Source organism: Archangium violaceum, from assembly GCF_016887565.1.
Taxonomy (GTDB): domain Bacteria; phylum Myxococcota; class Myxococcia; order Myxococcales; family Myxococcaceae; genus Archangium; species Archangium violaceum_B.
The window spans coordinates 6,148,775-6,206,445 of sequence record NZ_CP069396.1; the positions used below are offsets into that span (position 1 = coordinate 6,148,775).

Below are 57,671 nucleotides of genomic sequence, written 5' to 3' on the forward strand. Positions count from 1 at the left end.
GTCTTCATCGGCCTGAAGAAGGAGACGACGGTCGCGGACGTCTTCTCGCTGCACAAGTTCGAGCAGACGGCGGAGGGCTTCGACTTCAGCCAGGTGCCGTCGTCGGAGGCGGGCGGGTTCCTGCAGGATCCGCGCTTCGTCAAGGACTTCGGCGAGCTCTACAAGTACTACAAGGACGCGAAGCTCCTCCAACTGCGCCGCAGCGAGACGAAGCTGCTGGCCATCTTCCAGACGGGCCAGTCGGCGCGGGACATCAAGGTGTTCCGCTTCGCGCTGGATGTGGAGGGCAAGGCCACCTACATCGACAACCAGGGCGAGCGCGATCACGTCTTCCCGCCGTCGCACGACTTCGAGTGGATGGTGGCCAGGCGCGAGAACTACGTGCTGGGCCAGCACCCGCACGTCAACGTGCTGGATCAGGTGTTCGTGGAGACGGTGAAGGGCGACCTGACCGTCAAGGTGGAGAACAACACCGCGGACGGCCTGGGCATCTACCGCGAGCCGGTGGACGATCCGGACCAGTCGCTCGACGACGCCGAGTTCGCGTATGCGCAGGTGGGCGCCCTCATCCTGCTGCGCGTCCTGCCGTTCCGCGAGCAGACGTACCGTTACCTCGTCTTCAACACGCGCACCCAGCACGTGGTGCGAATCGACGCCATCGGGCAGGCCTGCATCCGCCTCCCCGAGGACCAGGGCATCGTCTTCCCCGGCGGGTACTACCTGCAGACGGGGGAGTTCAAAGTCTTCGAGGGCATTGGCGAGGGCCTCCAGTTCAAGCGCGCCATCCGCTCGCCCAACGGCGAGGACGTGCTCTACGTCTTCTTCCGCCGCGACGAGGGCGCGTACGTGCTCTTCCCGTACAACCTCGTGCGCAAGGAGGTGCAGAACCCGCTGCTGGGGCACGGCTTCAGCCTCTTCGCGGATGGGCGCATGGCGCTCTTCCGCGCCGCCTCCAACGAGCCCACCCGCGTGCACCCCATGCAGGTGTGGCAGACGCCCTTCGTCTCCGCCGAGCACGCCGCGAAGATGCCGCCCGCGCCCGGCTACCTCGGCAAGGTGGGCAACGCCGAGCTGGTGCGCGGCATCTCCGATGCGCTGACGCTCGTGCGCATGGCCCGTACGGACAAGCCCTCGCGCCGCACCTACGAGGATCTGGCGGCCGCGGCCACGCGCATGCTCGATGCCTTCTACTGGCTCGGGCACGAGGAGACGGCGCTACAGGAGGGCATCGAGACCCTGCGGCGCACCTCCGAGCTCATCATCGACGAGTTCGAGAAGGTGCTCGCCCTGCGCAAGCGCGCGACGGACTCGCTCGTCGGGGCCCAGACGGCCCAGGAGCAGGTGCTGCTGCGCGTGCGTCCCGAGGAGCTCCAGAGCGCCGAGGGTTTCATGCATGCCCTCTCGGACCTGCGCAAGCAGCGCGGCCAGCTCATCACGCTCAAGGAGATCCGCTACATCGACGTGGCGCGGCTCGAGGCCCTCGAGAAGCAGGTCATCGAAGAGACGGACCGCGTCAGCTCCGACGCCGTGCAGTTCCTCCAGCGGGGCGAGGCGCTCCAGCCCCTGGCCGAGCGACTGGACGTGCTGTTGCAGAAGCTGGAGCCCATCCAGACGACGACGGAGCTGGCCCCGCTCGGTGAGGACATCGAGCAGGTGGGCAAGGGCCTGGAGGTGCTGAGCGAGACGGTGGGCGGACTGCAGGTGGGAGATCCGCTGGCGCGCGCCCGGATTCTCGAGGGCATCTCCGAGCTGTTCTCCCGCCTCAACCGCGTGCGCGCGGGCCTGAACGTCAAGCGCAAGGAGCTGGTGGGCCGCGAGAAGCGGGCGGAGTTCGGTGCCCAGTTCAAGCTGCTCGGGCAGGCGGTGGAGAGCGCGCTGTCCGTGGCGGACTCGCCGGAGAAGTGCGACGAGGGCCTGTCGCGCCTCACCGTGCAACTGGAGGAGATGGAGGGGCGCTTCGGCGAGTTCGACGAGTTCCTCGGTCCGCTCACCCAGAAGCGCGAGGAGCTGCTCGAGGCCTTCGGGCAGAAGAAGCAGGCGTTGGTGGACGAGCGCCAGCGCCGGGCACAGAACCTCTTCGGCGCGGCCGAGCGCATCCTCACTGGCGTCAACCGCCGGGCGAAGTCCTTCAAGGACGAGGACGAGCTCAACACGTACTTCGCGTCCGACTCGATGGTGCAGAAGCTGCGGCAGCTCGCCGAGCAGCTCCTGGAGCTCCAGGACAGCGTGCGCTCGGACGAGGTGCTCAGCCGCGTGAAGACGGCGCGTCAGGACGCCCTGCGCGCGCTGCGTGACCGGAACGACCTCTACGAAGAGGGCTCGGGCGCGCCGGTCATCAAGTTCGGCAAGCACCGCTTCAACGTCAACACCCAACCGCTGGACCTGACGCTGGTGCCGCGCGATGGCGCGCTCTACCTGCAGCTCACCGGCACGGACTACGCCCAGAGGCTGGAGGACGCGGAGCTGGAGAAGTACCGCGACCTCTGGGAGCAGCACCTCGTCTCCGAGACGCCCCAGGTGTACCGCGCCGAGTACCTCGCCGCGCAGGTGCTGCTGGACGCGGAGGAGGGGAAGGGGAGCGTGACGCTCGCGGCGCTGCACCAGGCGGTGCTGGAGCCGAACGGGCTGCTGGAGAAGGTGCGCGCGTACTCGGCGGACAGGTACGACGAGGGTTACGAGCGTGGCATCCACGACGCGGACGCGGCGGCCATCCTGGAGAGGCTGCTCGCGATGCACACGGGGGCGGGGCTCCTGCGCTTCGCGCCCACGCCGCGCGCCTGGGCGGTCCTGTTCTGGGTCTTCGGCGGCGAAGGCGACGAGAAGGCGCTCTTCCACCGCCGTGCCCGCAGCCTGCACCGGCTCCGGGCGGCCTTTGGCGAGTCGGCGGAGCTGGTGGTCCTCGGCAACGAGGCGGGTGAGCGCATCGGCGCCTTCCTGAAGTCGGTGGGCGTGGCGTGTGGCCCGGCGGAGGCCCGGCTCGCCGGACGCTACCTGGTGGAGGAGCTGGGCGTGGATCGGCCCCGCTTCACCACCAGCGGCGAGGCGGTGGCGATCAAGGACGCGCTGCTGTCCCAGCTGGACAGGGCGGGGACGCGCTCGGCGTTCGAGGATGACCTGCGCGGCCTGGAGAAGAACCTGCCCGAGCGCCTGCGCGTGGTGCGCGCGTGGGTGGATGCCTGGCTGGCGCGGCGCGAGGGAGGCCCGGGTGCGGCGGCCCACGTGGCGGTGGAGGCCGCGGTGCTGCTGCTCACCGAGCGCAAGGTGGATCGCGAGGTGGCCGGAGCCCTCACCTCCGCCGAGGTGACGGGAATGCTGGGCCAGCACCCGCTCATCCACGACAGGAAGCTGGCGCTGCGGCTGGACGAGTTCCTCGCGCGGCTGAGCGACTTCCGGCAGGTGCGGGTGCCGGCCTACCACGCCTACCGGGCCCTGCTGCGGGACATCCTGGACCGCGAGCGCCGCCGGCTGCGCCTGGAGGAGTTCACGCCCAAGGTGCTGACGTCGTTCGTGCGCAACAGGCTCATCGACGAGGTGTACCTGCCGCTCATTGGCGCCAACCTGGCCAAGCAGCTCGGCTCGGCGGGGGAGAACAAGCGCACGGACCGGATGGGCATGCTGCTGCTCATGTCGCCGCCGGGCTACGGCAAGACGACCTTGATGGAGTACGTGGCCAGCCGGCTCGGGCTCACCTTCGTGAAGGTGAACGGCCCGGCGCTGGGCCACTCGGTGAAGTCGTTGGATCCGGCCGAGGCGCCCAACGCCACGGCACGCCAGGAGGTGGAGCGCATCAACCTGTCCTTCGAGATGGGCAACAACGTGATGCTCTACCTCGATGACATCCAGCACACGGATCCGGAGCTGCTGCAGAAGTTCATCTCGCTGTGCGACGGCCAGCGGCGGGTCGAGGGCGTGTGGAACGGCAAGACGCGCACGTACGACCTGCGCGGCAAGAAGTTCTGCGTGGTGATGGCGGGCAACCCGTACACGGAGACGGGCGATCGCTTCCGCATCCCGGACATGCTCGCCAACCGCGCGGACACCTACAACCTGGGCGACATCCTGGATGGCAAGGAGGAGCTGTTCGCGCTGAGCTACATCGAGAACTCGCTCACGTCGAACGGCGTGCTGGCGCCACTGGCCACGCGCGAGCCGGGTGACATCCACAAGCTCATCCGCATGGCGAAGGGCGAGGAGGTGCCCAGCGGCGAGCTGTCGTATGGCTACGCGGCGGCGGAGTTGCAGGAGATCGTCGCGGTGTTGCAGCGGCTGTTCCGGGTGCAGCAGGTGCTGCTGAAGGTGAACCTGGAGTACATCGCCTCGGCGGCGCAGGACGAGCGCTTCCGGACGGAGCCGGCGTTCAAGCTGCAGGGCAGCTACCGCAACATGGGCAAGATCGCCGAGAAGGTGGTGTCGGCGATGACGGACGAGGAGCTGGAGCGGCTGCTGGACGACCACTACCAGGGCGAGTCGCAGACGCTCACCACGGCGGCCGAGCAGAACCTGCTCAAGCTGCAGGAGCTGCGCGGGAGGCTGAAGCCGGAGCAGGCGAAGCGCTGGGAGGAGATCAAGCAGGGCTTCGCGCGGGTGAAGCGGATGGGCGGGAAGGAGGACGATCCGGTGGCCCGGGTGACGGGACAGCTGAGCGCGATCGAGGAGCAGCTCGGCTCGGTGGCGGGAGCGGTGGTGCGAGCAGCGGATATGGCGCGCCAGCCGTCGGGTCCGAGCCCCGTGGCCGAGGTGCTGCCGAAGGTGGAGTCGCTACGCGAGGCCCTGCTGGAGCTGGCGAGGAGGGAGGTACCGGCGCCGGTGGTGCAGGTGTCTCCTGGGACGGATCTGACGCCATACCTGCAGCACCTGGCGAAGGTGCTGAGGGCGCTGGCGGAGCGCTCGGTGGCGGCACCGGCGCAGACGGCGGACCTTGGGCCGGTGATGGAGCAACTGACGCAGGCGGTGAAGACGATGGCGGATCGCCAGCCGGTGGCGGCGCCCGCGTCGGCGCCGCCAGCGGACCTGGGGCGGTACATGGAGCAGATGTCCCAGGCGGTGAAGGTGATGGCGGAGCGGGCGCCCGCGCAGTCGCTACAACGGGCGGCCTCGGCGCCGCTGCCGCCGGACGTGGGGCGGCAACTGTCGCTGGTGGAGAGCGCGTTGGCGCCGCTGGAGCGGATGGCGAAGAGGACGCTGCAGGGGGGCGAAGAGAACCTCAAGGCGATGCAGGTCTGGCAGGCGGTCACAGAGGCCCTGGAGCTGATCCAGGCGATGCAGCGCTGAGCTCCCCTCACCGGGAGCTACCCGTCCAGCTCTTCCAAAGAAGGCTGGCGAACCAGCACGCGGAGTCCGCTATCGCGCGAGTACCCAACGGAGTACCTCTGGCCCGCGATCCCCACCTGCGCACCGTGAGGTGGCCTGGGGTGGGCACTCAGCCAGGTGTCGGCTTGCTCTCGCGTGGCAAAGGAGCAGAGAGGGGAAAAGGAAGCCTTCGAATCAAAATTCCCGACAAAGCGCTCGAAGTCGAGCAACTGCCCGTTCTCCAAGATGAAATGGAGCGCGAGCAATGCGGAGTCGATGAACTCCATGTCCGTGGGTGCATGGACATACCGACGTGCACGGTGGAGCGCGTCGATGGCTTCATTCAAGAGTGGGCTCGAAGTCTGCCTGGGCGTGTCCAGCTCGGTCTTGTCAGGAACGCGGATCAGGAACCGGACACCGTGCTCGAGCGAATAACCGACGGAGTACAGTCGGCCTGCGATAGCCACCCTGTGCGCATGGTGAGGTTCCATGGGCTGCTGCAACCACTCCTCGGCCTGTTCTCGTGTGTCGAAGGCTGGGGACGCGGTGGTAGGTGCGTCCTCGCCGAGGCAAGCGAGGCAGTCCTCGAAGTTGTGCAGGTGACCGCTGCCCCAGATGAAATGGAGCGCGATCGCAGCGGTCCTGATTGGCTCCGTACCTGAGGAGGAGCCCATGTTCTTCTGGAGCTTCTGGAGGACATTGATGGCTTCTTCGATGTCGAGGCGCATGAAGTGCTTTCCCGAGAGATGTGCGCGTGAGACTGCCGGTCAAGCGAGAAGCGCCAAGGGGGCGAGGACAATCAGCCCCGCGCCAGCGGAGATGACAACGAACGAGACCCCCGCGGCAACGATGATGGTGCCCACCAGCGCTTCCTGCTGATGTCGCCGCAACCAGTCCGCTGCATGTTCAATGGCAGGAAAGCTCGAAGGTGCCAGGTTTTGCAGCTTCAGGCAGTCCATGTACTCCTTCAGACATTTGTTGTCGCAATATCTGATGTGACCGTGACTCAGGCGAGCACCGTGAGGATAAGGTGGTTTGCGCCTCATGCAGTCGCGGTGACAGTCGATCTGTTCCTGATCGCAGTCCCGGGAACGGGTGCTGGCAAGCACGATTCGGCCTGTATCGAAGCCAGCACTCACTCGTAGGTTGCGCAGATCCTGGTTCCACTTCGATGCAGGCTGCCAGGAATACTGGGCTTGTTCCTCGGGAGCGATTCTACGACCAGAACAGATTCATACAGATTCTGAGGCAGCCCTTGGGATGATTCGGTGGACGGAAGTGGCTGGGTAACGCTGCACGCGGTGAGCACTCCGAGCAGCCCCAAGATGGCCACATGGCTCATACTCCGGGTGGAGCGCCTGTACATGCAACTGCGTTCAGCGGATGGTTTCCCCATCGATGCAGGTGGCCATGGGGATTCTCTTCACACCAGTTAAAAAACCTACATGGCAGCATCACCGTCCGATCGCGGGGGCGTCCTTGTTCCATCGACGAGGGGACGGATAAGACGGGGCTCGGAGAGGGCAAGACGATGAACGTGCTCGTAACGGGGGCCACGGGCCTCATTGGGAACGCGATTGTCCGGCGGTTGCAGGGAAGGGGCGGCCGGGTGCGAGCGCTGGTGCGCGATCCAGAGCGGGCCGCGCGCGTACTCCCGGCGGGAGTGGACCTGGTGCGCGGCGACGTGACGGAGCCGGACTCGCTGCCAGCGGCCATGAAGGAGGTGGAGTGGCTCTTCCACGCGGCGGGAATGCCCGAGCAGTGGCAGCCGGATTCATCCATCTTCGACCGGGTGAACCGCCAGGGCACGGTGAACGTGCTCCGGGCGGCACAGGCCGCGAGGGTGAAGCGGGTGGTGTACACCTCGACGATGGACGTCTTCGCCGCGCCACGAGGGGGCACGCTGGTGGAGACGAACATCGACACCGAGCCGAAGCCCACCGCCTACGAGCGCTCCAAGCAGGACGCGGAGCGGGAGGCGGAGACCCTCCGGCGCGAGGGGCTGGAGCTCGTCTACGTGAATCCAGGGGCGGTCTACGGGCCGAGCCCGGTCCACGTGGGCCTCAACTCGTTCTTCCTCCAGGTGCTCAACCGGAAGGTACCGGCCCTGCCGCCCGGGGGAATGCCGGTGGCGTACGTGGACGGCGTGGCGGATGCGCACCTCGCGGCGGCCGAGCGCGGCGTTCCGGGTGAGCGCTACCTCCTGGCCGACACCCACGTGAGCAACACGGAGCTGGCGCGGGAGATCCTCCGCGTGGAGGGGGCGGGAGGCCGCGTTCCACCCACCGCGCCCGAGGCGCTGATGAAGCTGCTCTCCGCGGCGTCGGCGCCCCTGGCGAGGACCTTCGGCTTCACGCCACTCATCGCGCCGGGGCAGCTCTCATTCCTGCTCTGGGACGCCCGCGTGGATGCGAGCAAGGCGCGGCGCGAGCTCGGCTTCACCCCGACGCCTCTCGCCCAGGGCGTGGAGAGGACCGTGGCCTTCCTGCGACAAGAGGGCCTCGTCCGCGCTGTACGCCAGTAGGAGCTCCCGCGCGCGAACCTCTTCCCCAGGTCACAGGCCCGGGGTTACCGTGCGTCCCCGAGCGCTCCCTGGCGGGCCCGTTCATCTCATGCCCCCATCCCCGTTGCGCCCGCTCGAGCTATCGAGGACCTCCGCATGTCCCGAGCCACCCCCGACTTCGATCCCGCGTCCGTGGACGTGGAGGGCCTCCTGGCCGACATCCGCGCGTTGCGCGCGGAGATCGATGCCTCCATCAGTGAGGCGGACCATTCACACCTGCGGCGCATCGAGCGCTGGGGCCGGGCGGCCACGGTGATCGGCCTGGCCACCTGCTGGCTCATGCCCAACCCGCTGAGCGCCTCGGCGTTGAGCCTTGGCCGCTCCGCGCGCTGGATGCTGATGCACCATGTGGGGCACCGCGGCTACGACCGCGTCCCGGGCACCCCCATCGAGCGCACGAGCAAGGGGTTCGCCAAAGGCAAGCGCCGCTACCTCGACTGGTTCGACTGGATGCTCCCCGAAGCCTGGGTATACGAGCACAACGTGCTCCACCACTCACACACCGGCGAGGACGAGGACCCGGACGTGCACGAGCGCAACGCCGAGGGCTTCCTGCGCGGCATCGAGCGCCCTCTCGCGCTGCGCTACCTCCAGGTCGTGCTGCTCGCGAGCACCTGGCGGGCCAGCTACTACGCTCCAACGACACTGGCCTCGCTGCGGCGCAAGCGCCGCCCGGACGGCCCGCTCACCCGCGAGGAGTGGCGCGAGGTGCTGCTGCGCGGCTACGCGCCCTACGCCGCCTGGAGCTTCGTCCTGCTGCCCGCGCTCTTCCTTCCGCTGGGGGCCTGGGCCGGCTTCAGCGCCCTGTGCAACTCTCTCATGGCCGAGGTCCTCTCCAACCTGCACACCTTCATCGTGGGGGGACCCAACCACACGGGCGAGGACCTGTACCGCTTCGATTCCGCGCCCGAGGGCAAGGGCGAGCGCTACGTCCAGCAGGTGATCGGCACCGCCAACTACCGCACGGGGGGCGATCTGAACGACTACCTCCACCTGTGGCTCAACTATCAGATCGAGCACCACATCTTCCCAGACCTGTCGATGCTCCAGTACCAGCGCGTGCAGCCGAAGGTGCGCGCGCTGTGCGAGAAGTACGGCATCCCCTACGTGCAGGAGAGCATCTGGACGCGCCTGCGGAAGATGGTGGACATCGCGGTGGGCAATCGCTCCATGCGGCGGCTGGCGCGCCGTTCTGTACGCCAATAGGAACTCCCGCGCGCGAACCTCTTCCCCGGGTCACCGGCCCGGGGTTACCGTGCGTCCCCGAGCGCTCCCTGGCGGGCCCGCTCACCTCGTGTCGTGCCCCCATCCCGTTGCGCCCGCCCGAGCTTCCGAGGCCCCCGCATGTCCCGCGCCACCCCCGACTTCGATCCCGCGTCCGTGGACGTGGAGGGCTTCCTGCGAGACCTCCGCGCGCTGCGTACCGAGATCGACGCCTCCGTCAGTGAGGCGGACCATTCACACCTGCGGCGCATCGAGCGCTGGGGCCGGGCGGCCACGGTGCTCGGCCTGGCCACGTGCTGGCTGATGCCCAACCCGCTGAGCGCGGTGGGGCTGAGCCTGGGCCGCTCCACGCGCTGGCTGTTGATGCACCACGTGGGACATCGCGGCTACGACCGGGTCCCGGGCGCTCCCGTCGAGCGCACGAGCAAGGGCTTCGCCAGGGGAGGGCGCCGCTACCTCGACTGGCTCGACTGGATGCTCCCCGAAGCCTGGGTGTTCGAGCACAACGTGCTCCACCACTCGCACACGGGCGAGGACGCGGATCCGGACCTGCTCGAGCGCAACGCCGAGGGCACCCTGCGCAGCCCGGAGCGTCCCCTCGCGCTGCGCTACCTCCAGCTCGGGTTGCTGGCGATCACCTGGCGGGCCAGCTACTACGCCCCGGAGACGCTGGCCTCCTTGCGTCGCAAGCGCCGCCCGGACAGCCCGCTCACCCGCGAGGAGTGGCGCGAGGTGCTGCTGCGCGGCTACGCGCCCTACGCCGCCTGGAACTTCGTCCTGCTGCCCGCGCTCTTCCTGCCGCTGGGCGCCTGGGCCGGCTTCAGCGCCTTGTGCAACTCGCTCATGGCCGAGGTGCTCACCAACCTGCACACCTTCCTCGTGGTGGGGCCCAACCACACGGGCGAGGACCTGTACCGCTTCGATTCCGCGCCCGAGGGCAAAGGCGAGCGCTACGTCCAGCAGGTGATCGGCAGCGCCAACTACCGTACGGGGGGCGACCTGAACGACTACCTCCACCTGTGGCTCAACTACCAGATCGAGCACCACCTCTTCCCGGACCTGTCGATGCTCCAGTACCAGCGCGTGCAGCCGAAGGTGCGCGCGCTGTGCGAGAAGTACGGCATCCCCTACGTGCAGGAGAGCGTCTGGACGCGCGCGCGGAAGATGGTGGACATCGTGGTGGGCAAGAGCTCCATGCGGCGGCTGGCGCGCCGTGAGGAGGCCTCGGCTCCCGGACCGATCCCCGATGTGGCGTGATAGGGTCCGCCCCCGTGCACACCATCTTCGTCATGATCAAGTGTGAGCTGGGGCAGACCTACAAGACGGCGGCGATGATCGTCGATCAGGTCGACGAGGCCGCGGAGGTCTACTCCACCTCGGGCGGGTACGATCTGCTGGCCAAGTTCCACCTCGACAAGGAACAGGACATCGGCCGCTTCGTCACCGAGCGCATCCAGACGCTCCCCGGCATCAAGGACACCTACACCATCACCACGTTCAGCGCGTTCTGAGCGGACGCGCCAGGCGCGCCACTCCGGCTCTCTGGGAACAGCACGCAGGGTCTGAGAACCTGCGTTTTCCAGTGAAACCGGAAAAGTGTGCAATGAAATAAAAACTGTGCATAATGTGGGTCACAATCGACTTGGGGCCATCCCAGAGTTCCGGGGAGGCATCCAGGAGGACATGTGACCACATCCAGCACCCCCATCCGTTTCATGCTCTTCCCGTCGCTGGGGGAAGTCCGCGAACACGTGAGGGTCGATCTCTTCGGACGCGCGCTGTCCGAGCGGTTGGGCCGATCGGTGGTGGTGGAGCTGGCGCCCACGTATGAGGCGCTGGAGGCGGAGCTGGCGGCGGGCCGGGTGGACATGGCCTGGGGCACGTCGGAGCAGTGCACGGCCTTCGAGCCGCGGGCCAGGGCGGTGCTGCGCGCGGTGCGCTCGGGCAGCTGGCACTACCACTCGGCGCTGGTGTGCCGCGCGGACGAGCCCCTCACGCTGGAGACGCTCGAGGGCAAGCGCGCCGCGTGGGTGGCTCCGCGCTCGACGGGCGGACACCTGCTGCCCATGCGGTTCCTGGAGTCTCGGGGCCTGCACCCGGAGGAGACCTTCTCCGAGCAGCGCTTCCTGGGCACGTACCGCAAGGCGCTGCAGGCGGTGCTCTCTGGCGAGTCGGACGTGGCCGCCATCTTCTCCAACCACCCGGACGAGCACGCCATGAGGGCCACCCTGGCCTCCTACGTGGGGGCCGATGAGCCCAAGCTCGTCCCATTCGTCTTCACCGAGGCCACGCTGTCCGACGGCATCATCCTCACCCGGCGCCTGTCCGAGGAGGACGCCGCCACGCTGGTGTCCGTGCTCACGGGGATGAACACGGACGGCTCGGGCCTGGAGATGCTGATGGGGCCCTTCCGGGTGGAGGGCTTCGTGCTCCCGTCGAAAGCCGGGACGCGGTCTCCGGCGCGGCGGGCGCGGTGCAGCGCGGAGTACGTGGCGGCGGAGCTGGACGAGGAGCTGCGGTGCCTGCGGCTCTGGTCTCCCTCGGGCAGGGCCTTTGGCCGGGACGTGAGGGGGGCCGAGGGCCGGACGCTGGCGGAGGTGCTGGGGCCGGAAGCGGCGGATCCGCTGGTGGCGCTGGTGCGCGCGGTGCGCCACGGGGGCGCGGGAGGCCGGCTGGAGTATTGCCTGGAGGTCGAGGGCGAGACGCGCTGCTACGCGGCGGAGATCACCCCGTGCGCGCCGGCTCCCGGAGACACGGGGGAGCGCCTGGGCCTGCTGGTGCGGGACGTGTCGGGCATGCGCGCGTTGGAGGAGCCGCTGTACCGGCTGGCCTCCTTCCCGCTGCTGCATCCCGAGCCGCTGCTGGAGCTGGGCATGGACGGCATGCTGCGCTACGCCAACCCGGCCGCGCACACCGCCTTCCCGGAACTGGTGGTGCGGGGAGCGGAGCACCCGCTGGTGGAGGCGGCGCTGTCGTGGGCCTGGCGTGGGGCGGCCTCGGGCGAGCCCGCGCCCACGGTGCACCTGGATGGGCGGTACTGGGAGCTGACGGTGGCGCAGTTGTGGGATCCGCCGGGCCTGCGGGTGTTCGCCAAGGACGTGACGCTGCGCAAGCAGATGGAGGCGCGGCTCATCCAGGCGGATCGCCTGTCGGCGCTGGGCTCGCTGGCGGCGGCGGTGGGGCACGAGATGAACAACCCGCTGGCCTTCATGCTGGCCAACCTCTCCTTCGTGCGCGAGGAGCTGGAGCGGCTGGGCGAGTCGCTGCGCGAGCGGGGCGACGCCCGGGCGGAGGAGCTGGATGACGTGCTGGAGGCCCTGGCCGAGACGTCGGAGGGGGCGAGCCGGCTGAAGCACATCGTGAGGGACTTGCGGACGCTCTCGCGCAAGCCGCCGGAGCACCAGGCGCGGGTGCAATTGCAGCCAGTGCTGGAGAACGCGCTGAAGCTCATCCGCGGCGAGCTGCACCACCGGGCGCGGCTGGAGAAGGACTTCCACGACCTGCCGGCGGTGGACGCGGACGAGGCGCGGCTGAGCCAGCTCTTCCTCAACCTGCTGCTCAACGCGGTGCAGTCGATGGACCCGGGGGCGGCCGCGCACAACGTGCTGCGGGTGGCGGCCTACACGGGGCCGGACGGGGAAGTGGTGGTGGAGGTCCAGGACACGGGCAAGGGCCTGCGGCCCGAGGTGCTCTCGCGCATCTTCGAGCCCTTCGTCACGGCGCGGCCGAGCAGCACGGGCCTGGGGCTGTCGGTGAGCCACGCCATCGTGACGAGCCTGGGAGGCACGCTGCGCGCGGAGAGCCGCGAGGGACGGGGGACCCTGCTCACCGTGACGCTGCCCCCGGCGGCCGAGATGGCCCAGCCGCGCCCGGCCCTGCTCGCGGGGTAGGGCTTCCTAGTCCCAGGAGAACTCCACCTCGTTCGCGAGGGGCCCCACCTGACGTCCGCGCACCCAGGCGCCCTGGATCTTCAGCGTGCGGAACAGGCTCATCAGTCCGCCCTCGTGGCTCACGTAGAGCAGGAAGTCGCGCTTCGTGGTGAGGACGCCGCTCTTCGGGCTTGTCCACCGCACCGTGCCCTCTCCGAAGGTCGCCACCGCCCGGAAGGCCATCGGTACGTGTTCGATCAGTTGCTTCGGCCCCTGCTGGGTCAGCGCCAGGAATGCCCTGCCCACCACGGAGGACAGGAACTCCGGAGCCAGGCCCCGTGCGATGCGCCGGACCGCGGCGTCGAAGCCGCCGTACCTCTCGCTCAGCATCCACGCCGTGGTGTACTGCACCCGGAGGTGGTCGCTGACGGGGTAGTTGAAGAAGCTGTGGAAGCTCTTGTGCTCGACCTGGTGGAGACAGTGCGCCACCGCCTCGCTGCCCAGGTCCTGTCGCAGTGCCCCCAACGTGTTGTTGATGGCGAACCCGCGCACGGTGTCCGTGGGAGTCGCCAGCGACAGCCGCCGCTGCAACTCCTCTTTCGTACCGAGGCCAGAGTCTTCGTCGCAGGAGGCTTGATTGCCGATCATCCGCTCACGTCTCCCGTCAATGACGGAAGACTGTAGCGTGTATGAAATGCCCGAGGCCATGCCCCCCGGCCGGCGCCTGGGAGAGGGAGCGAGCAGGGGAGAGCGATCGTGGCTCAGCCGCGGAGGGCGTCACGCACCTCGTCGAAGTCGCCGAACACGTAACGCTTGCGCCGCCCGTCATGCCCCAGCCACCGCTGCAACAGCGCGATGTAGGCCTTGGCCTCGATGGGTTGGCCGGGTGGGAGGACGAGCTTGATGTGGTTGATACGGCGCAGGAACACGGGAAGGGTTTGGGGATCAGGCGAGTCGGAGAGGACTCGCAGGTTGCCAGGGAGGGCCTCCGGGCATGAGCGCAGCTGGGTATGCCCCAGCCAGGCCACCAGGGCCTCGCGCTTGGCGGGAAGACACAGACCCAGCTCGACGAGCGAATCCAGCAGCGAGGCCCAGCGCGCCGTATCGGGCTCGTACAGGCTCTCCGCCAGGTGGCACTCCACCCCCACCTTGGGGAGCACGGCGGTGCCCACGTCGAGGCTCAGCGCCATGCGCTCCACCTGACCGGACACCCGGGCGAGCATCGCCTCCAACTCGGAGGGAGCGCCGGGCCAGCCGATGCGAGCCAGATAACCGGGCATCGTGTCGGGCCTCAATCCCTGGAGGCACAACCGGACCCCGTCGAAGCGGCGGGAGAACATGGCGCCCGCGGCGGAGATCCGCCCCTCGGAGGGGAGTGCCTCCAGACAGGCCTGCACCCGGGCCCGGACGGCGGGAGGGAGGGGCTCGCCCCAGAGCAGTGCCAGGGATTGCTCCAGGACCTCCAGGTGGCGAGAGGCCCGCCGGTCATACTCGATGAAGAAGGAGGGGATGGGCACCTCTGGAGGAGCGCCCTCGACATCGAACTCCAGGAAGACGTCGCCGATCTCCTCGCGCAACATCCCCGGGGCGTCCCAGTGCGTGCCGAAGCGGCGCAGGCGCTCCCAGACGGGGTGGACGAACAGGAAGGAGGGCAGGGCGGAAGCGGAGTCCTCGCGGCCGGCGAGGACGGCGCGGCTGCCATCGGCACCGAGGAAGCGGACACCGAGGTCGGCCAGGGCCTCCTGCTTCCCGAGACGGCATTCGAAGCCGGAGGCGGAGACGGGCGGCAGAAGGCGGGCGATATGCCCGATGTCGGCCAGCGCCGCGGGGGAGATGAGCTGCGGGGAGAGGTGGGGCTCGGCGAGTCTGAGGTACTCCGTCAATGTATGGGCCATGGTGCCCCCCTCTCCATTCGACGACGGACGGGCGCGGTGCACGCGCGCCCATCCGTGGCGTTACGGGTTGGCTACCCGGGTGCGCGCTACTCCCAGGCCTGCGTGGCGCTCAGCTCCTGCGCACCGCCGGAGATGAGGTCGTCCAGCGCCTCGTCGCTGAGCTCGGTGAGGTTGGCGGTCTGCTCGTCGTTGTGCTCGGTGATCATGGCGTTTCCCTCTCCCTTTGTTTGTGAAATCCCGGCCTGGAGGCAATCCATGTCGGGGTCGCCGGTGCTCGGCAATTCCTCTCACCGGTGACGTTTGAAAATGTAGAAGGGGCCTGAATGAATGTCAAATGATTCGGAACGCTCATCACGCGAGGGATGGATGTATTTGAATGGGTATGAAATATCCACGGGCAGGCGAACGTGAAAGACGGGGGAGGCCCGTGGGCATGGCTTGTCGGGCCGGACAGGGTGGTTCCATCGCGAGGCTTTCACTCGGGGCGCAAGACGTCGAGGCAGTCGGTCAGGGCCGACACCACGGTGGCGGTGGTGAACAGCCGGTTGCGGTCCGTCAGCACGGGGAGGAGGAGACAGCCCTCGGGGTCCTCCCAGGGCGTGTGGAGCTCGGGGCGGGGCATCCGCATGATGGGGACGTGGGCCCAGCCTCCATCCGGTTGTTGGGCCCGCAGCAGCCAGCGGAGGCCGGCATGGAGCGCGGGCCCGTGGCGGGTGCGTCCTCTGTCGAGCAGCAGTGTCGAGAGCGCGAGCGCGGTGTGGAAGGGGGCGGCCTCACCGCCGGTGCCGTTGCTCCATCCTCCATCGGCCCCTTGAACACCGGAGAGCCAGCGGGCGGCGCGAGCCACCGGCTCGGAGTCTCCAACCGAGAGGGAGAGCAGCCGCGCCGCGTGGTAGGTGGAGTAGGTGCGGCCGTGCCACCAGTACGCCTCCCAGAAACCCTCGGGGGCCTGGCTCGCGCGCATCAGGTGGGCGCAGGCCTCGATCGTGGGACGTTGTCGTGTATCTCCAGAGGCGTGCAGGGCCCTCGCGGCCATCCCGGTGACGCACAGGTGGACGTCACACCAGCTGCTGCCCGGGTAGCTGGCCCAGCCATTCAGGGAGGGCCGCTCCGCGGGGCGATAGGTGCGGAAGCCGCCCTGGACCTCGTCCCAATAACGCATCAGTTGGGCACGGGCCTCGTCCAGCGCCTCGTCCCACGGCGGCACGCCGCGCCAGTGTGAGAGGAAATTCACCACGTTGGCGGTGGAGTCCGCGTCCGCGGGCGTCGCCAGGCTGAATCCCCACCCACCACCGGGGTGTGTATGACCCATCAGCCAGTCGCGGGCGCGCTCCAGTCGGGCCGGATCTCCACCCGCTCGCGTCAAGGCCTCTCCCACGTAGGCTGTCACCCATTGGGAGCTGATGACATCCCGGTCTCCCACCACGAAGCGGAAGCGGAAATCCAGCCATCGTCCGTCCGGTGTCTGCGCGTGTTCCAGGAATCGCACGGCCCTCGTGAGAGCCTCGGTGATGGACGTCTTCCATTCCACCTCTTGATCCACGACTGCGTGCATCGGGTCCTCCCGGTCCGGAGCATCCGCCCTCGAGGGCAGACAATTCTCGAGGCGCTCCTGTTTCATATACACGTGGGGTGACCCTCCTTGTCTGAGGTTCCTTCTGACCCCGAGCGCGGCGATTGGCCTCGCGTCGCGGTGGTGACAGGAGTCACCATCCCTGACGGGAGTCACCAGGGTTCCTGGTCCCAGGTGGTGACTGGAATCACCAGGATGCAGGCGTATGGAGGCCCTGGCACACCTTCTGCTCTGGGGAAGAGCACACTCTTCGAGCCGTAGCGGAGTTTGACCCGAAGTAATCGGTGCGCCCCTCTATCCGCTCGATGTCCCACCTGGTGAAGTCACTGTCCGTATCACCCGCAGAGCCCTACCATGAAGAAACTCCTCCCCGCTTCGCTGTCCTTCGTGTTGCCATTGCTTGCTTCTACCCCCGTGTGGGCGCAGCAGACCGCGCCCGCCACCTGGACGGAGCACTGGTTCGAGCACAACCAGACCGTCTCCCGCGTCTATCAAGACAATGACGTGGCCGTGTACTTCGACTCGGCGGTGGACCGGTCCATCACCTGGCCCAACAGCTTCGTCGGCAGCGTATGGCGGTACACCCGGAGGACCTACGGGCACTTCGGAACGGACTCGCAGCTCTACGCCATCTTCCACACGGCCAAGTACAGCGGGGGACATCCCTCCACGTACTTCGACGCGAGTCACGACTACCGCAACGTGATCGACGTGGGGTCCAGCTCCACCACGGCCTGGACGAGCGGCACCGGCAATGACCTGGACATCGTCACGCACGAGGTCGCCCACGTCGTGGAAGGGGCCAGCAAGGGCGTGCACAACTCGCCCGCCTTCGGCTTGTGGGGCGACAGCAAGTGGGCGGAGATCTTCATCTACGACGTCTACCTGGGGCTGGGCCGCACCAGTGATGCCAATCGCTGGTACAACCTGATGGTGAACGGGACGGACAGCTTCCCCCGCGCCAACACCCACTGGTTCAGGGATTGGTTCTACCCCATCTACAACAACTACGGCGGAGCCACGGTGCTCAACCGGTACTTCGTCCTGCTCGCGCAGTACCTGCCGAAGAACGGGAGCAACTACGCGCGGAACCTGAACTGGGGCGAGTTCATCCACTTCTGGAGCGGCGCGGCGGGTGTCAATCTCAAGACCCTGGCCACCTCCGCCTTCGGCTGGCCCGCCGAGTGGGAGACGCAGTTCGCCCAGGCGCAGCGTGACTTCCCCTTCACCTACGCCAACCCGGGCCCCTCGGCCGTGTCCGTGTTCCAGGACCAGAACCACGGCGGTTACGGGGCGGCCCTGCCCGTGGGCCGCTACACCCTGTCGGCCCTGAATGCCTGGGGCGTGCGTAATGACGACATCACCTCCCTGAAGGTCGCCAGCGGCTACCAGGTCACCCTGTACGCCGATGACAACTTCGGTGGAGCCAGCCTCATCAAGACGGCGGACGATGCGTCGCTCGTCGACGACGGCTGGAACGACGCGGTGTCCTCGCTCGTGGTGAGCTCGACGGGGACGTCGAACCCCGGGACCCTCATCCAGGCGGAGGCCTACAGCGGGATGAGTGGCGTCAGCACCGAGGCCACCACCGATTCGGGCGGAGGCTCGAACGTGGGCTACATCGAAACGGCCGACTGGATGGCGTACAACGGCATCCAGTTCCCGTCCTCCGGCGCGTACAAGGTCGAGTACCGCGTCGCCAGTCCGTCCGGTGGCAGCCTGTCGCTGGACCTGAACGCGGGCGCCACGGTCCTCGGGACGGTGAGCATTCCGGCGACGGGTGGCTGGCAGACCTGGACCACCGTCTCGCATACGGTCAACGTGACGGCCGGCACGTACAACGTCGGCATCTACGCCCAGGCGGGCGGCTGGAACTTCAACTGGTTCCGCATCACGAAGCTGTGAGGGAGTAGGGGAGTCCGGGCTCGCCCGTTCGTCGAGTCCGGACTTCCTCCCGGGCTATGCTGCGAGGAGTGATGCGCTCCTCTCGAAGATGGTCCCGCCTTCTGGTTCCCTCCTGGCCCGGTGGGGGAGCTTTCTTGCTTCTGGTGTTCCTGCTGCTCGGGGCCGCCGCTTCCGGAGAACCGACTCCCGGAGGGGGCGTGTGCGCGACGGTCGAGGCCTGTGTCGCGAGGCTGGTGGAGCTCGGCTCCGCGCGGGGGCCCCGGGATGGCATCACGAATGAGGACGAAGCCCTGGGCCGGGCGTTGGCGAAGCTGGGGCCGGACGCATTGCCTCCGCTGACGGCGCTGCTCGATCACCGCCATCCTCAGGTGCGCGAGAGCGCGGCCTATGCGCTCGGCTTCTTCGGCGAGGCCGCGAAGCCAGCGATCCCGGCGCTCACCCGGGCCGTGAAGAAGAAGGTGTCCTGGGCGGTCTGGGCGCTGGGGCTCACGAAGGATGCATCGGCCCTCCCCACGCTCAAGCAGGTGTTGCTCCGAGGTGACATGGGAGTTGTCTCCATGCTGGGGGACTTCGGTGAGGCGGGCGTGGCGGTTCTCGTCGAGGCGCTCGAGGACAGGAAGACCTCCACCAAGGTGCTGCGGATCTTGCTGGACGAGTTCGATAGCCGCACGGGAGCCCCACCTGTCACGGCTCCCGTGGTGCCCCGTCTGGTCGCCGTGCTCGCCGATGCCCAGCGTCCGCCATTGGCCCGGAGGGTGGCGATCCTCTGGCTGGAGAACATCGGCCCGGCGGCGAGCGAGGCCATTCCCGAGCTCCGGAAGGTTCGCGAGACGTCTGGCGACGAGCCGCTGCGCGATGCCGCGTCCCATGCGCTGGCGGCGATGGGGGAGGGCGACGTGGTGGCCAACCTCATCCGCGCGCTGGACAAACGGGATGGGGTCGATCGTAGGAGCGTGCTCGCCTTCCTGGGGCGGTTGGGCCCCGCGGCGACGCCGGCGATCCCCCGGCTCTCCGAGATGCTGCGAACCGCCGAGGACTGGGAGGATCGGGAGCGGGCGGCTGATGCGCTGGGGTGGACGCGCTCGCCCGAGGCGGTACCCGTGCTGCTCGAGGCCCTGGGGGATCTCTCCTGGCGAGTCCAATATGAGGCCGTGACGGCCCTGGGGCGTGTCGGCTCGGGAGAGGCGCTCCCGATGCTCGCCGCCGTGCGGCAGGAGCACTGGTTCGGTCCAGTCCGCCGTGCAGCGGCGAGGGCCATCGAGGCCATCGAGCTCGCGGGCCGGGCACCTCGTCCGATGCACTACTCCCAGGGGGTCTTCAAGGCGCGCTGGGCGGAGTGGGATGCTCGAAGGGCGTCCCCCGAGGAGCAGTGCTGGGACGAGGAAGCCAGGCAGTGGCGGGTTCGCAAGGGGGAGCGCTGGCTGACCCTGAAGCCGGTGGATCGGCCGCGGCAGCTCGACACGTTCCAGAACTTCCCATTCCCCGAGCTGCGGAGTGCCCAGACGAGCTTCCACCGTGTGGAGGGAGGATGGCTCATGGGGGTGGACAAGGGAGAGTTTGGCGGCGGGCTGTGGCTCCTCGGGGAGGACGGGAGCAGGACGCCCATCCTGGAGACGGAGGAGGAGTCCTTTCTGGGCTTCGCGGAGCTCCCCGGAAGGCTCCTGGCGTTCACGGGGATGTCTCACATGGGGCTCAACGAGGGCTTCGCCCACACGCTCACCCGAGAGGGTGACGGCACCTGGACGCTCCACCGTCTGGCACAGCTTCCCGGGTTCCCGAAGGCCTGGCGGATCGACGCGGATATTACCCTGGTGGTGGCGACGGGGAGCGGGGTGGTGGAGCTCGCCTACACCGGTGTGCAGCGGATGCTGCCCTGCCCGTGAACGAGGGCGACAACCCGTTCGGCCTCGACGGGTTGCCGCCACAGTAGGCTCAAGGCTGTAGTGCTTGCTCCTGGTGTATCTCGGCCATTGAGATAAACGCATTGGTTGCTGCGCCGCCAAAAGTAAGAGCTCCCTGTTTTATTCTCCCATTGGAGAAGTCTTTGACGCCTTGATTGAACAAAGCCCTGCTTTCAGCGCCATGTGCTGCGGAAGTTCGAAGCTCTCCGGTCTCGGCCTTCGTCGCAATGTCTTGGAGGCTCGCGCCCAGTTCCGGGTCGAGGGGCACATTAAGCTTGTCAAGAGCCCGATTCGCTTCCCTCACCCGCCCACTGTAGGCGTTTGAATGCCCTTGCAGGATGCCACTGAGCACAGTGCGTTCGCGACTGTTCATGATGGGGGAGTTGGGCCTGGCGTTTTGGCCTTGGGGGGTGCTCCCGGTCTGGGGTGTTGACGTGGAGCGCCCCATCATGAAGCCTGTCTCGTCGGCGAAGTTGATCGGGTCGTGTCCGGCGTAGGTGTAGAGGTGGCACTCGAGAGGGCTCCGTACACAGAATTCCGGTTCCGCGAGTGCGTAGGGGTCCGGAGTGGTGAAGCTCGCGAGTTGTGGCGCATACTCACGTGCTCCCATCTGGACGAGGCCGGTGTCGGGGTCGGTGAACCGCCCGGTGAAGCTGAAGACGAGCTCGGTGCTCTCGAGCAGGTCCGCAGGGCCCGATAGGGTAGCCAATCCGAATGGAGAGTACTCGGCCTGTAGCAGGGCCTGTCCGGACTCGTCCACCAATGCCTTCACCACGCCGCGTGAGTCGTCCAGCAGAGTGAAGACCCGTTGCTCGTCAACGACGAGGGCCAGTCGCCTGCCCTCGAGGCGGACCAGGCTCTGCCGCTCCCGACCGTTGTCGCGTGTGAAGCGCGTGGGATAGACAACAACCTCGGAGACCTTCTCCTGTCCGCCCTGGGTCACGCGCGCCTGCTTGGCGACGCGATCGCCGGAAGCCAAGTAGCCGTAGATGAGGGTTTTTCCGTCGAGCTCGACGCGCCGGATGCGGCCAAACGGGTCGTAGGTGATCTCGCGCATTCTTCCGCCTGCCGCCAGGCGGCCAAATGCATCGAGGCGGAAGTTGCCGCCCGTGGGCAGGGGGATGACGCTCGTGCCCGGCGCACGCTCGAAGAGGTAGTCCGCTCCTTCGCTGAGTCTGCTCATCTCTCCCGAAGGACCGTACGCATAGGTATGGGTTCCGTCTCCCTCTTGGGCCGAGAGTAGCTCGCCGCGGAGGCTGTAGGCGTACGAGGTGGTCCGGGGACCGTCCTGGATGCCCGTGATGCGCCCATCCGCCAGGTGCGTGAGGACCATGTCCTGGGCAGGCACGCAGCCCTCCTCACGTGAGATGCAAGCTTGGAGGTGTATGAGATGGCCGGAGGCGGCGTCATAGCCATATCGGCGCTCGAGCCTCGTCCGTGGCGCCGTATAGGCGTCCAACTGACCGTGAGCGTTGTACTGCATGCCCGCGAGGAGCGGAGTCTCCGCGCGTTCTGGCGTCGACCAGTGGAGCGCGGCGAGTGCTCCCGAGCCATGCCGCTCGAACGTGAAGGCATTCCCGAACGGGTCGCGGTAGGCGGACAGCGTACTGTCCAGTGCGTGGTTCCACGTCTCCGTGTAGGTGCGCTCGACCCCTCCTCCGGTATACGCGAGTGTGCGCCCGGTCCTCTGGCCGCTGCGGTTGTAGGTGAAGAGCTCCGTCACGCTCTGCGTTGCGAGCAGGTCATGGGCGGTGGCTTCGATGAGACGGCCCCGTGACTCGGGCGAGGCCGGCTCCCCCTCTCGTCCATCATAGACAAACGTCAGGACGTCGGTGCCATCGGGGTTCTCTGAGGACGTGGCCCGTACGTGGGTTGGCCGGTCGAGTGGATCGTACGTCCGCTCGATGCGCTCCCATGCCGGCCCGCTGGCGCTCCACGTCAGCTCCTCGCTCACGCGCCCACGCGCATCGCGCGTCCAGAGTCGGGTCAGGATTCCGGGGGCTTGACTGAGGATGATGTCTCCCGCGGCGTCGAAGACCACACGACGGGGCGCGCTCTCTCCCGGCACGGAGATTCCGTACAGTCTTCCATGCGCATCCCGTGCGTAGTGGTAGACCTGACCCGTCTCATCGGCCAGCGCGTACATTTCTCCTGGACGTTCGACATGGGTGCGCGCGCGAACGATGGCATCGCCGTCCTCCACGAGGCGCTCCTCGAGCCGCCGTCCCCAGGGCTCGTACGTCGTGCGCCTGATGTGCCGTCCCGAGGAATCAACCACCTCCACCGGACGTCCGAGTGCGTCGTACGAAGTGCAGATGCCCAGGCCGAGCCCGCAGCCAGGCGCACCCGTGGGAGCCGGGAACTGCCCTTCCTCGAAGAGCGCCACCGGTCCCTTTGTCAGGGTGTAGGGCCGGGCCGCGAAAACGGAAGCGCCCGTCCCGTTGTATGCGGTGAATGCCAGCACCCGGGCCCCGGTGGACTCTCCCTCGACTGCCTCACCCACGGCGCGGCCATCGGCCCGGAAGGCGAACAGCCGCTCCGTGTGCGTCCGCGGACCCGTGGCCGTGCGGCGCTCGGTCACGCGCACGAGCCGTGGCTGTGTGCTCCCCGCGTCCCGGTAGGCGTAGGAAACCTCGCGTCCGCTCGAGTCCGTCACCCGCACCGGGCGGTGCAGGGCATCGAACCTGGACACGGTGAGCTCGCCCTGCGGCGTCAGGACGTGGGTCCGGGCCAGGCTCCGCTCCGGGACGCCACTCCCCGTGCCGCCGAGTGTGCATTCCGCCGAGCCGTAGCAGTACCGGGTCCGGTGCCCGAGCGAATTCCTCGTCTCCACGATGCGCAGACCACTCGGGTCGTAGACGAAGTGGGTCGTGGCGCCCAGCGCGTCTCCGACCTCGATGATGTTGCCGAGGGCATCATGGGCGTGCGTGAGGACGCGCACGGTACTCTTCTGGAGTGCCTGGGTGAACCGGGCCTCGAGTCCCGAGAGCGCCTGCGGATCGACCGCCCCCTGGGTCTCCACGCGCACGGGCAGGGGCCATTGCTCCGCATACAGGGTGGTGGTCGTGGAGAGCACGGCGCCGGAAGGCAGTGTCTTCACGACCTCCCTGTCCACGGCCGTCAGGATTCCCCGCTCCTCCCAGACAGGGTCGTACGTGAGTGTGCGCACGCTGGAGCGCGAGGGAATCTGCAGGCCATCGGGTCCCACGACGGTGTTCAGGGTTTCCTGCTCACGCCGGAGGCGATTGAACGCGTCGTACTCGCGCGTGCGGGTACTCGTTGCCGGAGCCGCGCAGCCCGAACTCTCGCCGCAGATTCGCGAACGGGTGCTCAGGAGGCGCACGAACAGGGGGGGCGTGCGGGCCTCCTCTTCCAGAAGGGGCTCGACGGCCCAGTCGGACTCTTGTTGGGAGAGGACCGCCGCGGCCGTGAGCGGCTCCTCGCTCCAGGTCTCCGCGGTGAAGGACACCGCGCTCGCCGTCTCGAGTGGGCCGGGCACGGTGGGACGGACCAGGAGCGGAGTGGGGCGGACGAGCTCCTCCACGCTGGCCCTGCTCGCCAGGAAGCGGTCCGTGCGCGTTCCCTGCACGGCGTACGTCCGGCGGAGTCCCTGGTCCGGTTGGGTGCTGTCTCCCAGGATGCGTGTGTCGCTCCGGGCGAAACCGACGAAGCTTCGCGCTTCGCCCTCGAAGTGGGGCGCGTGGTACTGGAAGGCCGTGAGTTGAGGAGGCTCGCCCCCCACCAGGATGGCGTGCCGCTTCACCACGGGGAGCGCGTAGGGAAGACCGCGCAGGCTTGCATCGTCCATGCCGAGCCGCCGGCGATCGCGCACGAGCTCATCGGTGGTCGTGCCATAGACGAACGCGTGCCGGAGCCCGGTCCCGTCGGACGCCCCGATGAGCAGATCCGGTCCGACGACGTTCTTCTGTCCCGTGCGATTGAAGTCGATGACGCGCAGCCGTCCCCCCTGGGGAGTGGGCTCGTAGACGAGGATTTCGACGACACCATCCCCGTCGATATCGATGACGCGCGTGTTCCAGATGTTCTGCGGGTCGACACTCAACGTCGTGTTCAGCGGGAGGTTCTCCGCATGGGAGAATCCATCACGACCCTGCCCGAACCAGACCTTGAGCGCGTTCGCCGTCGTCGTGAGATGGGCGAGGTCGATGTTCCCATCCCTGTTGACGTCCGCGAGCCACATCGCGTTGAGGTTCACACCAGACTCGATGCCCTGGACCGGGAGGAAGAAGCCCTGCTCGCAGACCGGGTCACCCGCGTCGAAGCCGAACACCAGCGCGCCCGTCGCGAGCCGTCCGCGCGGTACGTCCCGTCCCTGAGAGTCCGTCCCCAGGTCCGTATAGCTATAGGCCCACACCCCGCCCTGGTTCTCGTAGATGCACAGGCCCTTGTCGCCCGCGCCAGTCACTTTCAGCACGGCGAGGTCCTGGAGCCCGTCCCCACTGACGTCCAGGAAGCGGTACGCGGGATTGTCGAGCTCCCACCCCGCGCCGGCCGTGAAGGGGAACCGGAGGTTGGAGAGGGTCTGGAAGGACAGGGCCCTGTCCTCCGGCGAGGTGACGTTCACATGAGCGGTCCACGTCGCCGTCACTCCGTCCGTGGTGGCGATGAGGATGTCGTCCTTCCCGTCCGCGTTGAGGTCGAGGACGCGGCTGCGCCCGTGCATGAGCTGACCGACATACGCATCGAGCACGCTGGAGCGCGTGGCGGCCGCGAACGGCTTGCCGGGGACGCCCTGCTGTCCGCGGAAGAGGAAGAGCTCGGACTGACCGCCCGAGGCCATGATGTGCACCACGTCCGTCAGGCCATCGCCGTTGAAGTCTCCCGTCCAGAACAGGCTGTCGGAACCAGGGCGCTCGTCGAAACGCAGCATCTCCGGCTGCTCGATGCCGCCCAGTACCTTCTGGAGCACCACCCCGTCGCGCTGTACGAACGGATTCTGCCTGGCGAGGTCTCCGAGATTGTACGACGCGAAGCTCCGGTTGTCGGAGAGCGAGGAGCGCAGGACGTCCGCCAGGCCGTCGGCGTTCAGGTCCAGGAACTCCGAGCCCCCCTCGGGACCAAAGCCATACACATCCGGGATCTCGATGTCATAGACGAGCGAGTGGTCACGAATGTCCGAGACCGTCCAACCCGAGTACTGGAACCGCATGAGCGGCTCCTGAGGCGTGTTCCGCGTCAGGGGCGCCGCACTCCGTCCAAAGCGGTAGACACCCAGGAGCTTGTCCTGCCGGCTCAGGGACGCCGAGAGCTTCGTGAGCTCCGCGGCGAAGTCCTCTTGTGCGATCGCTTCGCAGTCCGGATGGGTGAGGAGCTTCGCTCCATCCTGCGCGTACACACCGTAGACGAAGCACCACTGGTACATCGGCTCGCCGTCGAATTGCGCCGTCAGCTTCGTGTAGAGGTGGCCCGCCTTCTGGGGGTACCCCATCACGTAATCCGTGGGTGCACGCGGCCGCTCCGCGCGCTCGAAGACGTAGGCCGACCGGCCCCCCGCGAAGCTGATGGAGCTGAGGTACGAGCGCTGATCCTCCGTGGGCTTGTCGTACTGGTAGGTGACGACTTCGCCCGTGGGACTCACGGCGGCCACCAGGGGCCAGCGTGTGGCGAAGAAGCGCTTGAGCATCAGCCCCTCGGCGACCTCTGGCGCTTCGCTGTAGTACTCCTGCCGCCCATCCGGGTAGACGACGCGGAAGCCAGCGAGGGCGAGCGTGCCGCCTTGTCCGTCCGGCACGGCCATCTCCGCACCGGGCATGTGGCGGAACACCCGGACGAGCGAATCCGTGCCATCGAGTCGGTACTCGATGATGCTCAGGGCGCCGTTCTCCTTCTCCGTCCGGATGCGCTCCAGGCGCGCGCCATTGAGCGCTAGCCGTGCGGTGAGGTCCCCGTTGGCGGTGACGTACCGGTACGGCACGCCCCAGTCGTTGATGATACCCACCGAGGGAACACCCAGGCCGAAGCCGATGCCGAAGCCGCCGCGGGCGTCGTAGGGGGAGGAGCTGTATCCGAGGGCCAGGTCAGGTCCGAAGCCCGTGCGTGTGGGCAGGCCCGGGAGTGGAAGCGTGACACGGGCTTCTCCCCGGTGCTCCGCGACGGTGACGTCCATCTGGGGCCTGCGTAGAGCTCCCAAGGACGCGAGCCCGTCAGAACCCAAGGCTCCGGGCGTTTTCATCGCGCTCGACCCAGGGGTCGGTGTCTCGCTTTTCGTCTCTTCCGTCCGGGTGGGTCCACACGAAAGGGCTGGGAGCAGCCCCAGGACGGCCAGCGACAATCGCAGCCGATTCATCCAGTCATCTCCTTGAAATGGCATTCCGCCTCCGGCGGAGGACATGGCTGTGCCGCCGCGCCGGAGGCGAGCCGGCGACACGTGCTGTGCGCAACGATCTGAGGGCGCGGGTTCGCCCTCTCAGTTCTGTACGGGTGTCGAGACGGCGGCGACCAGGGCGCGGGCGGCGCCCTCGGCGCTCAACCGCCCGGTGGCAAACTGTTCCCAGATGGGAGCCAGTGCGGCCTCCGCCGCGCGCACGCGCGCGTCGGGAACTTCCACGGCGTCCACGGAAGCCGCCGCCAGGGCGAGCTCTTCCGCCGACGCCGATGCGGCTACGGGCTGGAGCGCTGCCTTGCCGAGCGTCGCCATGAGGCGCGAGGCGCTCTCCTTCTCGACGAAGCGCAGGAGCGCATCCGCGGCCTCCAGCTCACGCTTCGGGGCCTCACCCGCCCGGAAGAGCGCGTACACCCGCTGTACGGGCCTGACCCTGGCTCCGCTCCCGGGCAGGGCGGGAATCGCCGTCAGTCCGAGCCTCCCTCCGAGTGCGCTCCGCAACTCTGGCAGCCGCCATTCTCCAATCACCGCGAACGGCGCACGGCCCTCCTTGAAGACCTGGACCACGCACTCCGACAGGCAGGCGCCCGGCGTGAGGCCGTACTTGAACCGGAGATCGGAGAGCAGCGCGAACGCCTCACTCGTCGCGTCACCCGGGCCCCCGGCCTGGAAGAGATCGCCGAAGAAGGGGAGGAGGCTATGCATCTCCTCCGCGAGCACGATTCCATACGGCACCGTGCCTTTCTCCTTGAGGGTGTAGCCGTGGGCGATGATGTCGCGCCACGTCTTCGGTGCTTCGGGAACGAGGTCCCGGTTGTAGGCGAGGACGACGTAGTCCGAGGCGAACAAGGGAACGCCTCCGGGCGTGGCGGACCCGTTCGACACTCGCAGCGCCAGGTGGGGGCCACGGGCCGCGCCGTCGCTCCCCTCCCGGGCCTGCGCGTCGTACCGCACCGACAGCCGCACCTCGGGGTGTTGCTCGAGGAAGGGGCGCAGGAGCTCCTCGAGAGGTCCGTTGAAGTCCGCGCCCATGCTCTGGACGATGCTGAGCTCGACCGGTGACGTTGAGGGAGGGGGCGGGGCCGGGTCGCGCCGGGACAGCCAGTACCCGAGCACGGTGGCAAGCACCACGAAGCTCCCGGCGACGGCGTATGCCCACCGATTCTTTCGCCATCCCATGTCCATTCTCCTCACCTAGGGAGTCCCCAACCACGGCGCCTGGACCTGGCATGCCCCGGGACTGGCGGTCAGGTAACGGATGTCTGTCATGGGCTGGGGCACGACGAACTGCACCAGGGCCTGTTCCCCGGACGCCTGGGCCGGACACCGCACCACGTAGGCGAAGTTGCTGACGCTCGCGGCGTCGAACACGAGCCGGCCCGCGGTACGCACGCGCAGCATGGTGGCCTCGGTCCGGAAGAGGGTGGACGTCGAGGGCAGCCCCTTGGAGAACGTCGTCCGCTTGGACCACAGGGCGTCCTCTCCTCCGGGCCGCGGAATCCCGGACCACAGGATTCCCACGGGACCCTGGAGGGTCGCCCCTCCGATGAAGGCCTGGGCGCCCGGCTTGAGCGTCAGGGCCCGGAAGCGATCCACGGTTCCCGAGAGCGAACGTCCATCCAGGTCGATGAGGATGCCGGAGCTCGGGTTCGCGTGGGCGAGCGACACCAGCTTGAGCTGCCCCGTCTGCGGCCACGAGACGATGGACACCGTGCCTTGCTCGGCCTCCACGGCGCTCGTGAAGGCGAGGACGTCGGAGTTGTAGAGCACCAGGCTCCCTCCCGCGATGTCCACGCCCGCGTAGAACGGATATGCCCGCGTGACATCGCCGATATCGGCGTCACGAAGGCGGAGCATCAGCTTCTGTCCGGTTCCACCCCTCGCCCTGACAGCCACACGCGCAAGCGCCGGCCGGGACGCCACGGGGGTGGTGGGGGGGATCGGACGCATGTCCAGGTACCGGAGCTCCACTTCGAGATCTCCCTCGACCTGGATGGCGGGGACAGCCACCGTGCAGGGGGTTGCTCCCGTTCCGCATCGTGGCTCACTGACGAAGAGCGCCGTCCGTGCACCTGCCTCTCCGCCGAGCCGGAGGGTCTTGAGGCTGGAGGGAAGGGTACTGGCGTCCACCCGGAACGGAGCATCACTCAGGACTGCCTCCGGTCCGAGGACGACCTCCAGGGCCTCGGGTCCACTCGCGCACTGGCGCGCGCGGATCGCGCGTTCCATCTCGCGTGAGAGCTCGATCTTCGAGAGATCGATTCCATCGAGAATCACTTGGGACAGATCGATGCGGCACGTCGTCTGCTCCTGGAGGCAGGGGAGCGCGAGCTGGGGAGTGGAAGGCGAGGAGGGTGTTCCGGTGCCGTACGCGGCTTTCAGCTGCCCCAGCCAGGAGGCCGTGGTCGAGGTGTCGTGCGTGAATCCGAGGTGCTTCTGCCAGGTCTCGGTGGCTCCGCCGCAGGCGGGAAACACGAGCTCTCCGGTCGAGAGCTGCGCGCCCCGGCGAGTCGTTCCATCGAGCTGCTGGCGCTCCTCATACGTGAAAGGAGTGGCGTAGGTGCAGGACTCTCCCGCGCCGAGCTCACCCCGCAGGCAGGAGATCGCACCATCGACGACCTTCTTGTGCGCGGGCTTGAAGTCCGCTCCACAGTGGTCCACGCAGAAGTCGAAGAGCGGCCGTCCCGCCACGTCCTGGTACTCCAGCTCTCCGGCCCAGCCGATGGAGACCGAATCCGGAATCATGAACAGCGCGCGCAGCCTGTCCTCCACCTCCACGCGCTTCGCGTCGTCCCACAGGAGGTCCGTGACCGCCAGTCCATCCACCGCGTCCAGGAGGACGGTGCTCGCCCCTCGCGTCAGCACATAGACATCCCGGCCGAGACTCCGCGCGTAGGCGGTGTCCAGCTCCCAACCGGAGTACTCGACAGGCCGGTCCCTCTTGCAGGACAGGTAGATGCGCTCCCCGGTGGCCGGGGGGGGCTCCCGAGACGTCTCCTGCTGGGCCGCGCGCTGCGGAACCTGGAAGTGGAAGATCAGCTCTCCACACCGGTTGGGGATGACCAGGAACGACGAGGGCTGACCCGCATCCGTGCCCGAGCCCTGCAGGTACTCGAGGTAGGAGGAGCCCAGGGTGAGCGATTCGACGAAGACCCGCGCACCCGATGCGGTCGTATCCGGACAGGACAGGACGAGTGTGCTCGGGGCATTGAGCTGACCTGCCCACGGACTCTCATCGAGCGGTGTGATCGGGTCCGCGTAGATGCGGAAGAGGCGGCGCGCGTTCGCCTCGGTGCACCCGTTCAGCCTCGCGAGCCGGGATGCACGTCCTTCTCCCTGGGGGAGCTCCACGGCATACACCGTGGCGCCGCTCGTCGTCTCGTAGGAGAAGAGACTGGGAACCAGTGGCGCTTGGGCGAGGGCTCGCGCCTCGCTGACCGCGGTATGGCTTTCAGCCTCTCCCTCGATGCCACACCCCGCCAGGAGGAACGGGACGACTCCGTACATCCAAAAGCGTCTCATCGGTTGGTTCTCACTGATTCACGTAGAACGTGTTCATGCAGGTCAGGATGTCCTTGCGCCCATCCGCGATGTACGCACCGAGCCCGACGTTGCGGCACAGCGCGGCGGCGGTGGTCTGGCCATCTCCGGAGACGTAGGTCGTCTCCACATTGGAGGAGCAGAGCTTGTTGAGCTCGCTGCGAGGCTTCGACAGGATGGGATCGACCTGGGCACAGGTCTTCCGGAAGGTCTCCCGGCTCCCGCCGCGGATCTCGCAGAAGTACAGGCTGCAGAGCTTCCGCAAGACGGTGTCCTCGGCCTCCGCGCCTCGAGCGAGCACCGACATGTCCCGCTTGACGAGGCGGATCTTGTCGAGGAACGCCTCCTGGCCCTGGAGCGTCGCGAGTGTGTCGGTCAGGTCCGTCTTGCTCCTGGCCAGCTCCGTGCGGACGTCACGCCCGGCGCTGTCCTGGTAGAGACCGTTGACCCACCTGTCCACGAAGCCGAGCAGGTTCTGCACCTTCAGCGTCACCGCCTGGTACTTCGTGCTCATGGCCTGGACGCGCGAGGGAATCGGCCCATTGCACTCGCCGGTGGGCGAGCAATACATCTCCGCCAGGCCCGTGTACGAACCCCGGAGCCGCTCGTTGCGCTGCTTCAAATCCGAGAAGAGCTGAGCAGAGCCCGCGGCGGCCCCGTCGACCATTTCGAACTTCCTCGCGAGCATGGCCGTGAGGGGACCGACCCCGGTCGCCGTCGAGCTCGTCTGGTCCGTCACGCTCCCCAGGTAGCGCGAGAGCTCCGTGGTTCCCACCTGGGTCCCGATGCTCTTCACCTGCTCTTCCGGGAGCGACGTGACGACGCCACAGGTCGCATCGGTGCCTGCGCTCAGATGGCTGCTGTAGCACGCGCCCATGGACTCGATGTGCTTCCCGACGGAGAAGGCCGTCGAGTCCGGGTAGTCGAGCGCCATGTTCGCCCAGTTGACGCTCGTGAAGCTCGCCTTCGCCATCCCCCGGTGCACGCAGAAGAGCTCACGCGAGGTCAGCTTCGTCTCCACCTCCGGAGCGAGCTGCTTCATCCGCTCACAATGGAGCAGTCCCTCCAGGAGCGCGGCCACGTGCCTCTGCGACCGCAGGAGCCCGGAGGTCTGTGCGCGCTGGAGCTCGTCGATGCCCCGGTCGAGCTGCTCCCGGGCCTTCTTGGAGTCCATGTAGCGCCGGTCCTGGTGGAACGCGCAGACCCCGTTCAGGAAGTTCACCTGCGCCCGCTTGCTCGTCACGAGCTGGCCGTTCTCCATGGGGAAGTACACGGCGCTGAGGTACTTCCAGGTGCCAGTCAGGCACGCGCTGCTCCAGAGCTGCGCGCGAAGTGTCGTCTTCCGCTCCTGGAAGTCGCACGACGCGGCATTGCTGTTGCAGTCACTTTGCGCCGCCGCCGGCACGCTCGCACAGAGTCCGGCGAGCAGGCACGCGACCCAGAGGGGTGCCTTTCTCTCGAGCACCAACCGATGCATGACGAAATCCCTTCTCATCCGAGACATGCGATTACTTGACGACGTAGATGAATCCGAGCTTCAGCTTGGACGTGCTGCTTCCGGAGAGGCATCCCACGAAGCTCGGTGTCGCGATGAGCTCATAGGTTCCAATCAGGGGCAGGCCCACGAGCGGGTACTCGAGCTTGCCGACCCGGTCGGACTGGAGCACGGTCTCGAGCCCCGCCGCCGTGAAGGAGCCGGAGCGGAATGTGTCGCTTCGCGCGGTCCACAGGCCCAGCTCCGCGTTCGTCCAGACGGGCATCTCGAGGTCCGTGGGCTTGCGGACGACGAGGCTCGCTTGCGGAGCGGCGTTGTCACGCGACATGGGCGAGAACAGGGTGCCCGAGCCGAGGTGCCGGACAACCGCCTTGCTTCCACAGCTCGAACCGTCGGCGAGGGCCATGACGTGGACGAGCAGCATCGGGGACTCGGTGTTCATCAGGTTCTCGTGCCAGAGCACGAGGTTGCCGAGCCGCTGGCTGTTCGCCAGGGACTGCCCGTAGGGGGAGATCTCGAAGCGCACGCGTCCCTCGGCCAGGAGCTGCTGGAGCAGGGTGCTCGTGTTCTCCAAGGTGAACTCCGCCACCGTGCCCGTCATGTTCTTGCTGTCCCACACGAGCGAGCGAGGCTTGCAGATCTCGTTGGTGTCCAGCCCGGAGCAATCCGCGAGGACCCTCTCGAGCTCCATCGCGTTGCTGATGAACGCGTACTCCTCGGAGATCGGAGCCACGTCGCCCGCGAACTGGGCGAGCACGTTGTAGCGGCTGCGGTAGAGGTTGTAGGTGAAGTTCGCGTTCTCGAGCAGCCTTCGCTTGTAGTCGAGCATGTCGCCGGCACCGCGCGACAGCTCCGCCGCCAGGTTCTCGAAGTCCCAGAACAGCGAGTTGGCCGTCTCCGACTGGCCGCCGCCCGCCTCGATGTTCTTCCGGACGATGGCGAGGATGTTCTTGTAGGAGCCCTCGACCTCCACGGCCAGCTTCTGCTCGAGGGCGTGGACCTGCGCGACGAGCTGGTCGGCATCATCGAGCTGCGCGAGCTTGCTCTTCAGGTCCGCGATCTCACTGAAGGCGACCTTGCCGGACTGCGCCAGGACCGCCGAGACGAACTCCCGCTCCTTCTGCTCGCGCAGGACGATGCTGTCCTTGAGCTTCTCATTGATGGCCTTCAGCAGGGTCTTCGTGTCGGAGTATTCGCCTTGCAGAGACTTGACGCTGGACTGGTAACCCCGGGCCGTGGAGATCTGCCGGTCGATCGCCGCCTTCATGCCCGTGAGCTTCTGCTGGTCCAAGCGGACCTTCTCCTGCTGCCGGTTGTACTCGAGCATCTCGAGATTCAGCCGCTCGATCTCCGTCTGCGCCTGGGCCCGGAGGTTCTCCTGCTCGTGGATGTCGAACAGCGTCAGCGCGGAGTCATCCGTGTTCTGCTGCAGCTGCCCGACGAGACCGGCGCGCGACCTGAGGAGCTTCGCCACCGTGGTCTCACGATTGGCCATCTCTCCGTCGCACTCGAGCCGCTGGACCTCCTGCTCGTTCTTCACATTGTCGTATTCGCCCTGGAGCTCCGTGAGCCGGACGGAGATCTCCGCGAGCTCGCGCTGCTTGCTCCATTTCTCGACGTCGAGCTCCTTCTCGACCGCTTCGATCTGGTTGGCGATGTCCAGGAGCTCCTGCTTGTTGACGAGCTCCTCGGACTCGAGCTGATGATGGTACTGGGCCACCTGATAGGCGAAGTTGGTCAGGTTCGTGAGCGCCTCGGCCCTCGTGCGAGCCGCCTGCGCCGCGGCCTCGGCGAGCCTGAGCGTCTTCACGGGGAAGAGCCCGATCATTCCGGTCTCTCCGTCTGGAACGGCGGCGAGGACGGTGGCGGCCGCCCACAGCCCGTCGATCACGCCCTTGACGGCCTCGATCCCGCGCGTCGAATTGGTCGCCTTGCGGAGCTCCGCCTCTTTCTCCTTGATGACGAGCTTCGTCTTCTCCAGTGCGGCTTTTCGTTGGTTGATGACCGCCTGGTTCGCCGCGCTGAGCTTGTTGATGGCTTCGACGACCGACTTCTCGGTCCCGGTCATGTTGCTGCAACTTGCGCCATTGATGCAGTCGCGGATCTTCTGGATGTTGGCGAGCTGGTCTTTCTTCAGCGTATCGCGGGCCTTGCAGATCTCCTCCAGATTGGCCTCCTGGTTCGTGCTCGGAGGCGAGACCGTGCAGGAATGTCCGGACACGGGATCGCTGTAGCCGCTGTACGCCGGGCTCCTGCTGTAGAAGACGAGCTCCGCGTCGACGGCGCAGATCTGCTCGACGATGGGAATACGGGCCGACTTGAATGACGTCTCCTGCGCGGTCTTGTACTTGTCGACGAGGATTTCCGTGAGGTCGATCCTCCACTGCGCGGCCTCGATACCCTTCTGGACCTGTCCCTTGCGTGCTTCGAGGATGTCGAGCTCCGCCTTGTCCGCCAGGAACTGCCGGTCGAGCTCCTCCTTCTGGGCGAGCAGGGCCTCGACCTGCATGGCGAAGTTGTATTCCGCCATGGTCATGTCGATGCTGAAGCGGAGATCATCCAGCCTGGCGTTGATGGCCTCCTTCTCCAGTCCGAGGAGATCCTGCTCCGTCTGTGTCTTGATGCTCTGGAGTTGGTGGGAGAGCTCCAGTTGCTCCCGGGCGAGTGTCGCCTCGATGGCCTTGATGCGTTGCTCGAGCTGGAACTTCGGCATGCTCCGGTCGATGAGCTCCACCTGGGCCCGGAGCTCCTGGGTGAGCCGGCCCGCGGTCGCCTGCATCTGCGCGAGCTTGTACACCTCGAGGTCCAGGACGCGCGAGTTCTGCTGATTGGCGAGATCCAACTGCTGATTGGTGTGGGTGGTGAACTTGGCCGCCCAGGTGTCCATCTGCTGGCGGAGCTCCCCCTCCTGGCGGCGGATGGCTTCCCGCTGGCCGACGAGCTGCCGGGACAGAGCGGCCAGGCTGTTGCCCGTGAGCTGTTCCGGATCGATGTTGAGGTACAGGTAGCCCTTGCGGACCGAGTCGAGCCGCGTGTTGACGTCGGACTCGAGCGAGGTGAGCGTGGAGAGCTCGGAGCCGAAGAGGTCCGCGTTCGCCGCGGGAAGGCTGCTCCTCGCCTCGAGGATGACCCAGAACGCCTGGTCGTAATACGTCGCCGCGTTGTAGTACTCGGTCCCCTTCTTCTTCGCGCGGTCATCCTCTCCCAGCGTCTCCGCCACCTGGTACTGAAGGTTGTCGAGGCGGGAGAACGAGGCCTTGCGATACCAGATGTCTCCCGCCGCCACGAAGAGCCGGGCCTTGAGCGAGTTGAGGCGCGCATGTGCCTTGAGGAAGCGGTTGAGCGGGAGGTCCATCGGATTGCTGGTGGAGCCCGCGGCCTGCTGCTGGCGTGCGAGGTTCTTCAGGGCCTGCTCGACCCGCTGGACACCCTGCATGGCCTGCGCCTCGTACGGATCGCGCACCTCCCCGTTGCCACCGGGAGGATCCGACGGGAACCAGGCATTGCTCGTCTCCCGCATCAGGGGATAGCCGGTCGCGCGGAAGAGCTGGACGTTGGCGAGCTGGTAGGCGCACTCCGCGTCACACAGCAGGGGCGCCATGCTGGCGCAGCCCGTGCTCTTGAGGAGCCCATCGAGCTCCTTGAAGCTCTTCTCCATCAGGAGCACGTCCGCGCGGTAGTTGGCGATCCGAAGCGCGGAGACGAGCTGGGTGATGTGGCCCTTGATCGCGACCTCGTTGCCCGGAGCGCACGAGGAGCCCTGAGCCCAGGCGGCGGAGGGGAGGAGTGCCAGCCACAGCACGAAAAGGCATGCGGAACGTTTCATTGATTGAACCCCGTCTCGCCGTTCACTGGCCGCGCGTGGCGATGTCGACATACGCGGACGACAGGTCATCCAACTTCTGGGCGAAATCGCCGTACCCCGGCCGTGTGCCGCTCTGCGCCTTGAGCTCCGTGTAGACCGTCGCGAGCTGCGCCAGACACGTGTTGAGCTGCGCGGCGAGGCTCTCGAGGTTCTGCGGCGTCACCGCCGCCGGAAGCGTCACGCAGACCTTGACCCGATCCCGGGCACTGGTGCTCAGCCCGGGGGTCACCGCCATCTCCCGGAGCAGGGTCACGGTGTCCGACAGGAACTGCGTGTGCGCGTCACGTGTGGCACGTGCGCTGGCGACTTCCGCGCTGAGCTCGGCGGCTCCCGTGGCGCTGATGATGGCGCTGATGCGTTTCTGTCTGTCCTCGAGGTCGGCCACCAGGGGCTGCTTCTGGCTTCCCTGTGGGACGCTGTAGAGCATCAGCTTGTCCTGCACGACGAAGTCGTGGACGGGCCGCGTGTCGCTGACGGACTTCTTCAGGGCGAAGATCTCGCGTGTGGGCACCTCCACGTGGGAAGCCTGACCGGCGCTCGCGTAGTCCTCCAACTTGCGCTGGGCGATCTGGAGGGCGGCATCCATCTCCTTGCCGACCTTCACCGCGATGGCCTGGTCCACCGCCCCCCTGACGGTCTGCTCCACCTCGCTCTTGCGGATGGCGCGCTGGAGCGAGCAGATGCCGTCGGGAATGTGGTGCACGAAGCTGTTGGAGAAGAAGCTGCTGGCCGCGGTGCGCAGGGACTCCCAACCGGTCGGCACCCGGGCCTGGACGGGGCCGCCCGTGGGGCTCTGCCGGGTCCATCCGAGGAAGCGGGCATGATCGGCCGCGCGCTCGTACGAGAGGCACTTCTGCTCGCGCGTCTGTCCCTCGAGGAACACGGCGGTGTTCGTGAGGAAGAGCTCGAGGTGCGCGGCGTTCGACCATGTCTCGAGGGCGATGCTGCGATCCATCGAGTCCGCCTCCGAGCGGTAGCCCTGAACGGCGCCGAGCAGCAGATCGAGCCGGGCGGTCCGCTCGTGGACGGTCCGTGCCAGACTCGCCTCCAGGCTGACGACGGGCAGGATGGGACCCGTCGTCGTGGCGCTCGCGCGTGGCGCGGCTGCCGCGAAGTCGTATTCGATGCCACCCCCCCCACCGCCGCCTCCGGAGGAGGTCTGGCCGAGGTGGGTGGTCAGGACGGTGATGAGGCTCGCCTCCAGGGGGCGTCCCCCGGTTGCCGCCTGCCACAGGCTCTCCACCTGGGGGAAGCCGTAGGTGGGGACCACGATCTCCTCCCCGGGCTGGGCGGCCGAGAGGGAGAGCGGGAAAAGGGACGTCGTCAGGAAGAGCGTGACGCGAAGCGCCACGCGGCGCGGCGATGTCATGGATTGGTTCCCCCCGTGCAGTACCAGGCGGGATTCGAGGCACTGCAGTGGACCTTCATCTTGGTGCGCCAGTCGGTGTCGATCCGGGTGGCGTGCGTGAAGAGCATGGAGTTGCCCTCGGCCGCCGCCGCGGTCTTGAGCTTCGCGAACCCCTTCTCCTCGGAGGCCCAGAATCGGGTCCACAGGTTCACGCCCAGCAGGAGCTCCGACGAGAGCTTCTTCACCTCGAGGATGGTCTGCTCCTTCTTCTGGAGGTAGTCGTCCATCGATTGGGCCGCGAGGGCACCCAGGAGCTGGGTCTCCAGGGCCGTGACCCGGGTCTCGACCTGGAGGAGTCCCTGGTAGCGCGCATCCAGGCCCGTCAGGATGGCCTGCTTCTTGTTCTGGTCGTAGCGGAAGAGCGGGAAGGTGGTGTCACTGGAGTCATCGGTGATGACCGTTCCCGCGCCGAACTGCGCATTGATGTCGTCCCGGATGGAGAGCAGTTGGGTCCGCCCGGCGTCGAGCTCGATCGATGCCGCGCGGTAGCGGGTCTCGACCTGGGACGCGGTGGTCACCAGGCTCTGCATCATCTGCTGGAAGGAGCCCATCTTCTCCCGGAAGAGGGGCCCCAGGGCTCCATCCGTCTCGGTGTTGTAGATCAGCCCTTGAATGCGCTCGATGGCGTAGCGCCGGGCATGGCGCTCCAGGCTCGTCGCGGTGTGCGAGGACTCCTCGCAGCCGGTGATGCTCTTGAGCGCGTCCATCGTCTTGGTCGCGTGATAGACGTACCGCATCTCATCGGACGTCCCGAACGTCTGCTGCGTCTCGAACTTGTGGTTGCGCTCGGTGAGGAAGGCCTCGAGCAGATCCTTCGCGCGGAGGGTGTGGAAGCAGCGGAGGCTGTGGGCAGCCGTCCGATTGGACAGCCCGAAGTGCGCCCTGCCGAGGAAGTACTTCTCGATGGGCTCGTAGCCGATGACGTTCAGGCTGATCCGGTCGATGATGCCCTGGTAGTCCCCATGGGCCGCGAGGGTCTCGTAGCAGATGCGCTTGTCATCCCCCTGACAGGCGCTGTCCGAGCTGGCCGTGGGTTCCGCCGCGGTACCGACCGCGGGACACACGAGGAGCGTGGCGAGCAGCAATCGCAGTCGCTTGTTCATGGCGTCGATGTCCCTGGCTGGAGGGCTACTGGCGGATGTAGGTGAAATTACAACCCGTCGTGGCCTTCGTCCGCACGTAGCACTCGATGGACGGATAGTTCGCCTTCAAGGTGCCCTTCTTGATGAGGCCGCGGATGGTGCTGGTCTTCGATTCGATGGTCGAGCTCGAGCACGTGAGGTTGTTGCGCTTACAGGCCCGCTCGACGATCTTCGGGATTTCATAGGCGCAAGCGCCGTCCGCGGGGGTGCACTCGTCCTGGAGGTAGTACTCGTGGCTCTCGCGCAGCATGGCGAGAGAGAAGTCCGGATTGGGGACCTGCGGGGAGTAGACCTCGGGCCGATAGAAAGACCCCGTCCACCAGGAGATGCCTTCGTCCGCGGCGCACTCGGAGGCCTCGTCGTTCGTATGGACGCAGCCGAACACGTCGTCGTAGGACTGGACGAGGTCACGCCGCCAGGGGGCATGCGACTTCTGCACCAGGTCGTAGACCCACCGATAGATGCCTTTCTCGAAGGCAGCGGTCGTGTTGTTGGCGACGTCGGTCTTGAGGAAGGCCAGGTCATGCGACTTGGCCACGGAGTTGTCGAACTTGGGACGGAAGGTGTTGTCGCGCTTTCCGTCGCTCACCGCGTTGCCGAGGACCGTCGGGAGGACGCTCGAATCCGCCCAGAGCTTCTCGCCGACCTTGCGCTGCAGCGCCAGGAAGGCCTGGGCGTCATCCGGGTTCTCCATGAGCCCTCGGTTGAAGCCCTTCTCCTTGCCTGCACCGGCCGTGCTCCCATAGGTCAGGAGGGCGTGCTCGCGCATGCGGACGGCGAGCCGCGGCGCACGCTCCTTGATGAAGTCCCGGATGAGCGTGAAGTTCGCGCGCAGCGGAGCCCCGAATCCGCCGCCCGTGACCTTCCCCTTCAGGTAGTCGGTGATGTGATGGCCGTCGCAGTCGCTTTCGATATTCGGTGCCGGGCTCGCGGCCGCCAGAGCGCGGTCCACGACGGCGGCCAGCTCGGAAGACCGTACCTTGGACTCGAACTCCGCGGTCATGGCCTCCTGGATCCTGGTGGGGTTCCCCTGGAGCTCGTTCCAGAAGTGAATATACGTCGCCTTGTAACTGGTGCGCTCTCCCTCCGTGATGGGACGGCCGAAGACAGCCGCGAACCAGGCATCAATCACAGCCAGGTTCGCCTCTGGCCCGCAGTTGATGTCGTAGAGACGGGTCTTCTCATCCGGCTGGTTGCGGTCGATCAGGAGGTACTCCACGGCCGGGCGCAGGACCATGAGGCTCTGGCTGGCTGTCCCGGATGGGGTGGTGGTGGTGAAGTAGTTCCCAGCTGTATCGCACGAGAAGCGGAAGAGTGCGTTCCTGCTCTTGTTGAACCGGAAGTAGGCGCTGGCCGGATACTCCAGGACCGAGAAGATCGTGAGGTCATCATTGCGGCAGTGGAGGACCGGCTGCTCGCCGGGGTGAGACGCGAGGAAACGCGGGTCATCCTGCGCGATGAGCTCGGGAGTGGTGCTCCCGAAGCCGAGCGCCTGCTGAATCTGCGCCCGATTGGAGCCACAGTCGATTGCATAACCCAGGCCACCGGAGATGAGATACAGCGGCCTGGACGTCCGGACTCCATCGAAGGGGTAGTCGCTGACGAAGAGTTGGGCCTTATCGAATGGGATGGCGGGGCGAGGAAGGAGGGGGGGCGAGCCCACCGCGGAGGGGAGAGGCTGTGCGGTGGCTGAATAGCAGTTGATGTCGATCTCCGTGAGCCCATGGTCCGTCGGCTCCAGCCAGAAGCTGCGAAGGGTGGGGAGGATGGGGATGCTGTCCCTCACCAGGTCGAAATCAAAATCACTCGAGCTCTTCATGGCGAGCGCCGTGAAGAGATTCATGCAACTGGCGGAGAAGAGGTAGTCGGGAGCACCGCGGAGGCGCAGGTAGTATTGGGGCCGTCCCTGCGGCTGTACGCCGATCACCCGGAAGACCTGCAGAACCTGCCGCCGGGTCTCCTCCTCGGTCTTCCCACAACGGAGCGTGATGATGGGAACGTCGACATCCCCGTTCGCCCGCCTCAGGTCGTCCGGAAGATTCGACAAATCTCCCCAGTGCTCCATCTCGCCGAGGGTGAGATTCCGGCTGTACCCGAACGCTTCCAGCATCGTTCCGTAGTTGCTGCCACAGCCGATGCGGAATGCGACCGTGGGCACCTGCCCCTTGTAACTGACGACGACGGGAAGCTCGCTCGGAAGACCGTCCAGGAGGTCCGGGTTCGAGTATGCATAGGCCTCGATCTCCCGGTCGGTGATGATCTCGGATGAGCGCTCAGAGGTTGGCTGGGCCTCGGCGTGTTCTCTGTCCGGGTTACACGCGGCGATGACACACAAGCAGCTGGCCCAAAGACACAAACGCATCCAATGCATGAGGAAACCCTCTGCATGCCGCCCTGAAGGACCAGGGGTATGGCCGCAATTGAAATTCTGGCAGACGAGCTACGAACCCGGAGAAGGCCGCTTGAAGCGAATTCTCGTTTTCAGCGAATGCCGTACTTCCAGAGGAATACCGGCTGTACGGATTGTGAAGCTGTACACAATCCGTACTATGATTGCACGCGCAAAAATTGCGGCTGATATGGGCTGACGGGTGTCGCTGGACGCGACGCGCACCAAGATTGTCCGCGAGGCGCCAGTGCTGGCGATGCACCCATTCTCGAGTGGCGATCGAGAAGATACTGACTACATCGGGTTTGCTGGATTTTGAAAAATCGGAAGCCGGCGCATGGTCGAGCAGCTCTTCCGAGAAACCCTCGGTCGTAACAGGACGAGGGGCACGCGCGTCACGGATGACGCGGTGCCCCTCTGTCCGTTCCCGAGTTCCTAGTAGCGGTAGTGGTCGCTCTTGTACGGGCCCTCGAGGGGCACGCCGATGTACTTCGCCTGATCCGGGGTGAGCTCGGTCAGCATCGCGCCCAGCTTGGTGAGCTGCAGGCGCGCCACCTTCTCATCCAGGTGCCGTGGCAGCATGTACACGCCCGGCTTGTACTTGCCCGGGTTGCTGAAGATCTCCACCTGCGCCAGCACCTGGTTGGCGAACGAGGAGCTCATCACGTAGCTGGGGTGGCCGGTGCCGCAGCCCAGGTTCACCAGACGCCCCTCGGCCAGCAGGATGATGCGCTTGTTGTCCGGGAAGATGATGTGGTCGACCTGCGGCTTGATGTTCTCCCACTTGTACTGCTTGAGGCTCGCCACATCGATCTCGTTGTCGAAGTGGCCGATGTTGCACACGATCGCGTTGTTCTTCATCCGCTTCATGTGCTCGTGGGTGATGACCTGGTAGTTGCCCGTCGCGGTCACGAAGATGTCGGCCTTGTCCGCCGCGTACTCCATGGTCACGACCCGGTAACCCTCCATCGCCGCCTGGAGCGCGCAGATGGGATCGATCTCGGTCACCCACACCTGGGCCTGCAGACCGCGCAGCGCCTGCGCCGAGCCCTTGCCCACCTCACCGTAGCCGGCGACCACGGCCACCTTGCCGGCGATCATCACGTCCGTGGCGCGCTTGATGCCGTCCACCAGGGACTCGCGGCAGCCATAGATGTTGTCGAACTTGGACTTGGTCACCGAGTCGTTGACGTTGATGGCCGGGAACGCGAGCTTCCCCTCCTTGGCCATCTGGTACAGGCGGTGCACGCCCGTGGTGGTCTCCTCGGTGACGCCGCGGATGTTCGCGAGGATCTTCGAGTACCAGCCGGGTTTGGCCGCCAGCTGCTTCTTGATCGCCGCGAAGAGCACCGTCTCCTCCTCGCTGCCCGGCTTGGACAGGACGGAGAGGTCCTTCTCGGCGCGGGTGCCCAGGTGGATGAGCAGGGTGGCGTCACCGCCGTCATCGAGGATCATGTTGGGCGTGCCGCCGTCGGCCCAGTCGAAGATGCGGTGGGTGTACTCCCAGTACTCCTCGAGCGTCTCGCCCTTGTAGGCGAACACGGGGGTACCGCCCGCGGCGATGGCGGCCGCGGCGTGGTCCTGCGTGGAGAAGATGTTGCAGGACGCCCAGCGGATCTCCGCCCCGAGCGCTTCCAGGGTCTGGATGAGCACCGCGGTCTGGATCGTCATGTGGAGCGACCCGGCGATGCGGGCGCCCTTGAGGGGCTGGGTCTTGGCGAACTCGTCGCGGATCGCCATGAGACCCGGCATCTCGGTCTCGGCGATCGCGATCTCCTTGCGGCCCCAGTCGGCCAGCTTGATGTCGGCGACGCGGTAGTCGGTGAACTTGGTCAGATCGATTGCAGCCCGCATGCATTGCTCCTGATTGGCAGGGGGCTGGATGTGGCAGACGGCTCCTGCTCGCCTCCCGGGCATCCAGCCACGAGTCAGCGAGCGCCGTTGCAGAACCTGAGCCTGGCGAGGGGAGACCCCCGTTGCAGCGCTCCTCAGGGTGCGCGGAACCTAACCCAGGAGGGCCGTCCTTCGCAAAGAGAGAAGTAACGGACGGCTGGCCCCGGGTGTAGGAGGCGGACGTGGGCGAGGGTGTGCACCGGCCGGGGGGCGGGCGACCACGCGGCCGCGCGCAGGCCCGGTTACAGCGCGGAACGAAGCCTGGCCGACACGCGGCCCGCGAATGGCCGATGGAGCCGTGCGGAGAGCGCGTAATCTCGAGCGCTCCTGCCCCTCGAGAGAGACGAAGACATGACGCCCCATCCCTTCACGGCCCCCGTTCGCAACACGTTCTCCTGGTGTGGTTCCGCCCTCGCGGTGCTTCTCGTGCTGGGCGGCTGTGGCACCTCTCCCGGACCGACGCCCCAGGCCCGCTGCGAGGGCTTCCGTGGAAGAACCCTGGAGGGGGCACAGATCACCGGCGCCGAGCTCGTCGCCGCGTCCGGCCAGTTGCCGGAGTACTGCAAGGTCTCTGGAATGCTTCCCCCTTCGCTCCACTTCGAGGTGCGCCTGCCCACCTCGTGGAACGGAAAGACAGTCCATGTCGGTGGAGGCGGCTTCGATGGGAGCATTCCCAGTGGAGATGTCTATACACAGAAGGGGTACGTCTCCATTGCCTCGGATGGTGGGCATACGGGGGATGTCCTGGACGCCTCTTTCGCGCTGGATCCCCAGAAGCTCGATGACTTCGCCTATCTCTCCACCCACCGGGTGCTGCCCATCGCGAAGGCGCTCATCCTGGAGAGATACGGCAAGAGCTCCACGAAGACCTATTTCGAGGGGTGCTCCAATGGGGGCCGGGAGGCACTGATCGAAGCGCAGCGGTGGCCGGAGGACTTCGATGGAATCATTGCACGGGCTCCCGCCTACAACTTCGTGGAGCTGCTGATTGCCTTCAACCGGAACACCCGGCAGCTGTCGAAGCCCGGCGCCGGTCTCTCCTCCGCGAAGCTCATGGTCCTGGGCAAGGCGGTGCTCGATGCGTGTGATGCGAAGGATGGTGTCGCCGATGGCATCATCTCCCATCCCTCGACCTGCCAGTTCGATCCCGCGGTGCTCCAGTGCCCTGGGGCCGAGCAGAATGATTGTCTGACGGCCGAGCAGGTGACGTCGGTCAGGACGATCTACTCTCCCATGAGCCTCAATGGCACGACCGTCAATCAGGGGTGGCCGGTGGGAGGGGAGGCGGATCCGGAAGGCTGGTCCGGGTGGATCACGGGCAATGGTAACGCCTCCCTCTCGGCGGCAGGCATCTTCGGGAGCGGCCTGATCAAGTTCTTCATCACCCGCGACCCCAACTTCGACCCGTTGACCTTCAACCCCAATGATTGGCTCTCGCAGATCAACACGATGTCGGGCCTGGTGTCGGCCAACAGCACGGATCTCGAGCGGTTCCGGGCACGTGGCGGGAAGTTGATTCTCTGGCACGGTGGCACCGATGCGGCCATCAGCCAGAAGGGGACGGATGTGTATTACGAGAACCTGGTCCAGGCCGCGGGGGGCCAGGCCGCGGCGGACACGTTCGTCGAGTACTTTCCCGCCCCGGGCGTCAACCACTGCTTTGGCGGAGCGGGAGCGGACGCCGTGGATCTGCTCACGCCGTTGGAGAACTGGGTCGAGAAGGGCGTGCCCCCTTCCCAGGCGGGCCTGGTGGCGGTGAAGCTGAATCCGCAGACGGGCGGGACCGTTCTTTCCAGGCCCCTGTGCAAGTATCCGCAGTATCCCAGGTACAACGGCTCGGGGGACGTCGCCTCGGCCGGGAGCTTCACCTGCGTCAACCCCTGAGACGTATCGAGGACGGATCCATGACCAGAAGATTGGAAGGCAAGACGGCGCTCGTGACGGGAGCTGGTTCGGGCATCGGTCGCGCGGTGGCGATCGCGTTCGCTCGCGAGGGTGCACGGGTCATCGTCTCCGACGTCAACGTCGCGGGCGGCGAGGCGACCGTGGCGGCCATCCAGAAGCAGGGCGGAGAGACGCGCTTCATCCGCTGCGACATCTCGAAGTCCTCCGAGGTGGAGGCGCTCGTTCGCGGCACGGTGGAAGCCTTCGGGCGGCTGGACTGCGCCGTGAACAACGCCGGCATCGCCGGACTCATGGCCCCCACGGGTGACTATCCCGAGGACGCCTGGGACCAGGTCATCGCCACCAACCTCAAGGGCGCGTGGCTGTGCATGAAGCAGGAGATCCAACAGATGCTGAAGCAGGGGGGCGGCAGCATCGTCAGCACCGCCTCGGTGGCGGGGCTGGTGGGCATCCAGATGGCGCCCGCGTACGTGGCCGCCAAGCACGGCCTCGTCGGCCTCACGAAGGCGGCCGCGCTGGATTACGCCAAGGCCAACATCCGCATCAACGCGGTGTGCCCGGGCGTCGTCCGCACGCCCATGGTCACGGTCTCCACCGATCAGAGCAAGGAGCTGGAAGCCGCACTGATGGCCGCGGAGCCGGTGGGCCGGATGGCGCAGCCGGAGGAGATCGCCGAGGCCGTGGTGTGGTTGTCCTCGGGTGCGGCGTCATTCATCACGGGCGCCGCACTGCCCGTGGATGGTGGCTTCGTCGCGCAGTAGTCGCCACGATGATCCAACGCCTGATCGAGCACGCGAAAGAGGTGGCCCGCTTCGCCCCGGTGCGGCCGGCGGTGAAGGCCGGCCTCCGGTCGGCGATCGCCACCATCCTCCCCGTGCTGGTGGCCAGCGTCTTCCACTTCTCGGAGGGGCTCTGGCTCAGCCTGGGTGGTTTCAACGCCTCCTTCGCGGACAAGGGGGGCTCGTACCGCTCCCGCGCGGCCGTCATGGGCGCCACGGCCCTCGCCGGAGCGCTCTCGGTCTTCGTGGCCGGACTGGCCGGAAACCATCCCGTCCTGGCCATCCCCGTGGCCCTGCTCTGGGTGACCGCCTGTAGCTACGCGGGCGTGTACGGAGCCGCGGCGAACTTCGTGGGCAACTCGGCGGCGACCACCTTCGTCATCTCCCTGGCCATGCCCGCTCCCGGCCTCCTCGCGGCCCTGGAGCGGGGAGGGCTCGTGCTCGTGGGCGCCGCCTGGGCGATGGTGCTCTCGCTCGTGCTCTGGCCGATCCGCCCCTATCGGCCCGCCCGCCTCGCCGTGGCGCGCTGCTTCCGGGCGGTGGCGGACCTCGTGAGCGGGGTGGGGCGCCTGTCGACGGGAGCCGAGAGCGCTGCCTGGCAGGCGTTGATCCAGAGCCAGCACGGGCGGCTTCGCGAGACCCTCGAGGAGGCCCGGAGCACCCTCGCCGCCACACGCCGCGGGAGGCAGGGGGAGAGTGGGCGAGGGGAGCGGCTGCTCGTCCTGCTTCAGGTCGCGGACTCGATGTTCGGCTCGGTGGTCGCCCTCGGTGACGTGGTGGAGAGCCTGGCGCATGCGAGCGGAATCCGCCCGGTCCAGGAGGAGGTGGAGCGCGCCCTCGGGGCCTTGTCCCGGACCCTCCAGGAACTCGCGCGTCTGGTCGAGACCGAGAGGCCGGCCCGTCAGTTGCCCGCGCTGGACTGGGGTGCCGAGGCACTCCAGGAGGTCATCACCCGGGCCGAGGGGGCCCTGCAGGCCATCGATCGGGCCAGAGCCCTCCACGCGGCACGGTTGCTGGTGCAGCTGCGGGAGTTCGCGTGCATCGCGGTGGAGACGGCCGCGAGCCTCGCCGACGAGCACACGCCTCCCCACGAGCATGTGGTGCCGGGGAGCTATCTGACCGAGTCGAAGCGCCCGCTCCTCGCGCCACTGCGGGAGAATCTCTCCTGGGACTCGGTGGTGCTCCGGCACGCGCTGCGGGTGGGTCTCACCACGTCGGTGGCTGTCTGGCTCACCCACGGCTTGCGTCAGAGCCACGGCTACTGGGTCACCATCACCGTGCTCACGATCATGCAGCCGTACACCGGTCCGACCTTCCTCCGATGGCTGCAGCGGTTGGGGGGCACGGTGGTGGGCGGAATCCTCGCCGCAGCGGTCGCCGCCGAGCTGCACGATCCGCACCTGATCATGCTGCTGGTGTTCTTCACCGCGGCGATCAGCGTCGCCGTCATCTCGCTCAATTATGGGCTCTACACCGTCTTCCTCACGCTCACCTTCGTGCTCCTGGCCGAGGTGGGGACCGGGGACTGGGGCCTGGCGCGGGTGCGGATCCTCAACACCTTGATGGGCGGTTCGCTGGCGCTGGTGGGCACCTGGTTCCTCTGGGAGCGGTCGGAGAAGGCGCTCCTTCCCGCGCAGTTGGCGGAGGCGCTGCGGGCGGAGCGTGAGTTCTTCCGGCAGGTGTTCTCCGCCTGGCTCGGTGGGCAGGGGCGCCCGGAGCCGGCTCTCGTCGAGGCGCGCCGGAAGGTGGGCCTGGCGACCATCAACGCCGAGGCCTCCTTCCAGCGGCTGCTCTCCGAGCCTCGAAGGCGGACGGAGCCGCTCGAGCCGCTGATGACCCTGCTGGCCTACACCCGCCGTTTCGCGACGGCGGTGATCGCCTTCTCCACCACCCACCATGAGCGGGTGACGGAGCGGGTCCGGGAGCGTCTGGAGCGCTTCGAGAACGTCACCGCGCAGGCCCTGGACGACATCGCCGAGGCGGTGGCCCAGGGGCGCGCGCCGGCGCCGCTCCCCAACTTTGGCGGACTGCTCGGCGGGGACGAGCCCCCCACCGAGATCGCGGCGGCGCTGGCCGCGGAGGAGCCCCTGCTGTGGGCCCAGCTCGAACGGGTGGTGCGGCAGCTCGCCGTCCTGCACGGAGCCGCGTCCCGAAGGGCCACCCGGCCCGCGCGGGAAGACTAGTTACGTGAAGGGCAGCTCGAGGGTGGCCGTGGCGCCCTTGCCCGGTCCTTCGCTCTCCAGGGTGAGGTTGCCCCCGAGCATCTTCGCCGCGAGCGCGCTGGAGTGCAGGCCCAGGCCATGTCCACCCTCCCGGGTCGTGAAGCCCTGGGAGAAGAGCCGCTCGCGGAGCTCCGGAGCGATGCCCATGCCGTTGTCCACGACCTGGATCCGGGCCCTGTTGCCATCCGCCTCCAGCCGGACGTGCAGGTGGCGCTGCTGACTGGGGAGGGCGAGCATGGCGTTCTTGGCGTTGCTGATGAGGTTGACGAGGATCTGCACCACCTTGTGCTTGTCGAGCTGCATCCTGGGTAGGGGAGGGAGCTCCCGGGTGATGGTGATGCCGTGGCGTTGGAGGGAGGGCAACTGGATGCTCAGGGCATCGTTGATGAGCAGCGGGAGATCGCACTCCTCGAGGACGAGCGTGTTGCGCGCGTAGGTCTGCTGGATCTGGACGATGGCGCGGATGTGCTCGATGTGCTTGCCCATGGCCGCCATGCTGTCCTGGAGCGCTTTCTGCTCGCGGAGCAGCTCGTCGCCGAGCGCGGAGAGGTAGCCAGGCAGCTGGGTCCCGCGCGGATCCCGGGTGAGGAAGTCCGCCAGTCCACCGAGGTTCGCCTCGAGGAGGTCGCCGACCTGTTTGATCCGGCCCATGCGCGAGGCATTCACCGTCTCGACCATGGTCTGGAGGTTGATGACGGCGCTGGTGAGGACGTTGCCGACGTTGTGCAGCACGTTGGCGGCCACTTCGGCCATGCCGGCCCCGCGCGCGGAGTTCACCAGCCGCGCCTGGGTCTGCTTGAGCTCGAGCGTGCGCTCCTCCACGCGCTTCTCCAGGTCGTCATTGGCACTGCGCAGCGCGGCCTCCGCGCGCTGGACCTCGGCGTAGAGCTGGGCGTTCTCGATGGAGATGGCGGCCTGGCTGGCGAGGTGTTCGAGCAGGGAGAGGCGGGAGGGGGTGAAGGCGTTGGTGGCGAGGCCGTTCTCCAGGTACAGCACGCCGCGGAAGTCCTCCTGGCGCAGCAGGGGCAGGCAGAGCACGGAGCGGGCGCCGCCGTGCTCGAGCCAGTGATCGGACGAGAAGGGATGAGGCTGGGAGGCGTCGCCGATGAGCACGTGCTCGCGGGTCCTCCTGACGTAGGAGATGAGGGTCCATGGCAGCCGGGACTCGTCCGGCTGGGAGGCGGCATCCTCCGGCGAAGTTCCCACGACGGCGACCACGGAGAGCTTGTCGCCGCGGGGCAGCAGCAGGGCTCCGCGTTGGGCCCCGGCGTTCTCGAGGGCGGCACGGAGCAGCGTGGTCGCCAGCCGCTCGAGGACGATCTCGCTGGAGATGGCCTGCTGGGCCTTGACGATGGTGAGCGCGTCGATCTGCGTGGAATCCGTATCGGTGGCGGTCTCCGCGGGTGACAGGGAGGCGGCCAGGTGGGGCCACTCGGAGTCCAGGTGCTTCACCTTGCCCCTGGCGCCCCAGCGCAGCCAGGCCTCCCGGGCCTTGCGGGCGTAGGTGTCGGCGAGGGTCGGCACCTTCCGCTCGTACCAGAAGCGGGCGGCGAGCTCGCTGGCCAGGGCGACGTTCTGGATGAAGCCGTGCTCATGGGCCGACTGGTGTGCTTCCTCATAGGCGCGGAGGGCCTCGCCTTCCCGGTCCGTGATGCGGGCCAGCTCCGCGGACACCATCCGCTCGGGGGCGCGGAAGGTCGCGGGCTTGTGGCTGGCCCATTCGGCGAGCTGTTGCTGGTGCTCGTGGATTGTCGCCAGGGCCTGGGGCCGCTCCTCGGGTGTCATCTTCCCGTAGCAGGCGGCCAGGGTCAGGGCGCGGAAGAGGTGGAAGTCCAGGAGCTGGATCTGGCCGAGCGAGGACCAGGCCAGCTCGGCGGCCCGGGCCCCCGCCTCGCGCGCCTCGGCGTAGGCGCCACTCAGGAAGCGCGCCTGCATCTTGAAGAGCCAATACCAGCACCGCATGGTGCTCATCCGGGCGGGGGTCAGCCCGGCCTCGAAGGACTTCTCGTCGAAGTCCTCCCCGTTCAGCGAGCCGAATGACGGGGAGAGGCCGCGCAACTGCTGCACGTAGCGCTGGATGTGGATGAGGACGAACTGCATGTCCGGGAAGCTCGCCTTGCGCAGGAAGGCCAGGCGTGCGACCGACTCCTGATAGACCTCCTCCAGGTCGTGCCCCAGCGCGAGCCGGAGCGAGACGATGTGGCCGCAGCAGAAGCTCGAGATCTGGAAATCACTGGCCTGGAGCGAGTAGTGGAAGCCCCGGCGGACGAGCTCCAGGCTCTCGGAGAGGGGCTGGGTCCAGTTGTTGATGACCTCCTGGATGTAGAGGATCTTGCCGCGGATGGCGGAGAGGTCGTAGCGCTCGACGATGGCCCAGGCGAGCTGGCCGAAGGCGTGGGCCTCCCGGTACCGCTTGAAGGCGGGGCCCAGCACCACGCCGTACCAGGCATACCCGTGCGCGGACGAGGCGTTGTTGCCGTGGCGGATGCTGAGGGAGACCATCCGGCACAGGTTGACGATGAGCAGGTTGGGATCGGTGAAGTACGCTGGCGCGAACAGGGCGCCGAGCACGCTCATCACCGCCTCCATGTCCGGGTCCGTCATGCGAGGCAGGTCAACGAGACTCTCGATGGGGCGATTGCCCAGCAGCGTCCACACCTCCTCGTTGGCGGCCACGACCTCCTCCCAGGTCGGGCGCAGGGACATGGGCATGCCCATCTGGGCAAGACACTCCACGAGGGTGGCGAGGGCCGTCTGGATCTCGCTGGCGGCGACGTGGAGGTTGCCCTTCAAGCGGTAGACGGCCGCCGTGTCCGCGCGGGTTCTGGCCCGGGGCCGGAGCTCCTCCACCAGACGGCGCACCTCGGCGGCGTTACCGCTCATGAACTCGCACATGGCCCGGTCGAGCTGGACCTTGAAGGCCAGCTCGGGCTCGCTCTCCCAGGGGTCTCCCGGCAGGAACTGGAAGGCCTGGGTGAGGTAGGCGGTGGCCGAGCGGAAGGCCGTGGAGCTCTTGGCCTTCCGTCCGGCCTCGGCGTTCAGGAGCGCCACGCGGAGCCGCTCCTCGGGTTTGTCGATCAGCTCCGCTCCGGCGTTGAGATGGCTCACGACGTCGAAGAGCTTCTCGCGCACCGCTTCCGGCGGCAGGCTCGCGAGCAGCAACCGGCCGATGCGCAGGTGGACGGTCTTGCGCTCCTCCTCGGGGATGAGGACGCGGGCCGCCTGCTGGATGCGGTCGTGGAGGAAGCGGTACTGCTCCGGACTGGCACGCACCAGCATGCCCTCCTGGAGCGCGGGCTCGAGACCCTGCTCCACCTCGGAGGGCTCCGGCATGTGGGAGATGAGGCCGAGCATCTGGAGCGTGAACGAGTTGCCGACACAGGCCGCGAGCCGCAGCAGGTGCTGGGTGCCCAGGGGCAGCTGGCGCAGCTTGCCGGCCATGAAGTCGACGACGTTGTCGGAGTAGCCCCTGGCACGGGTGGCTTCGGTGTCCCAGTACCAGGGACCCTCGGGTGTGCGGACCAGGAGCCCGTCCTGGTTGAGCGTCCGCATGAACTGCAGCAGGAAGAAGGGATTGCCTCCGGTCTTCTCGCGAGCCAATGCCGAGAGCGGTTCGATCACCTCCATCCCCGCTCCAGGGAGCGTGTCGGCGACGAGCTGTCGCACCTCGTCGAGGCTCAGCGGCTCGAGCTGGAGAGCGGTCATCCGCGCACCGGCCTTGCGCAGCCCCTCCAGGGTCTGCGCCAGGGGGTGGGCGGGGTCGACCTCGTTGTCGCGGTAGGCCCCGATGAGCAGGACTGGAGGTGTCTCCGGGTGGGTGAGCAGGTGGTGGAGGACCTGGAGGCTGGCGAGATCCGCCCACTGGAGATCATCCAGGAAGACGACGAGGGGGTGCTCGGCGGTGGCGAAGACACCGAGGAACTTGCGGAAGACGCGGTGGAAGCGGTGCTGGGCCTCGGAGGGAGGCAGCTCCTGGACCGAGGGCTGCCCGCCGACGACGAGTCCGAGCTGGGGCACCACGTCCACGAGGACCTGGCCCTGTTGCTCCCAGGCCTCGTTCAGGTGCTTGCTCCAGCGGGCCAGCTCCTCGTCGGTGCTCGCCAGCAGCTGTTGCGTCAGGCCGTGGATGGCCTGGGCCAGGGTGGCGTAGGGGATGTCCCGCTGGAACTGTTCGAACTTGCCGCTGAGGAAGAAACCGCGCTGGCGCACCACGGGCTTGTGCAGCTCGTTGACCAGGGCGGATTTACCGATGCCGGAGTACCCGTGGACCAGGAGCAGCTCGGGCCGTCCGTTCTGCGCCACGCGCTCGAAGCCCTGGCGCAGGGCCACGGCCTCGGCGCCCCGCCCGTAGAGGCGTTGGGGGAGCTGGAAGTGGGTGGGGTAGTCGTGCACTCCGAGGGGAAAATCCTCGTGCACGCCCCGGAGCAGGTTGTCCCGGCACCGCTCGAGGTCCGCGACGAGTCCGTCGGCGCTCTGGTAGCGCTCCTCGGCGACCTTGGCCAACAGCTTGAGGGCGATGGCGGAGAGGACTGGAGGCAGGCCCGGTTCCCGCTCCAGCGGTGGCTGGGGCACTTGTGCCATGTGCGCATGGAACCACTCGAGTGCGTCGCGCCCATGAAAGGGGCGGCTGCCGGTCAGCAGCTCATAGAGGGTGACCCCCAGCGAGTAGAGATCGGTGCGGTAGTCGACCGGGCGGTTCATGCGCCCGGTCTGCTCTGGAGACATGTAGGCCAGGGTGCCCTCGATGAGAGAGGCGGGGGCCGCGTCCACGTGCTCGACGAGCTGAAGGGTGGCGGTGCCGAAGTCGATGAGCCGGGTGTCGCCCGAGGGGGTGACGATGATGTTGGAAGGTTTGAGGTCCTTGTGGATGACGCCGCGGCGGTGGAGCTCGGCCAGGGTGGAGGTCAGGGAGGTGATCAGGGAGAGGGCTTGGAGCGCCTCGAAGGGGCGGCCGGTGAGCTCGGACAGGGGGGCGCCTTCCACCTCCTCCAACAGGAGGACCGGGCGCTCCTGGAGACGCTCGCAGGCATGGACGCGGGTGACCCCGCGCACGTCCTGGAGGCGCTGAAGGATGCTGAACTCACGGCGGTAGCGCTCGAGCTCTCGTGGGCCCAGGGAGGCGGCTACAGGTGTCTTGAGGATGAGGGGAAGGCCATCGGCATCGCGCACCGCATGGAAGATCAGGTTGGTGCTGGTGGCCTTGATGGCCCCTCGAAGGGTGTAGCCGGGGATGCTCAACATGCTCTGGTGGAACAACGGGGGCCTGTGTGGGGGGAGGAAGTCGAGGTGAAGGCGACTGGCCGTCTGCCATCTTCGCCGCAAACGCGCTCGGATGCAGGTCCAGAGTGCCGCGTCCATAGGCGCGTTGCCACGCAGCCCACCGGAGCGAGGTGCGCCGTTGCCCTGGGGGCCACACCCCGAGACCTGATGGCGCTGCGTCCTCTACTCGTACCCCGAGCGAAATCGCGGTGGTCCAGCTCTTGCTGAGAGTAGGGCTCCATGTCCACGAACCCTGCTTGTCTCGCAAGTGGTCCTACCCGCTGGTGCACCGTTGCGCGCCCTCGCGGGCACTCGCGCCTCGTGCTTCTCGTCATCGTGGGCACCAGCCTGTTCATGGGCCTGGGCTGTCCCACGACGCCGCCCGTGGAGCCCTCGCTCTCGCTCTCGCCCTCGCTCATCGAGCCCGGCCAGTGCGATCCAGAGCCTGGTGGCAGCGCGCCACGCCCGTTGTGGCGTGAGCAGCCAGACCGCGTCATGCCGTTCGCCACCACGGGGCATGACGCCTCGTCGCTCGGCCAGATCGTCAGCTGTGACCCCAACAAGCTTGGCCAGTACCCCGTGCCCGAGGGCGGCAATCCTCATCCCAAGGGCGCCGACCTGCAGAACCTCTCCACGAACTTCCACGTCCTTCAATCGCTCACGATGACCGCGTCCATCGGGAGCAAGGCGCTGGGGAAGATCCAGAAGTTCCAGACCGACATCAATGCCCCCCAGGGGATGGAGGGCCAGTGTCTGTGCCATACGGTGACCTGCCTCGAGCAGAACTCGACGCGTGAGGCCTGTGACCTCTTCTGCGCCGCCAACGGCTGTGGCGGCACGCTCGTGTGGTTGCCGAACGATGCGTACAAGACGCCGACGGGCGCCGTGAAGTTCGCCGCCAGGCATCTGAACCTGCTGGATGACCTGCAGGATTTCGCCAACTCGCCCGTCAACCAGGCCATCACCAATGCCCTGGGAAACACGGTGGGCACGCTGGAGAACCTCAACGACATCACCGCTCGGATGCAGTGCTGGATCGACCTGGGCCTCGAGGGCTACCACCTCGGCGGGTACGACGAGCAACGCCCCGATCTCCACCTGTGCGTGGGTTACTATGGCCACGGGGCATTCGCTGGCCTGGGGGAGTCCGGGAAGTTCTCCATCGGGGGCCGCTACTCCTCGCACAACCTCAGCCAGTCGCACCGGGCACAGATGCGCGCGGGCGGCTGGGGGGTCACCGCGTTTGGAAGAACCCTCACCCTCCTTCCCAACGTCGAGTTCAACACCCAGCTCGATGGCTACCGCTTCTTCGACAAGTGCAAGCCGCTCGGCTTCTCCATTGGCGGTGACCCCGTCTTCAACTGTCCGAATGGTTTTGGCATCTGGGTGGACGAGGGCTCTGCCCCCGCGGGCACCCTGGACATCGACAAGATCGACATGTTCCACCTGGTCGATCGGGAGCGGATGCAGTCGCTCGACTCGGATGGGAACGGGGTCCTGTCCGGTGGCGAGTTCATCGTCGCGGGCTACCACCCCTTCTTCTATCCGGACAACGCCGCGGGCCCCTACAAATGGCCCCGGGACACCATCCAGGCCAGCTGGGAGGGCCAGGTGGCCTCGGTGGTATCCGCGGGCATCAACATCGATCCGCACATCACCCCCATCGAGAAGCGCCTCGGCTCCTACGTCCTCTTTCCGGGCGTCACCTTCGTTCCCATCCTCACGCTCAGGGCCGGCCTCGAGTGGGATCACGAGGCCTACAAGCTGCGCTCGCGCATCCTCGATGCTCTCAACAAGAACATCGACCCGTCGCTCCAGTTCCACCTGGTGGACTTCGAGCGCGACATGCACGCGATGCAGGCCCCCGACCTCACGGCGGACACCGGCGTGAGCGCCTACGTCACTCCCGGCGTCAAGGCGCAGCTCGTCGTCGGTTTGACCTTGTCCAGGTTCCTCGAGGTGGGCATCTCCGCCTTCGTCGGGCTCGAGCTCGACATCCGTCCCGGGGCCCACGGCGGAGTCGTGGATCTCAATCTGGCGCTCGTCAATGCCCTCAACGCGAGCAACCCCCCGGACGGCCCTTGCAAACCCGTGCTCGATACCACTTCGCGCACGGTCTGCTCCGACAAGTCCTACGATCAGGCGGAGCCCAACCACTCCAACCCGCTCAGCACCTACGCCTGTACGCCCTCGGAGTCCGCCAACAGTTGCTGCATCAAGTTCAACGTGAAGGGCCAGCAGAACGCCCTCTGCATCGACGATTGGACCGGCATCCCCAAGGCGGCCTGTAACTGCAAGGATGGCCTGCCGGCCTGCTACGAGCAGTTCAAGAAGTACGTCCCGTCCGGCGCGAGCGCGAAGATCGAAGGCTGGCTCCAAAGCGGAGTCCTGTCGTCCATCTCCACGACCTGGAACGAGAACAAGACCTGTGTGCAGTGCGAGAAGGACAAGACGTGCCAGACCGAGTGGTGGGGCCGGACCCCCTCGCTCACGTCGCTGTCGGCCTGTGCCCAGCATGGCTACTGCGTCATTCCTGGAACCTCCGCCCCCGTCTACGACGTCACCGCGGAAGACTGTGACAAGCGCAGGGGCACGTTCTACCGCTACCAGTGTATCGACGAGACCCAGACCGTCATCACGCGCTGGGAAGGTCCTGGCTGCCACCCGCTCAACAATGGCTTCCCGTCGGCGTGCGGTGGCTGCGGCGAGGACGCCGACTGCGCCCGCGGCGAGACCTGCGACCTCACGACGGCCCGGTGCTCGGCCACCCCCGCCAACTGTGCCTGCAATCCGCCGGGCAACGCGGAGCCCGAGATCTCCTGCGGCAACGGTCGCGTCTGTATCGAGGGCGCCTGTGTGCGTCCTTGTGGCGGGAATGACTGCCCGGAGGGCTTCGTCTGCGGGAGCGCGGGTGCCTGTGTCTCGCGCAGTGGCATCCCCTACGCCGAGCAGATCGCGTGGCTCGCGGATCACCCCGCCCAGGGCGCGCGCCATTCCATCGAGACCTATGGCCTCACCGACATCACGCTCAAGATGATCCTCTCGTCCGGCATCAAGATCGGTGCCACCGTCAGACTCCTGGGACGGCGGTTCGAGTTCCTGATCTGGAAGTGGGCGGATGCCTGGGATCTGGGCTCGACGCAGAAGGCGAAGTACCAGCCCGGCCTGGAGGCCTCTTACCTGGACGAGTGCCATGGCGGGGTTGGCACGGTCACCAACCACCAGCCCGGGACGGGGGATCCGCTCACCTGCTCGATCGGCGACAGCTACGTCTGCCGCTACCCCTCGGCGCAGGCGTCCAACTGGAGCAGCTACGACCAGCCCAACGAGCTGCTCGCCCTGTGCAAGAACGAGATGCCGCGCGACGTCGAGGATCCGCGCGCGCCCACGGCCGATGACTTCGGACAAGCGGTGACGGACACCCTGGATTTCGGTGTCGACGTGGGCACGAACGTCTGGAACAACAGCGCCCAGATGTGTGTCGGGGATCAACTCCTCCTCGATTGGGCGAAGAAGCCGCCGCAGTTGCAGGGCCAGTGCACGTACTTCGGTGACACGGCGGGCGCTCCCACCACCTTCCCCTGTCTGGACCTCGAGCTCTACTCGATGCAGATCTGGGGGTGTGTCAACACGACGACGGGGTGGGGCGCGCAGGTGAAGAACTTCCTCGTGTCACATGGCCTGGACCCGCACACGCCCGACTACCTCGTGAACGCGACCTATGCGTCGTCGCTGACCAGCGCGCAGGTCATCGACCTGCACGCCCTCGTCGTGGATCCGTCGGTGCCGGCCGCCTCGGCGCAGTTCGACGCCGCGGTGTGGGCCGCGGCCAACGCGTCGGAGCGGCTCATGCTCCGCAACTTCCTCTCCTCCGTGGATCAGTGCTACAACGCGCACTACCAGAGCGAGTCGGTGTGCCAGTGCGGCACGACGGCGGATTGCGACGCGGGCGCCGGTGAGCGCTGCGAAAACAACCAGTGCCTGCAGTCCTCCGGAACGCTCGCCACCTGCCCCTTCATCCGCTTCGACGCCACGATCGAGCCGCACCCCTGCTGTGGCGACAAGGTCCTCGAGAAGGCGGCCAACGAGCAGTGCGACGACGGCAACCTCGTCGGGGGCGATGGCTGCTCGGCGGACTGCAAGCTCGAGAAGGGCCCCGCGGCCTGCTGCACGCCTGGCGGCTGCATCGACATGAAGGAAGGCAATGCCAAGGAGTGCTCCGCCAGGTCGGGCAACCTGTTCTACGGGAAGACATGCGCCGAGCTCGACCAATGTGGCCACTCGACGCAGGGGGGCTGCCTGGACGGGGCGGGCTCCTGTCACCAGCCCATGACGGCGGCACAATGCGAGAGGGACTTCAAGGGCAGATTCCTCGAAGCGGGCTGCAAGCGATAGCGGGCCTGGAGCGGCCGTGCTTTTACCCACGCAGCGGTGGCTTGACAGGCCCAAGGCTGCTTCGATAGCCACCACCCTCATGCGAGGCGTCTGTGCGTTTCGCTTCGCTCAGGGTGGCCGGTCAGGCCTGGCCGCTTTTCATTCAACGCACCGTCCGTTCGAGAAGAAAGAGAGCATGATGATGAGGCAGGCAAGATTGTCGGCATGGGTCCTTGTGTCCCTTCTGGCGACCGCGGTGGGAGCATGCAACGTCGCTCCTCCTGAGGAGGAGAAGGTGCCGGCAGAGGCCGAAGTGTTGGGAGAGAAGAGCGACGAGCTCCTCTCGTGCTCCCCCTACGCCTACTGCGGTCCAGGCTACGCTCGAGATGTCCACTGCAGTATTTTCTGCGGCTCCTGTCCCTACGGCCGGTACGGATCGCCGCCCAATGCGACGGAGTGCTATTACATCGCCCCCACGGGCAGCATCACCGCGCAGCCCGCGCAGGTCAGCATTCCCCCGGGATCGCTTGGGACGACCAACATCTGCGCGAGCTCCAATGTGATCAATTCCGAGGTTTGGGTGAGCATGGATGGAGCGCCCGAGTCCCTGTTCGCGAGCAATTACACGAGCGGATGTGCCAGCGCTCCATGGATCCAGATCGGGCATTCGTACCAGTTCCGTCTCTACGCCGGGAGCGCTCACAGCACCCTGCTCGCCAGCGTCACCGTCACCGGAGTAGAGAGCGGGCCGCAGCCCGATCCCTGTGAGTCCTGTTATGGCAACACCTCGTGCTTCTGTGGCGACGGGGTGTGCCGCTCACCCATGGAGTACTGCCCG

At 67.1% G+C, this 57,671-nt stretch carries 28 protein-coding genes and 1 riboswitch (2 of these 29 running past the window's edge); of the genes, 13 read left to right on the forward strand and 15 right to left on the reverse strand.

Going from position 1 to position 57,671, the window contains the following annotated elements; all coding sequences use genetic code 11:
* Positions 1–5,271 carry the 3' portion of a DNA repair ATPase gene (locus JRI60_RS24790; RefSeq protein ID WP_204228357.1) on the forward strand. 255 nt of this gene lie to the left of the window's left edge, so the window shows 5,271 of its 5,526 coding nt (coding positions 256–5,526); its start codon lies beyond the left edge, outside the window; its stop codon occupies positions 5,269–5,271.
* Positions 5,272–5,288: 17 nt separating this feature from the next.
* Here JRI60_RS24790 and JRI60_RS24795 read toward each other — a convergent pair whose 3' ends face one another.
* Both JRI60_RS24795 and JRI60_RS24800 read right to left on the reverse strand, forming a co-directional pair.
* Positions 5,289–6,017 carry a hypothetical protein gene (locus tag JRI60_RS24795; protein ID WP_204228358.1) on the reverse strand — a complete coding sequence of 243 codons (729 nt, stop codon included), beginning with the start codon at positions 6,015–6,017 and terminating at the stop codon, positions 5,289–5,291.
* 39 nt (positions 6,018–6,056) lie between these two features.
* The gene (locus JRI60_RS24800) at positions 6,057–6,248 is read right to left on the reverse strand and encodes a hypothetical protein (RefSeq protein WP_204228359.1); all 192 of its coding nucleotides are present in this window, start codon (positions 6,246–6,248) and stop codon (positions 6,057–6,059) included.
* A 572-nt stretch (positions 6,249–6,820) separates the two neighbouring features.
* Between JRI60_RS24800 and JRI60_RS24805 the strand changes: the two genes are divergently transcribed.
* The 5 genes from JRI60_RS24805 to JRI60_RS24825 all read left to right on the forward strand — a co-directional run bounded on the left by JRI60_RS24805 (position 6,821) and on the right by JRI60_RS24825 (position 12,966).
* Positions 6,821–7,813 carry an NAD-dependent epimerase/dehydratase family protein gene (locus tag JRI60_RS24805; protein WP_204228360.1) on the forward strand — a complete coding sequence of 331 codons (993 nt, stop codon included), beginning with the start codon at positions 6,821–6,823 and terminating at the stop codon, positions 7,811–7,813.
* Between the two features lie 135 nt (positions 7,814–7,948).
* Complete coding sequence (locus JRI60_RS24810; protein WP_204228361.1) at positions 7,949–9,058, forward strand: fatty acid desaturase family protein; 1,110 nt, start codon at positions 7,949–7,951, stop codon at positions 9,056–9,058.
* A 138-nt stretch (positions 9,059–9,196) separates the two neighbouring features.
* Complete coding sequence (locus tag JRI60_RS24815) at positions 9,197–10,333, forward strand: fatty acid desaturase family protein (protein WP_204228362.1); 1,137 nt, start codon at positions 9,197–9,199, stop codon at positions 10,331–10,333.
* A 14-nt stretch (positions 10,334–10,347) separates the two neighbouring features.
* On the forward strand, positions 10,348–10,587 hold the full coding sequence (locus tag JRI60_RS24820) for an Lrp/AsnC family transcriptional regulator (protein ID WP_204228363.1): 240 nt from the start codon (positions 10,348–10,350) through the stop codon (positions 10,585–10,587).
* Positions 10,588–10,761: 174 nt separating this feature from the next.
* Positions 10,762–12,966, forward strand: a complete 2,205-nt coding sequence (locus tag JRI60_RS24825) for a PhnD/SsuA/transferrin family substrate-binding protein (protein ID WP_239470709.1) — start codon at positions 10,762–10,764, stop codon at positions 12,964–12,966.
* 6 nt (positions 12,967–12,972) lie between these two features.
* Here JRI60_RS24825 and JRI60_RS24830 read toward each other — a convergent pair whose 3' ends face one another.
* The 3 genes from JRI60_RS24830 to JRI60_RS24840 form a co-directional block, all read right to left on the reverse strand.
* Positions 12,973–13,593 carry a TIGR02265 family protein gene (locus tag JRI60_RS24830; protein WP_204228364.1) on the reverse strand — a complete coding sequence of 207 codons (621 nt, stop codon included), beginning with the start codon at positions 13,591–13,593 and terminating at the stop codon, positions 12,973–12,975.
* 113 nt (positions 13,594–13,706) lie between these two features.
* Complete coding sequence (locus tag JRI60_RS24835; protein WP_204228365.1) at positions 13,707–14,840, reverse strand: hypothetical protein; 1,134 nt, start codon at positions 14,838–14,840, stop codon at positions 13,707–13,709.
* 475 nt (positions 14,841–15,315) lie between these two features.
* Entirely contained in the window at positions 15,316–16,395 is a 1,080-nt protein-coding gene (locus JRI60_RS24840; protein WP_204228366.1) for a prenyltransferase/squalene oxidase repeat-containing protein, read from the reverse strand.
* Between the two features lie 372 nt (positions 16,396–16,767).
* Here JRI60_RS24840 and JRI60_RS24845 point away from each other — a divergent pair, with 372 nt between their 5' ends.
* Both JRI60_RS24845 and JRI60_RS24850 read left to right on the forward strand, forming a co-directional pair.
* The gene (locus JRI60_RS24845; protein WP_204228367.1) at positions 16,768–18,318 is read left to right on the forward strand and encodes a carbohydrate-binding protein; all 1,551 of its coding nucleotides are present in this window, start codon (positions 16,768–16,770) and stop codon (positions 18,316–18,318) included.
* A 143-nt stretch (positions 18,319–18,461) separates the two neighbouring features.
* Positions 18,462–20,201 carry a HEAT repeat domain-containing protein gene (locus tag JRI60_RS24850; RefSeq protein WP_239470842.1) on the forward strand — a complete coding sequence of 580 codons (1,740 nt, stop codon included), beginning with the start codon at positions 18,462–18,464 and terminating at the stop codon, positions 20,199–20,201.
* 49 nt (positions 20,202–20,250) lie between these two features.
* On the opposite strand, the gene JRI60_RS24855 is transcribed toward JRI60_RS24850, so the two are convergent.
* The 9 genes from JRI60_RS24855 to ahcY form a co-directional block, all read right to left on the reverse strand.
* Complete coding sequence (locus JRI60_RS24855) at positions 20,251–26,346, reverse strand: FG-GAP-like repeat-containing protein (RefSeq protein WP_204228369.1); 6,096 nt, start codon at positions 26,344–26,346, stop codon at positions 20,251–20,253.
* 300 nt (positions 26,347–26,646) lie between these two features.
* Positions 26,647–27,741 carry an extracellular solute-binding protein gene (locus tag JRI60_RS24860; protein WP_204228370.1) on the reverse strand — a complete coding sequence of 365 codons (1,095 nt, stop codon included), beginning with the start codon at positions 27,739–27,741 and terminating at the stop codon, positions 26,647–26,649.
* Positions 27,742–27,756: 15 nt separating this feature from the next.
* Complete coding sequence (locus JRI60_RS24865; protein WP_204228371.1) at positions 27,757–30,069, reverse strand: hypothetical protein; 2,313 nt, start codon at positions 30,067–30,069, stop codon at positions 27,757–27,759.
* A 25-nt stretch (positions 30,070–30,094) separates the two neighbouring features.
* A complete protein-coding gene (locus tag JRI60_RS24870; RefSeq protein ID WP_204228372.1) occupies positions 30,095–31,579 on the reverse strand; it encodes a hypothetical protein in 1,485 nt (494 codons plus the stop codon).
* 31 nt (positions 31,580–31,610) lie between these two features.
* A complete protein-coding gene (locus JRI60_RS24875) occupies positions 31,611–35,423 on the reverse strand; it encodes a hypothetical protein (protein ID WP_204228373.1) in 3,813 nt (1,270 codons plus the stop codon).
* 22 nt (positions 35,424–35,445) lie between these two features.
* A complete protein-coding gene (locus JRI60_RS24880; protein WP_204228374.1) occupies positions 35,446–36,831 on the reverse strand; it encodes a hypothetical protein in 1,386 nt (461 codons plus the stop codon).
* Positions 36,828–37,973: a hypothetical protein gene (locus tag JRI60_RS24885; protein ID WP_204228375.1), complete on the reverse strand. Its 1,146-nt coding sequence runs from the start codon at positions 37,971–37,973 to the stop codon at positions 36,828–36,830. The genes JRI60_RS24880 and JRI60_RS24885 overlap by 4 nt, the downstream gene beginning before the upstream one ends.
* A gap of 25 nt (positions 37,974–37,998) precedes the next feature.
* Entirely contained in the window at positions 37,999–40,170 is a 2,172-nt protein-coding gene (locus JRI60_RS24890; protein WP_204228376.1) for a hypothetical protein, read from the reverse strand.
* Positions 40,171–40,836: 666 nt separating this feature from the next.
* A complete protein-coding gene (ahcY, locus tag JRI60_RS24895) occupies positions 40,837–42,255 on the reverse strand; it encodes an adenosylhomocysteinase (RefSeq protein WP_204228377.1) in 1,419 nt (472 codons plus the stop codon).
* A gap of 72 nt (positions 42,256–42,327) precedes the next feature.
* Positions 42,328–42,397, reverse strand: a riboswitch (S-adenosyl-L-homocysteine riboswitch).
* A gap of 248 nt (positions 42,398–42,645) precedes the next feature.
* Here ahcY and JRI60_RS24900 point away from each other — a divergent pair.
* The 3 genes from JRI60_RS24900 to JRI60_RS24910 are packed head-to-tail and all read left to right on the forward strand — an operon-like array spanning position 42,646 to position 47,161.
* On the forward strand, positions 42,646–44,178 hold the full coding sequence (locus JRI60_RS24900; RefSeq protein WP_204228378.1) for a tannase/feruloyl esterase family alpha/beta hydrolase: 1,533 nt from the start codon (positions 42,646–42,648) through the stop codon (positions 44,176–44,178).
* 20 nt (positions 44,179–44,198) lie between these two features.
* Positions 44,199–44,960: an SDR family oxidoreductase gene (locus tag JRI60_RS24905; protein ID WP_204228379.1), complete on the forward strand. Its 762-nt coding sequence runs from the start codon at positions 44,199–44,201 to the stop codon at positions 44,958–44,960.
* Between the two features lie 8 nt (positions 44,961–44,968).
* Complete coding sequence (locus JRI60_RS24910) at positions 44,969–47,161, forward strand: FUSC family protein (RefSeq protein ID WP_204228380.1); 2,193 nt, start codon at positions 44,969–44,971, stop codon at positions 47,159–47,161.
* On the opposite strand, the gene JRI60_RS24915 is transcribed toward JRI60_RS24910, so the two are convergent.
* Positions 47,162–52,441, reverse strand: coding sequence for a trifunctional serine/threonine-protein kinase/ATP-binding protein/sensor histidine kinase (locus JRI60_RS24915; protein ID WP_204228381.1), 5,280 nt, complete (start codon positions 52,439–52,441; stop codon positions 47,162–47,164). It lies immediately after the preceding gene.
* Between the two features lie 339 nt (positions 52,442–52,780).
* Between JRI60_RS24915 and JRI60_RS53540 the strand changes: the two genes are divergently transcribed.
* Positions 52,781–56,854: a hypothetical protein gene (locus tag JRI60_RS53540; protein WP_239470710.1), complete on the forward strand. Its 4,074-nt coding sequence runs from the start codon at positions 52,781–52,783 to the stop codon at positions 56,852–56,854.
* Between the two features lie 559 nt (positions 56,855–57,413).
* Positions 57,414–57,671 carry the 5' portion of a hypothetical protein gene (locus tag JRI60_RS24925; RefSeq protein ID WP_204228382.1) on the forward strand. The gene runs 3 nt beyond the window's last position, so 258 of the gene's 261 nt are visible here — the first part of the coding sequence; it begins with the start codon at positions 57,414–57,416; the stop codon falls past the right edge of the window.

Bases quoted from the DNA above. Each gene is read 5' to 3' on its own strand.
- JRI60_RS24795 (WP_204228358.1), bottom strand. From the start codon at position 6,017: ATGCGCCTCGACATCGAAGAAGCCATCAATGTCCTCCAGAAGCTCCAG.
- JRI60_RS24800 (WP_204228359.1), bottom strand. From the start codon at position 6,248: ATGGACTGCCTGAAGCTGCAAAACCTGGCACCTTCGAGCTTTCCTGCC.
- JRI60_RS24805 (WP_204228360.1), top strand. From the start codon at position 6,821: ATGAACGTGCTCGTAACGGGGGCCACGGGCCTCATTGGGAACGCGATT.
- JRI60_RS24810 (WP_204228361.1), top strand. From the start codon at position 7,949: ATGTCCCGAGCCACCCCCGACTTCGATCCCGCGTCCGTGGACGTGGAG.
- JRI60_RS24815 (WP_204228362.1), top strand. From the start codon at position 9,197: ATGTCCCGCGCCACCCCCGACTTCGATCCCGCGTCCGTGGACGTGGAG.
- JRI60_RS24830 (WP_204228364.1), bottom strand. From the start codon at position 13,593: ATGATCGGCAATCAAGCCTCCTGCGACGAAGACTCTGGCCTCGGTACG.
- JRI60_RS24835 (WP_204228365.1), bottom strand. From the start codon at position 14,840: ATGGCCCATACATTGACGGAGTACCTCAGACTCGCCGAGCCCCACCTC.
- JRI60_RS24840 (WP_204228366.1), bottom strand. From the start codon at position 16,395: ATGCACGCAGTCGTGGATCAAGAGGTGGAATGGAAGACGTCCATCACC.
- JRI60_RS24845 (WP_204228367.1), top strand. From the start codon at position 16,768: ATGAAGAAACTCCTCCCCGCTTCGCTGTCCTTCGTGTTGCCATTGCTT.
- JRI60_RS24855 (WP_204228369.1), bottom strand. From the start codon at position 26,346: ATGGACGTCACCGTCGCGGAGCACCGGGGAGAAGCCCGTGTCACGCTT.
- JRI60_RS24860 (WP_204228370.1), bottom strand. From the start codon at position 27,741: ATGGGATGGCGAAAGAATCGGTGGGCATACGCCGTCGCCGGGAGCTTC.
- JRI60_RS24865 (WP_204228371.1), bottom strand. From the start codon at position 30,069: ATGTACGGAGTCGTCCCGTTCCTCCTGGCGGGGTGTGGCATCGAGGGA.
- JRI60_RS24870 (WP_204228372.1), bottom strand. From the start codon at position 31,579: ATGCATCGGTTGGTGCTCGAGAGAAAGGCACCCCTCTGGGTCGCGTGC.
- JRI60_RS24875 (WP_204228373.1), bottom strand. From the start codon at position 35,423: ATGAAACGTTCCGCATGCCTTTTCGTGCTGTGGCTGGCACTCCTCCCC.
- JRI60_RS24880 (WP_204228374.1), bottom strand. From the start codon at position 36,831: ATGACATCGCCGCGCCGCGTGGCGCTTCGCGTCACGCTCTTCCTGACG.
- JRI60_RS24885 (WP_204228375.1), bottom strand. From the start codon at position 37,973: ATGAACAAGCGACTGCGATTGCTGCTCGCCACGCTCCTCGTGTGTCCC.
- ahcY (WP_204228377.1), bottom strand. From the start codon at position 42,255: ATGCGGGCTGCAATCGATCTGACCAAGTTCACCGACTACCGCGTCGCC.
- JRI60_RS24900 (WP_204228378.1), top strand. From the start codon at position 42,646: ATGACGCCCCATCCCTTCACGGCCCCCGTTCGCAACACGTTCTCCTGG.
- JRI60_RS24905 (WP_204228379.1), top strand. From the start codon at position 44,199: ATGACCAGAAGATTGGAAGGCAAGACGGCGCTCGTGACGGGAGCTGGT.
- JRI60_RS24910 (WP_204228380.1), top strand. From the start codon at position 44,969: ATGATCCAACGCCTGATCGAGCACGCGAAAGAGGTGGCCCGCTTCGCC.
- JRI60_RS24915 (WP_204228381.1), bottom strand. From the start codon at position 52,441: ATGTTGAGCATCCCCGGCTACACCCTTCGAGGGGCCATCAAGGCCACC.